Consider the following 55474-nt stretch of genomic DNA (forward strand, 5'->3'; position numbering starts at 1 on the left):
TTTTTGGACTTTAAGGTTTCTGGCCCCCTTATCCGCTATATACGCCTTACTATCACCTTCCTGTTCGTAGAGCCACGATTTCGCTATCCCTTCCTCTGACGATTCTTATTTCCAGCGTCAGACTTAAAACGGTCTATCCCCAGACCGTTTTAATCCGCTACCTCACGATAGTCAGGCTTGGGAATCGCTATTGGGTTCACCGGTAGCAGGTGCCCACCGAGGACTTACACCTCAGATGCACGACATGCCCGTCGTACCAGAAAAGAGCAGGAAAAATTTCCTACTCCAATTTTCTACACTCGTTCTCCATCACTGTTTACTCTGTAGCCATCCACCGTCGTATTAACAGCTAGGGCACCTGAAGAGTAAGAATAATACCACTTACCAGAAACTTGATACCAGCCTGTTTTCATTGCCCCTGAACTATCCAGATAATACCACGAGCCATTTTCCTTTAACCATCCTGTCTGCATTTCACCAGATAATTTCAAATAATACCAGCTAGAACCGTCTTTCAGCCAGCCTGTTGATTTAGAACCATTTGATTTGAAATGATACCAACTACCATTTATTTTCTTCCAACCGACAGTTGGACTACTATTGGATCTATAGCTAGAGCTATTTCCTGATTGATTCTGATAATTTTGTGAAGAAGTCACTCCCTCTAGCTGTATATAGCGACGACTTCCGTTATAAGCCGTATAACTCAACCACTTGTAGCCATCTTTTTCGAGAATTTGATCATAATGAACCTTCTCCCCAGGATAATAGTAATCAATCACAGTTGCGCTAGCTAGAGGTTGATTTTTGATAGCTGACTTAGTCTTAAAATAATGTGTGCCCCCTGTTGAAGCTAAGGATTGACTAGTCCCAACACTGCCACCAGCCAAATCTTTAAAATGAATAAATCCTGTCATCGTATTTGCTTTTATACTTCGTTTATTATAGGCTTCTGTATAACCATAGTTATATTCCTCGATCTCAATCTGATCTCCCATTACATTTGACACCCAGGCAACATGCCCATAAGTTCCTGCAGTAGACCAAGCAATGGAGCCAATCGTCGGTGTATTATCTACACGATAGCCTTCACGACGAGCACGATGCCCCCATTCATTCGCATTTCCATAAGCCCTTGGAATCTCAAAACCATTGACATTACTCAAACGAAAGGCTGCGAAAGAAGTACACTGACGAGAATACATGCGCCACTGATCAATCTCCTGGCTCCCATTTTTATAATAAGCAGGATAATCATCTCCACGCGCAATCGATCCATTCCCTCCAGAGTAGGCATAGACACTATCACCCGCTGCTAGCATCAATCCTACTACTAAAAAAGAAACAAGCTTTTTAACTGACATCTTCAAGTAATAACTTGTCCCTCTTGCTATAAACGGTAAAATTTTCATTCTTCCTCCTTGAAAAATAATATAAATCGAAGATTGCCTTCACTTAAACTATTCGGAGAAAAAAGAAAAAGTGAGAAAATTTCTCACTTTAGTCCAGATAATGAATCAAATTCTTTTCTGTAAGGATATCTGAGTAGGTAAAGGATTCAACGTAAACATTAGCTTGTTTATCTCCTTCAACGTTCCCAAATTCCACAATAAATAGGGATGGATAAACTTCAATTAACTTACCCAATCTATTTTTTTGGCGCTTGCGCCCATTTTCCAAAGTCATTTCAATTACATGACCCTCATGCGCCTTGATTTCCTCTTTGATTTTTTTCATCTTGGCTACATCTGTAAATGCATCTGACATCTTATGCCTCCCTCTTTGAGATACTTGAAAATTTATTGTATTCTTTTTGGAAAATCAATTCCACAGTTCCACGAGCTCCACTACGGTTTTTCTCGATAATAACTTCCACCTTATTATTTGGTATGCCTTCCTCTTCTTCACCACCACGCTCATAGTAATCGTCGCGATAAAGAAAGGCTACGATATCAGCGTCCTGCTCGATAGACCCAGATTCACGAATATCAGACAAGACTGGTCTTTTATCCTGACGTTGTTCTACACCACGAGACAACTGACTCAGAGCGATTACTGGAACATTCAGTTCCTTGGCTAGGATTTTCAACTGACGTGAAATTTCTGAAACTTCTTGTTGGCGGTTTTCTCGCCCAGTTCCCGTGATAAGCTGCAAGTAATCTATCAAAATCAAACCTAGATTGCCCGTTTCTTGAGCCAGTTTACGAGAACGAGAACGAATCTCTGTAATTCGAATCCCTGGCGTATCATCGATATAGATACTTGCGTTTGCTAGGTTCCCTTGAGCAATGGTATATTTTTGCCACTCCTCATCGGTCAATTGACCTGTACGGATAGAATGCGACTCAACCAACCCTTCTGCCGCTAACATACGATCGACTAGACTTTCCGCACCCATTTCCAGCGAAAAGATAGCAACCGTTTTGTCCAACTTAGTCCCAATATTCTGAGCGATATTCAAGGCAAAAGCTGTCTTACCAACCGCCGGACGAGCTGCTAAGATAATCAACTCCTCTTCATGCAGACCAGTCGTCATATGATCTAAATCACGATAGCCTGTCGCAATACCTGTAATATCGGTCGTTTGTTGCGAGCGAGCTTCCAGATTTCCAAAGTTGACATTCAACACATCTCGAATGTTCTTAAACCCGCTTCGATTAGCATTTTCACTGACATCAATCAGGCCTTTTTCTGCCTGAGCAATGATTTCATCAGCTGGTTGCGACGCTTCGTAAGCTTGATTGACAGACTCTGTCAACTTGGCGATTAATCGCCGTAACATAGCCTTTTCTGCAACGATTTTAGCATAATACTCCGCATTAGCAGAAGTTGGCACAGAATTGACAATCTCAACCAAGTAAGACAAGCCACCAATATTCTGCAAATCGCCTTGATTATCAAGAATGGTACGAACCGTTGTTGCATCTATGGCATCGCCACGATCGGATAAATCGACCATAGCTTGGAAAATCAAACGATGGGCATACTTAAAAAAGTCCCGAGACTCAATATATTCTCGCACAAAAACAAGCTTACTCTCATCAATAAAGATAGCCCCCAAAACGGATTGTTCAGCTAAGATATCTTGAGGTTGTACTCGTAACTCTTCTACTTCTGCCATCAGATTTCCCTTCCTTTTACAATCTTGTCAAGAAGGTGTAAACTTATCCTTCTTTCACACGAAGATTGATTACACTTGTGATATCTTGATAGATTTTCACTGGCACATCAATCAAACCAACTGCTCGAATCGGAGCTTGTACTTGAATATGACGTTTATCAATCTTAATTCCAAATTGCTTTTGCAATTCTTCTGCAATCTTCTTATTGGTAATAGAACCAAAGGTACGACCATCTGGACCAACTTTTTCAACAAATTCTACAACCGTTTCTTCTGCTTCAAGTTGGGCTTTAATTGCTTTTGCTTCTGCAATCATCTCAGCGTGAGCTTTCTCTTCAGATTTTTGTTTACCACGAAGTTCACCTACAGCTTGAGCAGTCGCTTCTTTTGCTAGGTTCTTTTTGATAAGAAAGTTTTGCGCATACCCTGTTGGTACTTCCTTAATTTCGCCTTTTTTACCTTTTCCTTTAACATCTGCTAAAAAAATTACTTTCATTCTTCTTTCTCCTTTTCCTTTATTTCATTTAATACAATTTCTGTCAGTTTTTCACCTGCTTCTGACAAGGTTAAATCTTTAATTTGAGCTGCTGCCAAATTAAAGTGACCTCCACCGCCTAACTCTTCCATAATCCGTTGCACATTCAGTTTACTACGACTCCGAGCTGAGATGGATATAAAGCCTTGTGTATTTTTCGCAAGAACAAAACTCGCTTCAATACCTGACATAGCTAACATGGCATCTGCTGCCTTACTAATAACAACTGTATCATAGCATTTCGTGTCCTTAGCCTCTGCTATTAGTACATCTGAACCTAATTTACGCCCCTGTAAAATCAGTTCATTGACCTCACGATATTCTTCAAAATCTGTCGCAGCGATTTCTTGGATAGCAATACTATCACTTCCGCGCGTTCTGAGATAGCTAGCAACATCAAATGTCCGACTAGTCACTCGTGAGGTGAAATTTTTAGTATCCAGCATCATACCAGCCATCAAGACACTTGCTTGCATACGACTCAAACGATTTTTCTTAGAATTTTGGAACTGAATCAACTCCGTTACCAACTCACTGGCACTGCTTGCACCACTTTCGATATAAGTGATAACTGCATTGTCTGGGAAATCCTGATCCCTTCTATGGTGGTCAATAACAATGGTTTGGGTAAATAAATCATAAAAATCTTTTGATAATGTTAAGGCTGTCTTTGAATGGTCTACAAGAATCAACAAAGAACGATTGGTCACCATCCCCATTGCATCCTTAACAGACAACAACTTCGTAACTCCTTCTTTTTCTAAGAATGAAACAGCTCGTTCAATATCTGGAGACATTTGTTCTTCGTCATAAAGAGCATAGCTATTTTCAATCACATTGCTGGCGAACAACTGCATACCTACAGCAGAGCCCAAAGCATCCATATCTAAATTTCTATGCCCAACTACAAACACTTGATCCACACTACGAATCTTATCAGATATGGCTGTCATCATTGATCGAGTACGGGTACGAGTGCGCTTGATGGACGCAGCCGACCCACCGCCAAAGTAGACTGGATTTTTCGTTTCATCATTCTCCTTGACAACCACCTGGTCGCCACCACGTACTTCAGCCAAGTTCAAGTTGAGCAAAGCAACTTTCCCTATTTCATCATGATTTCCATCGCCATAAGAAAATCCCATACTTAAGGTCAAGGGCAACTGCCTCTGTTTCGACTCTGCTCTGAAAGCATCAATAACAGAAAATTTATCATTCATCAAGCCCTCAAGCACCGTATAGTCAGTAAATAGATAAAATCGATCCATACTTACCCGACGAGAAAACATCATGTATTTTTCTGAAAACTCTGATATAAAATTAGCTACAAAACTATTGATTTGACTAATATCTGACTCAGAAGTTGCATCCTCCAAATCATCATAATTATCCACAGACACAACTCCAATCACTGGTCGACTCGTTACTAATTCATCTGTTATGGCTTGCTCCCTGGATACATCTACAAAATACAAAACACCGGAAGAAGAATCCATATGAACAGCATAACGCTTCTCACCCAGCTTAGCATAAGTAGACGGATTTCCTACTGAAGCCTTGATAATCGTTTGAACAGCTTCTAAATCAAAATCGCCATCTTCCTTGGTCAAAATCAATTCAGCATAGGGATTAAACCACTCAACCTCTCCAGAAGATAAATTCAATTTCATAACACCTACAGGCATCTGTTCCAATAGAGATGTCAAACTTTCTTCCGCTTGGTGGTTTACATACTGTATCTGTTCTACATCACTCCTTGTATAATGCACTCTCAGTTTCTTAAATAAAAAAACATAGCCTCCTACAAAAAGAAACAAAATGAAAACCGTCAACAGATTATTATTAACAAAAATAATGAAAGTGGATAAGACTCCAAACGCAATCAATCCTACTAGAATAGGAAAAATTGGACTTACATAAAATTTTTTCATTCAAAACCTCTTGGCACCCATTATACCATAATACCCCTCAAAAAGCGACTTTTTAAAAGTGTAATCAGTAATTCTATCAATTATAAGAAAAAGGTAGTTTACAATTCAGTAAACCTACCTTTACACATATTGAAATTAAGATTCTTTAACCTCTAACAAACCAATTTCGCCATCCTCACGACGATAAATCACATTGGTTGTCTGATCTTCAACATCCACATAGATAAAGAAATCATGCCCCAATAAATCCATTTGTAGAATTGCTTCTTCCAAATCCATTGGTTTTAAATCAATTTGTTTTGAACGAACAACTTTAGACTGGACAACATTTGAATCTTCCACCAAAGCATCTGTAAATAATTGACCAGTTGCTACCTTATTTTTATTTTTACGCTCGATTTTTGTTTTATTTTTACGAATCTGACGTTCAATTTTATCAGTTACAAGGTCAATTGAACCATACATATCTTGAGATACATCTTCTGCACGAAGAGTAATAGAGCCAAGCGGAATCGTTACTTCCACTTTAGCAGTTTTTTCACGATACACCTTCAAGTTAACTCGAGCATCCAACTCTTGTTCAGCTTGAAAATACTTTTCGATCTTTTCGAGTTTAGAAACTACATAATCACGAATTGCTTCTGTTACTTCTAGGTTTTCACCACGTATACTATATTTAATCATATGAGTACCTTCTTTCTAAACATTTTTGTTTTTATGATTTTATTATAACGCTTTCATTCTATTTTTGCAAATTTTTTCCTCATCTTACAAGGGAAAATGTTTTTACATCCTTAGCACCAGCTTCTTCCAACAGTTTCTTGACACGATTTATAGTTGCTCCTGTAGTATAGATATCATCTATAAGTAGGATTTTTTTAGGAATAGTGACTCCACTTTTTATAAAGAAAGGAAGTTCTGTCCCCAAGCGTTCTGAACGATTTTTAGAAGAACTGGCTCTCTCTTCTCTTTTCCCTAGTAAATCCAGATACGAAAAACCTGCTGCCTCTACCAAGCCCTCAACCTGATTAAATCCTCTGTTAACATATCTATCAGGACTTAGGGGAATGACTACAAATTGATACTCTTTGTACTTTTTTAACTCCTCACTTAAAACTGAAGCAAACACTTTTCTTAAAAGGAAGTCTCCATCAAACTTATACCGACTGAAAAAATCCTTCATAGCTTGATTGTAAGTAAAAATCGCTCTATGACTGACTTCAACTCCTTCTTTACACCAAAATTGACAACCTTGACACTTTGTTGACAATCCTATTTTCATACAGTTTGGACAGTGCTCTTCTCCAATCCTCTCAAAAGTAGAATCACAATCTAAACAAAGACAGGAGGCATCATTCTTCAGAAGTAAGAGACTACTAAAAGTTAAAACAGTCTTCATAGTCTGCTCACATAACAAGCACTTCATAGACCAGCCTCCTTATTCATCATCTGAATTTCCTTAATCGCCTTCTTAATTGAAGCATTTAACCCATCATGGAAGAAAAGCAAATCTCCTGTCGGTCTATCCATACTTCGTCCAACTCGTCCACCAATTTGAATCAAACTAGACTTGGTAAACAAACGATGATTGGCCTCTACTACGAAAACATCCACACAAGGGAATGTAACTCCACGCTCCAAGATTGTCGTACTGATAAGTATTGTCAGCTCCCCATCTCGAAAAGCTTGTACTTGCTCTAATCGATCCTCTGTTACAGAAGATACAAAGCCAATTTTCTCATTTGGAAATTGCTCCTGTAAGATTTCTTTTAACTGCTCCCCTTTCTTAATTTCTGAAGCAAAAATAAGTAACGGATAACCTGTCTTTCTCTGCTTATCAATATAGGACTTTAACTTTGGCGACAAACACTTCTTATCTAAGTAGCGATTAAAATCCGATAACCAAATTGGTTTTGGAATAATCAACGGATTTCCATGAAACCGTCTCGGTAAGCTCAATCTTTTTAGTTCTCCTAAACGGACTTTCCTATCTAACTCATCTGTCGAAGTCGCTGTTAAAAAGATTCTCAATCCATTCTCCTTTACACTATTCTTGACAGCATGGTAAAGCGTGGGATTGTCAACATAAGGAAAGGCATCTACTTCATCCACTATCAGCAAATCAAAAGCTTGATAAAACTTCAATAACTGATGGGTCGTCGCAACAACTAGTGGTGTTCGAAAATACGGCTCTGATTCTCCGTGTAGTAAAGATATCTCGCAAGCAAAATCATCTTGCAGGCGCTTGTATAGCTCCAAACAAACATCTATGCGAGGACTGGCCAAACATACTGCACCACCTTCATCAATCACTTTGGCCACTACTTGATAAATCATTTCTGTCTTTCCAGCTCCTGTTACAGCGTGAACCAAGGTTGGCTCCTGCTTGTCTACTGCTCGAATCAGTCCCTGTGATACCTTCTCTTGAAAAGGAGTTAATTGACCACTCCATTTAAGAACATCTTGCTTCGGAAAATCCTCCTGCGGAAAATAGTATAAAGCTTGATCACTCCTGACTCGCTTCATCAGTAAACACTCCCTACAATAGTAAGCACCGATGGGCAAATACCATTCCTCTAAAATAGCACTATCACAACGTTGACAGAAAAGTTTCCCTTTCTCCTTTCTCATTGCTGGAAGTTTCTCCGCCAACTGACGTTCCTCTTTAGTTAATTCATTCTCAGTAAACAAACGACCGAGATAATTTGGATTTACTTTCATACTTCTTTATTCGTAAAAACCTAGCGCTTTAGATGATTTTTTAGTACAATTAAATCATGGAATTTAGAACAATTAAAGAGGACGGTCAAGTCCAAGAAGAAATCAAAAAATCTCGCTTTATCTGCCATGCCAAGCGTGTTTATAGCGAAGAAGAGGCTCGTGACTTCATTACTGCCATCAAAAAAGAACACTACAAAGCGACACATAACTGCTCTGCCTTTATTATTGGAGAACGTAGTGAAATTAAACGTACAAGTGATGATGGTGAGCCTAGTGGTACTGCTGGTGTTCCCATGCTTGGGGTACTAGAAAATCACAATCTCACCAATGTCTGTGTGGTTGTGACACGCTACTTTGGTGGTATTAAACTAGGCGCTGGAGGACTAATTCGTGCTTACGCCGGCAGTGTCGCCTTAGCTGTCAAAGAAATTGGCATCATTGAAATAAAGGAACAGGCGGGCATTGCTATTCAAATGTCTTATGCTCAGTACCAAGAGTACAGTAACTTTCTTAAAGAACATAATCTCATGGAGCTGGATACAAACTTTACAGATCAAGTCGATACGATGATTTATGTTGATAAAGAAGAAAAAGAAACTATTAAAGCTGCACTGGTAGAATTTTTTAATGGAAAAGTCACTTTAACTGATCAAGGTTTACGCGAAGTTGAGGTTCCTGTAAACCTAGTGTAAACAATAGATAATACAGTGTTTCACTGATATTTCCACCGCTACTTTAATTAGCAAAATAAAAAGATGCGTACCAAAATATACTAGAAAATGAAGCAATTCAAACGAAACCTGATATCGTTTTCCTTTACACCTATTTACTAGAATTAGCTGAACACAATCGCTTAAAAATTAATGGCTTAGACCTGTGATATAAAAAAATCCTATCACTTCGATAGGATTTCTATATTTTACAAATGGTATAGATAGCGTTATACTAGAAATATCTTATACAAAGAGGTATTCATATGTCTATTTATAACAACATTACTGAACTAGTCGGTCAAACACCGATTGTTAGACTCAACAACATTGTGCCAGAAGGTGCTGCAGATGTCTATGTAAAACTTGAAGCATTTAATCCTGGTTCATCTGTAAAAGACCGTATTGCCCTTAGCATGATTGAAAAAGCTGAACAAGATGGTATTCTGAAACCTGGTTCTACTATTGTTGAAGCAACAAGTGGAAACACTGGTATTGGACTTTCATGGGTAGGGGCTGCTAAAGGGTATAAAGTTGTCATCGTTATGCCTGAAACTATGAGTGTAGAACGCCGTAAGATTATCCAAGCCTATGGTGCTGAACTCGTCCTTACGCCTGGTAGCGAAGGAATGAAGGGTGCTATTGCTAAGGCTCAAGAAATCGCTGCTGAACGTGATGGCTTCCTTCCTCTTCAATTTGACAATCCAGCTAATCCAGAAGTACACGAAAGAACAACAGGAGCTGAAATACTAGCTGCTTTCGGTAAAGATGGACTAGATGCCTTTGTTGCTGGAGTGGGTACCGGTGGAACGATTTCTGGTGTTTCTCATGCACTCAAATCAGCAAATTCAAACATTCAAGTTTATGCAGTGGAAGCTGATGAATCTGCTATTCTATCTGGTGAAAAACCTGGTCCTCACAAAATTCAAGGTATCTCAGCTGGATTTATTCCTGATACACTTGATACTAAAGCCTATGATGGTATCGTTCGTGTAACATCAGATGATGCTCTTGCACTCGGACGTGAAATTGGTGGAAAAGAAGGCTTCCTTGTAGGGATTTCCTCAGCTGCAGCTATCTACGGAGCCATCGAGATTGCCAAAAAATTAGGTACAGGTAAAAAAATCCTTGCTCTAGCACCAGATAACGGTGAACGTTATCTCTCTACAGCACTCTATGAATTTGAAGTTTAGTCTCCTAAATACAATTGGCCCTTATTATAGGGCTTTTTATTTTTACCTTGAAAATAGGAAGCTCTCCCTATAAGGATCGACTGCATAGAAAAAAGGAAGCAAATTTACTTCCTTTCTATAATTAGTTATTCAAGGCTGCTGCCATTGTAGCTGCAACTTCAGCTTCAAAGTCGTTTGCAGCTTTCTCAATACCTTCACCAACTTCAAAGCGAGCGAACTCAACTACTGAAGCGTTAACTGATTCAAGGTATGCTTCAACTGTCTTGCTGTCATCCATGATGTAAACTTGTGCAAGAAGTGTATAAGCTTGGTCAACTTTAGTGTTGTCAAGCATGAAGCGATCCATTTTACCTGGGATAATTTTGTCCCAGATTTTTTCTGGTTTGCCTTCTGCAGCCAACTCAGCTTTGATGTCAGCTTCAGCTTGAGCAATCACTTCATCAGTCAATTGTGCTTTTGATCCATACTTCAAGTGTGGAAGAGCTGGTTTGTTAACCATTGCACGACTTTCGTTATCTTGGTCGATAACGTGGTTCAATTGTGCCAACTCATCTTTAACAAATTGCTCATCCAATTCTTTGTATGAAAGAACTGTTGGTTTCATCGCTGCGATGTGCATTGAAATTTGTTTAGCAAGTGCTTCGTCTCCACCTTCGATTACAGAGATAACACCGATACGTCCACCGTTATGTTGGTAAGCTCCAAAGTGTTGTGCGTCTGTTTTTTCAATCAATGCAAAGCGACGGAATGAGATTTTTTCTCCGATAGTTGCTGTTGCAGATACGTATGCAGCTTCAAGAGTTTCACCTGAAGGCATTGTCAAAGCAAGAGCTTCTTCGTTGTTAGCTGGTTTTCCTTCAACGATTGCTTTAGCTGTTGCGTTTACTAACTCAACAAATTGAGCGTTTTTCGCAACGAAGTCAGTTTCAGCATTTACTTCAACAACTGCTGCAATGTTACCGTCAACATAAACACCAGTCAAACCTTCTGCAGCAACACGGTCAGCTTTCTTAGCTGCCTTAGCCATACCTTTTTCACGAAGCAATTCAATCGCTTTTTCGATGTCACCGTCTGTTTCTACAAGCGCTTTTTTAGCGTCCATAACACCGGCACCAGATTTTTCACGCAACTCTTTTACAAGTTTAGCTGTAATTTCTGCCATTTTGATTCTCCTATATTTTTTAAAAATAGGAGAGCCGGGCTAAGCCCCGCCCTCCTAGGTAATTACTATTTATATAAATTAAGCGTTGTCGCCTTCTACAACTTCAACGATTTCTTCAATTGAATCTGCTTGAGTTTCTGAAGCTGCAAATTCTGCTTCAACTGCTACTGCATCCTCACCTTGACGTCCTTCGATGATAGCGTCAGCCAATTTAGCTGTGATCAATTTAACAGCACGGATAGCGTCATCGTTAGCTGGGATGATTACATCAATATCATCTGGATCAGTATTTGTGTCAACCATCGCTACAACTGGGATTCCCAATTTTTTAGCTTCTTTAACAGCGATTTGCTCTTTATGTGGGTCAACTACGTACATCACATCTGGGATACGAGGCATATCTTCGATACCACCCAAGAATTTTTCAAGACGCGCACGTTGTTTGTTAAGAAGTGCAACTTCTTTCTTAGGAAGAACTTCGAAAGTTCCATCTTCTTCCATACGTTTGATTTCTTTCAAACGAGCGATACGTTTTTGGATTGTTCCCCAGTTTGTAAGAGTTCCACCCAACCAACGGTGGTTGATGAAGTATTGACCTGAACGTACTGCTTCTTCAGCAACTGCATCAGCTGCTTGTTTCTTAGTACCAACGAACAATACAACTGCATCGTTAGCTGCTGCATCACGCATGAAGTCGTATGCTTGGTCAGCATATTTTACAGTTTGTTGCAAGTCGATAACGTGGATTCCGTTACGTTCAGTAAAGATGTACTTAGCCATCTTAGGGTTCCAGCGACGAGTTTGGTGACCAAAGTGTACACCAGCCTCAAGAAGTTGTTTCATTGAAATTACTGCCATGAGTATTTCTCCTTTTTGTTTTTTCCTCTTCTTGACTTCAACTCGCAAAACGACCCAAGGGCAACTGCTTCACAATTCATCAAGAATGAGTATTATCGTTCATACGACAATTTTTATTCTACCATACTTTTTCGATATTTTCAAGCTATTTTGATGGGATTTTTAATAGTTATTGTCTCTGGTAAAATCTGAAAAGAGGGCTCTATTCGAGTCCCTCTATAATTAGTCTGCATAAATATATGTTACAAAACCTTCAGAAGTCGTTGTTGGATTGAACCATCCACGGTGATTTCCAATTGTACGATTCCCAGCATAATTTGATTCTGATACTTGGATACGTGTTGTTGATTCAACAGCTGTAACAACCGCTACGTGACCATATCCACCATCGTTCCAACATGCAATTGCTCCAACTTGAGGTGTTGAACCTGTACGGAAACCTGCTGCTGCTGCACTTGTGGCCCACTGTGCTCCATTACCCCAATAGTCTCCAGCCCAAGGTGCTAATGTTTTAACTCCCCATGTACATTCACCAATTGGATAAGTTGAAGCATTTGTACTGTATGTTGGGCGTTGTTTGACTGCCACAGGAGTATATGTTGTTGATTCCGAAGAAGCTACAGCTTGAACCTGTGCTGCAAAAGTCGTATTTCCAGAAGCAACAACTGTTTGTTGTTGACTTACTTGTTTTGCCTTATAAGCTGCTTCTGCTGCCGCAGCTGCACGAGCCTCTGCCTCAGCTGCTGCTTTTTGCTCTAATAGACTTGCTTTTTCCCCTTCAGCTGTCGCTTTCTCAGCAGCAAGACTCAATTCAGCAGCCTTTAGTTCTGCCTGTTTCGTAGTCAATGCTTGAGCATCATCAGCTAATTTTTGTTGATTAGCAATTACAGTATTGATAGCATCATTATTTGCTACTTGTTTTTCAGAAATAGCTTTTTTATCTGCCTTTTGTTGTTCTAACATTTTGTTGTTCGCAGATACGATTTCACTCATTGCAGTAACACGTGAAATAGCTTCTGTAATTGATTTTGAGTTTACAATGGTATTGATATAGCTAGTTGCAGCTCCATTTGTTTGAGCACTACGAGCTTGTTTTTCCAAAGATTGGTTACGAGAAACAATGTTTTTGGAAAGTTCTGTAATCTCACCCTCGAGTTTCTTAGATTCTGCTTGTAATCTATCATTTTCAGATTGCAAGTTAGATTGCTCTGCTTGAATCGCAGATACTTGCTCCTGAATTTGATCAACTTGTTTTTGTGCTTCTTCTTGTTGTGCTGTTAAATTACTAATTTTATTATCTTGAGCAGCAATTTTGTCATCAGTCGTTTCTGCATGGGCAGTCGTCAATACTGCTGCCTGGGAAACCATTACTGTACTTAATAAAAGCGAGGCTAAGATTTTTTTCTTCATGGCTAATAAATACTCCTTCTGTTTAAGACAATACTAGTATACCAAAAAAAATTCCAATAAACATTACGCCTTTGTTACATTTATATGTCGTTCTTATAGATAATATTTTTCAAAAATAAATTGAAAAACAGTAATCCATAAAAAATTTAAAATCATCGTCGGTACCAAGCTATAGACTATAAAAATCGACATGCTATCTACTGTCAACCCTACCATAAAAGCCAAAAGATAACTACCCATTTCAAACAGGAATGTCAGCACAATCATAGCTAGCATTCTTGTCCAACGATTCAACAAAATAACACTATTCAATTTATGAAGGAAGGCTCCCAATAAGATAAATAAGAGAGTTGCAATCCCTATTAGATGGAAAAAGTAAACATCATAAACCAAGCCTATAACAAAACAATAGACTAGATAGAGATACTCTGATACTTCTATCGTCTCAAATAAGAGAAATAGAAACAGAAAATGACTAGCCAAATGTACATGGGGGAAAAATGAGCCCAGAAGCTGGCTAATATGGGCGTCAATTAGAACAAAGAAAGGAAGCAATAAAAATACTCCAACCTGCTTCAACTGTCTCATTATGAATTCCCCACTAATTCTATCACATCCACATTATGAGTATCTGCACTCAATTTAACAGTTACTTCTCGTGTCAAATAGTCTGTACTATGCGTTGTGGCAACCACTTCACCAACAGGAATATCCGCAACATTAAAGTTTCCTAATCCACCCGTTGTCACCTTATCGCCTGAACTAATATCGCTATTACTATTTAATTGGCTAATTTTAAGAACTTCATTTTCCTTGTCGTAGCCAACAATAATACCATAAATTGTGGTAGTGCCGTGTTGAATTTTAACAGAAATCTTATCAGCATTTTCCGTATTTGTCAGAAGGTTGACCATAGTAGAGTTGTCCTCCACTTTTGAAACACTCCCAATCAAACCACCGTTTGCAATTACTAACATATTCTCAGAAGCACCTTTTGATCTACCTGCATCCAAGGTCAACTCCTGCTTCCAAGATACCGGAGAACGCATAATAACATCTGCTGCCAAAGTCTTTGTGGCTTGCAATTTAGACTTCATATCAAGCAATTGACGCAGTTGTTCATTTTCCGTCTTTAAACTTTCCGCCTCATTTGATTTGACTTCTAACTGGTAAAGCTGTTTCTTCAAACTTTCATTTTCATTATATGCTCGTGTCAAATGAGCCAAATCTGATTTGACAGAATCAAACCACCGAAAAGGTTTTTGCACAACCCTATCAACCAATGAGATTCCATCTCCTAATTTTGTCACAATTGTACTTGAATAAGTCGTCGCTAAGAGAGCTGAGACAAGCAGAACAGTGACAAAAACAATAATGACATATTTTGATTTTTTAAAACGGTTCATATCCCTACCTTTATATCAAGAACTGTTACAGTAACTTTTTTATCAATTCCTGAAAGCTACTAAGATTTTAAGAAAAATAAGCAACAACCAAGTACGATAATAACAAGAATGGTCAGCGTATCCTTTAGAGTCCATTTCAATTGTCGATATTGACTTCTGCCTTTTCCACCCTGATAACCACGCGCTTCCATAGCGATAGCCAAGGAATCCGCACGTTTTAAACTTGTTGCAAAAAGAGGAATCAAAATGGGAATCATCGCCTTTACTTTTTGAACAATGCTTCCTTCACCAAAATCCACTCCACGCGCTTTCTGCGCATTCATAATCCGCGTCGTATCATCCATTAATGTTGGGACAAAACGTAGACTCATGGACAGCATCAATCCAATTTCATGAACTGGAACTTTCACACGCTTTAAAGGCGCTAACAAAGCTTCGACAGCTGATGCTAAACTTAAGGGCATGGTCGTTAAGGTTAACAAAGTTGAAAAGAAAATAATCAATACAAAACGACAAAAAATAATTCCAGCTTGTTGCAAAGCATAATCCGTGATTCTCACAAACGAAAACTCAAATAAAACATTCCCATTAGAAATGAAAAATAGTTGAAAAATAGTTGTGAAGGCAATCAAGAAAAACATAGACTTCAAGCCCTGAATAAAAAATGAAAGAGATACTCCTGACAAGGCAATAAATATCCCTGTCGCTATAAAAAGAATCAGATTCGTCAAGGGGTTATTAGCCCAAAACACAATCAAAATCAGTAGCATCATAGCAAGCAATTTGCTACGTGGATCCAATCGGTGAACAATCGAATCCCCTGGGATATAACGCCCTAAAATCATACTATCCATTTAGCGACTCCTTGAACTCCTCTATCTTAATCGGTAATCGTTTAAATGACACGCCTCTATCAGCCAATCGTTTACAAAAGGCCGTAATTTTAGGTACTCCCAACTGCACTTCTTCCATAAAGACAACATCTTGAAAGACATCACTTGGCTTACCACCCTTAACTAGACGTCCCTTTTCCATCACATAGACTTGATTCGCATGTTCAGCAACATCATCCATCAAATGTGTTACCAAGACGATGGTCATCCCTGACTGGTGGAGTTTTCTGAACAGGGTCATCAACTCTTTTCTCCCTAGAGGATCTAGACCAGCTGTTGGCTCATCTAAGACTAATATAGCTGGTTCCATGGCAAGTATGCCTGCAATGGCGACACGTCTCATTTGTCCACCAGACAACTCAAACGGACTACGATTAAAAAGTGATTCATCAATTCCAACCAAAGCCAGTTTCTCACGCGCAATCTGCTCCGCATCTTCCTCAGAAACTCCAAAATTTTGCGGTCCAAAAGCAACGTCTTTCAAAACCGTTTCTTCAAAAATCTGATTTTCAGCAAACTGAAATACCAAGCCAACCTGTTTTCTAATTTGACGAATATCTTTATTTTTAGAAGTCGAGGTGATTAAGGTATCAAAAACCCTCACACTCCCTTGACTTGGCACCAATAAACCATTTAAGAGTTGTAAAATAGTTGATTTACCACTACCTGTGTGCCCAATTAAAGCCGTATAAGAACCATCTTCAATCGTCAAAGAAACATCCGACAAAGCTGTTGAAGCTAAGGGAGTCCCTTCTTGATATGTAAAACTCACATTTTCTAGAGCAATTCCCATAATTTATCCTCTAGCTCACTTTCTGTCAAATAATTTTCAGGTAAATCATAGCCATTCTGGCTCAAAGAATATTTTACTTGATTGGCAAAAGGATCGTCTAATCCAATTTGATCTAAATCATTTCGAGAGAAAAGTTCTCTTGGGCTACTAGTTGATTCAATTTCCCCTTTTTTCATGACCAATACGCGGTCACTCATGGCAACTTCTTCCAAATCATGGGTAATAGAAATGACCGTCATATCATAGTCTTTCCGAATTCCCTGTACTGTCTCAATCAGTTCTCTACGCCCCTCAGGGTCCAACATACTCGTTGCTTCATCTAAGATTAAAATAGCTGGTCTTAGGGCTACAACACCTGCAATGGCCACACGTTGTTTTTGGCCACCTGATAGACGCGCCGGCTCTCTCTTTTTAAAGTCCAACATGCCAACCAAATCTAGAGCTTCCTCCACTCTCTTTTTCATTTCTTGACGAGAAAGACCCTGATTTTCCAAACCAAAGGCTACATCATCTTCAACAGTCGCTCCAACAAATTGATTGTCTGGATTTTGAAAAACCATACCGATTTGACGACGTATTTTCCAAACATTTTCCTCAGTCAACCGTTGACCATCTATTACAATCTCTCCAGATTCTGCTTCCAGTAAGCCATCAATTAATCGAACCGTCGTTGATTTACCACTACCATTATGCCCTACAATCGAAAGCCATTCTCCACGTTTCACGTGAAACGTAATATCCTTCACATCATAGTATTCTTGACTTTCCTTATAACGAAAAGAAAGATTTTTTACATCAATTATTGATTTCATTTCGAACCAAATGTCCCTTTAAATACATAGGCACTACCCTTGAAATAATCATAGCCAGAGTAGATAGTGAAAAACAAGGCCACATAAAGTAGAACTTGACCAAGCAAAGTCCAATGTAATAGCAAGAAAATAATGGCAAACATCTGACTAAAAGTTTTAATTTTTCCAGGCATTGCTGCTGCTAAAACTGTTCCACCAGTTTCAACCAATAAAAGCCTTAAACCTGTCACAGCCAACTCACGACAGATGATCACTGCAACAATCCAAGCTGGAGCCATACCTAACTCAATCAGCATAATAAAAGCCGACATAACTAGTAACTTATCCGCCATAGGATCTGCAAATTTACCAAAATTACTGACCACATTCCATTTACGAGCTAAATATCCATCTAAATAATCTGTAATACTAGCAATAGCAAAGATAATAGCTGCCACTATATGACTCTCTATCGAATTTCCTATCGTTAAAATAAAGATAAAAATAGGTATAAAGAGAATTCGACCTATTGTTAAAAGATTGGGAATTTGTTCTTTTTTCATTCGTTTTTCCTTAATTTTTAGTAAAGGTTACAGTGATTTGTCCAGTCTGAGCTGTTAATTTCGATAAATCAACAGTCTGATTATCTACTGTCAAAGCAACACCTTTTACAACACCTAAGGTAATTGTTACAGGACTTTTAGTTGCAACTGTTGCTTCTGCACTTTTCTTCTCTGGCGATAAGGTTACACCGCCCTCAAGTTCGCTTTCTGAAACGCTGACCCAACTTGTAACATCTGAAACTGCCAATTGCAATTTAACTGTTTCCTTACTTGTCTTATAAGCGATTTCTACATGATTTCCTTCACCTGATACACTTATAGCTGATTCTATACTAGAAGAACTGCTAGATGAACTACTACTTGAGGAGTGGGGAACAGAGCTAGTTGAACTTATTGAACTTGTTGATTGAACCACACTGTAATTAGAAAGAGAAGGCCCCTCTGGTTGAGTTTGAATATAGTTCCAAACATAATAGGTCACAAAAATTAAAATAGATAAGGCAAAAAGGATAAAATAAAATAAAGGTAAAAAGGATGGTTTTTTCTTATTTTTCTTACTTGAACGTCTGCGCCCTGTCAACTCGTCTTCATCAACATCTACTTCCTCATAAGTAATCATACTCCCAGAATCATAAGCATCCAAGACAATTTGGTCATCTAACTCAACAGCCCATGCATATTTTCTCAAGAAAGAACGCGTGTAAAAAGGACTTGGAAGTTGATCGAAATCGTCTGCTTCCATTGCTTCCAACATATCTAACTGGATTTCTGTCTTTTTCTGCAATTCATCTAAACTCAATCCCTGATTGATTCTAGCTAATCGTAAAACCTCACCAATTGTTTTTTTTCTCATACTTGTCATCCCTTCTTTCTAGTGTCTATTATGATAGGTTACTACGATGGGAATATTGTGAAATCAACTATATCCCCTTCATCTATTAAGTGATGCCCTGCTTCAAGGACATCCTCTAAAGTAATTTCCTGTAAAATTTTCGGCAAATCAAAAATTGTCTCACCATGTTCAAAAGCATCATATTGCGTTGCAAGCAATTCAAGAGAGTTCATGCTACTGAAAAATTCTCCAAACATCTCTCTTTTGATAATATCTAAATGATCCTCTGTAATATCTAAATCCTTTGTAAAATTACGAATGGCCTTCCTAAATTGATGGGATAAAGCAACTGGCTCTTTCGTATCCATTGTCAACATAACAAAATGAAAACGACTTGTTACTTCAATTTCAAGAGATAAGGAAGCATCTATTTTACCTGATTCATAACATTTTTGAAAACGATCCGAAGTCCAACCAAACATCATTGCAAACAATAATTTTAATAAAATATGATGTCGATAGCAATCCGCCTCAGCAACTTCTCGCTTACCTCTAACTCCAATCGCTAGTTTGGGAGAAGATACTTCCATTCTCATACTGTCTGTTTGCTTTACAGCCTGTAAAAGAAACTTTTCTCTTGCTAGTTCCTGAACATCTAAATCTTTCAGTTTTTTTCTTTCAAAATAGTCCTGTACTTTCTCTACATCAAAATCACCAACTAAAAACAGAGACATGTTTACAGGTTTGTAAAATCTTGCAAAATTTTCTTGCAAATTAGTTAGATTTATTTGGGAAATGGACTCCTCACTTCCAACTATATCCGTCGCTAAAGGTGTACCTGGATACAAATTCGCTAAGGTTGAAAAGAATAAACACGAATCTGGATCATCTTGATACATTTCTCGTTCTTGCTGAATAATATCCTGCTCTCTTAAAATGGAATCTTCAGTAAAATGTGCTGATGTTACCAATTCATCAAGTAAATCTAAATTTTCTAAAAAATGATCCGTTGCTGAAAAAAGATAGCTTGTTTTTGTAAAGCTTGTAAAGGCATTACTATCTGCACCTAGACTCGTAAAAGCAGACATCAAATCGCTAGAATCTTCTCTCTCAAATAATTTATGTTCAAGAAAATGAGCAATTCCCGCAGGATATTCTTTTACATCTCCGTCAACTTCTGTGACAAGCGTATCTACCGAACCAAACTGTACAGTGACACTCCCGTAAACCTCTTTAAATTCCTTTTTAGGCAAAAGAACAACTGTTAATCCATTTGACAAACGAGTTCGATAAATCATTTCTTTTACAGCTGGATAGTATTTTTCTTCAAAAACAACCTTTGTCATTCTATTCCTTCCATAAAGTAAATCGCCTGTAGTTTCACATTATTAGCTGCTCTACAAATAGCATCTTTGTCAACTTGCTCGAGTTTTGCAATCCAACCTTTAAAGTCTGCTGAAGATTTTCCAAGTAAGGCATTTTGATAAGCACGTTCAATCAATGAACCTTGATTATCTTGAGAAAGCAACAAAGACCGACGAATCATTTCCTTGGTCTGCTCTAGCTCAAGCTCTGTAAAATAACCTTTTTTTAAATCAAGTAATTGATTATTCATCATTTTTCGAGCCTGATTCCTATTTTCTCGATTGATACCAGCATACATCCTCAAAAATCCACTAAATAAATCAAGCTGACTTGAAATAGTATAAGCCAATCCAGCATTTTCACGGACATTTGTAAATAGTTTAGAGTGAGCAAATCCACCAAGTAAACCATTCATTACAATCATGGGTAAATGTTGCTCATCACCATATTCAGAAGGGCAATGATAACCTAATTCCAAAATGGATTGTCCCACATTTTTCCGAACCACACCTTCTTGTAGTATATTGGAATAAGGTTGACAATATTGAACCTTCACATCTCCTTTTCGACCTTTAAAGCCAAATGATTCTAATACATTTTGAATTTCAACCTCATTAAAATCACCTAGGAAAAAGAAATCTATTCGATCATTGGCCAAAAATTCTTGGAAACAAGAATAAGAACTTTGTGGGGTTTCAGCTAAAATACGATTTCGTAAATCACTATATTCCAATTGGAGACGTTGATCATGAAAAAATAATTTGTCTAATTCTTTATGTGCAAAATAAAAAGAATCATCCATATCAGCTGCTAAACTTGCTAGCATTTGCTTTTTCTCAATTGCAAATAAGGCCGAATCAAACCTATTATCAAATACTACGGGTGAAAAAAGAGTTTCTTTTACAAGTTCCAAAACCTGAGAAGTTAGCACATTTTTCCGACTCAAAAACTCATCACGAACATAGGTAAATGTCAATTCTACAATGTGACTTTGCCCTCTTCTGAAACAATTGGTTGACATATCTGTACCGTATAGACTGGCCAAATGTCTTCTCAAATCTTGAGAAGTGGGGTACATCTGATTAGCAGTCTCTAGCATACTCGCACTCAACATGCGACCTGCAATCGTATCAAGGGATAATGGAGCGGTAAAACGCACGGCGATTTTGTTCGTTTTAAACTTTTTTGATTGGATAAAATGTGTTGAAATTCCATGCACTAACTCCATGATTTACCTCCTTATATACAGACTTCTATTATATCACGAAAAACTGAAATTTTCTTGTTCTCTGTAACACTTTTGAAATAAAAATCGCTTACATTTCTCCCTATTTCTCTCACTATTTTTAGGAAAATATGGTATAATACCAAAGATTGAGGTGAATTATGGAATACAAATTATTTGAAGAATTTATTACCCTCCAAGCACTACTCAAAGAACTTGGAATCACACATAGCGGAGGAGCTATCAAATCATTTCTCTCTGAACATTCTGTTTACTTTAATGGGGAATTAGAGAGTCGTCGCGGTAAAAAACTTCGTATTGGTGATAAAGTTGACATCCCTGACATGAATATTGACATCTTGTTGACACAACCTACTTCCGAAGAACAAGATGAATACCAAGCTGATAAAGTTGAAAAAGAACGAATCGCTAAACTTGTTAAGGAGATGAATAAAGGAGTAAAGAAAGACAAATCAAAACCTACTTCATCACCCAAAAGCAAACAAGCTCCACGATTCCCTGGTAGATAATCATGTGGCTACAACACCTATCTCTCAAAACTTTTCGTAACTACAAAGAGACGAAAATAGACTTTAATCCTAAATTAAATATCTTTTTAGGACGCAATGCACAAGGTAAAACAAATATGTTAGAGGCTATCTATTTTTTAGCCTTAACACGCAGTCATCGAACTCGAACAGATAAAAATCTCATTCATTTTGATGAGGAACATCTTCATCTTTCAGGTCTTGTTCAGAAAAAAACGGGATCCATTCCTCTCGAAATTGAACTAACACAAAAAGGCCGTGTAACAAAAGTTAATCACTTAAAACAGGCACGACTTTCAGATTATGTCGGACACATGAATGTTGTCTTATTTGCTCCTGAAGATTTACAACTAATTAAAGGAGCACCTTCGGTTCGACGAAAATTTATTGATATGGAGCTTGGACAAATCAAGCCAATCTATTTATCAGATTTAACCAATTATAATCACATCCTAAAACAAAGAAACACTTATCTAAAATCAGCTCAAAAAATAGATGAAACCTTCCTCTCAGTGTTGGATGATCAGCTAGTTGATTATGGATGTCGTGTGATGAATCACCGCTTAGATTTCATAAAAAAACTAGAGCATTTTGGTCGTAAGAAACATTTTGAACTTTCTAATCAGATTGAAGAGTTGTCAATATCCTATCAATCTTCTGTCAATATAACTGACAAACAAAACTTATCCGAATCTTTCAAAATTGCTTTAGAAAAAAGTAGATCCAGAGATTTATTTAAAAAGAATACTGGTGTCGGTCCTCATCGAGATGACATTTCTTTTTATATAAATGGGATGGATGCTAGTTTCGGAAGTCAAGGTCAACATCGTAGTCTCGTCCTCTCGATAAAATTAGCAGAAATCGAATTAATGGAAAGTATTACTACAGAATCTCCGATATTATTGCTTGACGATGTTATGAGCGAACTTGACAACACTAGACAACTAAAATTATTGGAAACGATTTCTCATTCAATCCAAACCTTTATCACAACAACAAGCTTAGATCATCTTCAAAATCTGCCAGAAAATCTAAGTATCTTTACTATTCAGGATGGTAAAGTTTCTGTAAATGTAAATTGACAACATCGTAAAAGAACTCCTGTTTTCACAGGAGTTCTTTCCATTGTTTTTACATAGAATAATTTGGTGCCTCATTCGTAATTTGTACATCGTGAGGGTGGCTTTCTTTCAAACCAGCACCAGACATTTCAATAAATTGAGCATTATCGTGTAGTTCTTTAAGGTTAGCTGCACCACAATAACCCATACCAGAACGAATACCACCAATCATTTGGAAGACAATATCAGCTGCAGCACCTTTATAAGCAACACGACCTTCAATTCCTTCTGGAACAAGTTTGTTTGCTTCATTGACAGAACCTTGGAAGTAACGATCGCTTGAACCTTTCTTCATAGCAGCAATTGATCCCATACCACGGTAAGTCTTAAACTTACGTCCTTGGAAGATTTCAGTTTCGCCTGGAGCTTCATCAGTTCCAGCAAACATTGATCCAAGCATAACTGCATTTCCACCTGCAGCAAGGGCTTTTACAATATCTCCAGAATACTTGATTCCACCGTCAGCAATGATCGTTTTTCCATATTCACGCGCAACGGCTGCAGCATCGTAGATAGCTGTTACTTGCGGAACACCAACACCTGCAATCACACGAGTAGTACAGATAGAACCTGGGCCAATACCAACCTTGACAACATCTACACCTGCTTCATAAAGGGCACGTGCACCTTCCGCAGTAGCAATATTTCCAGCAATCAAAGTACGATCTGGGAAATGAGCACGAATCTCAGCAATTTTACGTAGGACACCTGCAGAATGACCATGTGCAGTATCAATAACAATCGCATCCGCTCCTGCTTCAAAAAGAGCCTCTGCACGTTCAAATGTATCTGAAGTAACACCTACTGCACCTGCAACTAGTAGACGACCAAACTCATCTTTAGCAGCATTTGGAAACTCAATAACTTTTTCAATATCTTTGATAGTAATCAAACCAGAAAGACGACCTTCTTCATCTACCAAAGGAAGCTTTTCAATACGGTGTTCTTGAAGAATACTCTCAGCTGTTGCAAGCTCTGTACCCACAGGAGCAGTAACAAGATTTTCACTAGTCATATGGTTTGAAATTGGTTGGTTATAATCTGAAATAAAACGAAGATCTCGGTTTGTCAAAATACCAACTAATTTACGATTTTCAAGTGTTTCAACAACTGGAACACCACTGATACGGTAACGCCCCATAAGCTCATCAGCTTCAGCAATTGTATGTTCAGGCGTCAAGAAGAACGGATCAATAATAACTCCATTTTCAGAACGTTTTACCTTGCGAACCTCATCTGCTTGTTGAGCAATTGACATGTTTTTATGGATAACTCCGAGACCGCCTGCACGAGCAATAGCAATAGCCATTTGACTCTCTGTAACTGTGTCCATGGCAGCGGTAATAATTGGGATATTTAAAGTCAGATTATCTGCCAATTTAGTTGTTAAATCTGCATCGTTAGGCAACACATGACTTTCAGCTGGAATAAGCAATACATCATCAAAGGTAAAACCTTTTTTCAAAAATTTAGTGTCCCAATTAGACATTCGAAGTTTCCTCTTTTCTTTCTTTTTGAGCTTGACTCTTTTTATATTGTATCTATCATACCATTCTATAAAAATTTGTCAAATGTTACAGGGGTAAATAAAAAACTATCTTTTCTTTGAGATAGAAATGATAGTTTCTTATAAAATAAACTTAGTTAAAGTAATGAAGTCCCATTGCTCCTTTAACTTCAGATAGGGTTTGACCTGCAACTTCACGCGCTCTTTCACTACCTTTTTGAAGCATATTATAAACTTCTCCCATATCCTTAGCAAATTCGATACGGCGCTCACGAATAGGACCAAGTTCACGTTCTAATATTTCAAGTAGATAACGCTTGGTCTTCACATCACCAAGACCACCTCGTTGATAATGTTCTTTCATGTCAGCAATTTCTTGAGCATCTTCTGGACGACCAAAAACATCTAGATAATGGAAAACCATATTTCCTTCAATTTTACCTGGATCCTCAACGCGGATATGATCTGGATCTGTATACATACTCATTACTTTTTTACGCAAAGTATCCGCATCATCAGCTAAATAAATACCATTATTGAGTGATTTAGACATTTTAGCATTTCCATCTAAACCAGGTAAACGCCCTGCTCTCTCATTTTCTGGATAAATACCTTCCGGTTCTACCAAGACATCACAGTTATATGCATTGTTAAAAGAACGAACAATTTCACGAGTTTGCTCAATCATTGGTTTCTGATCTGTCCCAACAGGAACATAATCAGCTTTGAAAGCTGTGATGTCAGCTGCTTGAGCTATTGGATAGACCAAGAATCCTGTCGGAATGCTTTCTCCAAATCCTTTCTGAGCAATTTCTGTCTTGACAGTTGGATTACGCTCCAGACGTGCTAATGAAACCAGATTCATATAATACATAGACAACTCAGCCAACTCTGGAATCTGACTTTGAATAAAAATAGTTGACTTACTTGGATCCAATCCAACTGCAAGGTAATCCAAAGCCACATTTCCGATAGACTCTACAATGGTTTGAGGATCTTTGGCATGATCTGTCAATGCTTGTTGGTCAGCCAAGAACACAAACATATCATACTTATCCTCTTCCTGTAATAATACTCGATTTTTGAGACTTCCAACATAATGCCCAATATGCAATTTTCCTGTTGGACGGTCTCCTGTTAAAATAATGGGTTTAGTCATTTTATTCTCCTTCGATATGGTCCCTTCAATTATAGCATTTTTTTAATGAAATAACTGCAATTTATAAAAATAAATCAACCTTGCTATTTACGGATTTTTGTAAAGTATGCTGTAAATGTAATTTACACAAAATTGACAGATAAAAATTTGAATATTTCCGTATTTTCTAGTAGAATAAATATATTACACATATAGGAGAAAAACATTGCTTACAGTATCTGATGTTTCACTACGTTTTAGTGATCGCAAACTTTTTGATGATGTCAATATCAAATTTACAGAAGGAAATACTTACGGATTAATCGGTGCTAATGGTGCCGGAAAATCAACCTTTTTAAAAATTTTAGCTGGAGATATCGAACCTACTACTGGTCACATCTCTCTTGGTCCAGATGAGCGTCTCTCTGTTCTCCGTCAAAATCACTTTGACTATGAAGATGAACGTGCCATTGATGTTGTTATCATGGGAAATGAAAAACTTTATAGCATCATGAAAGAGAAAGATGCTATCTACATGAAGGAAGATTTCTCAGACGAGGACGGGGTTCGTGCTGCCGAACTCGAAGGAGAGTTTGCTGAGCTTGGAGGCTGGGAAGCAGAAAGCGAAGCCTCTCAACTCCTTCAAAACCTAAACATTCCAGAAGAATTACACTACCAAAACATGAGCGAATTGGCCAACGGTGAGAAAGTAAAGGTTCTCCTTGCCAAAGCACTTTTTGGTAAACCAGATGTTCTTCTCTTGGACGAGCCTACCAACGGTTTAGACATCCAATCAATTACATGGTTAGAAGACTTCTTGATTGACTTTGATAACACAGTTATCGTAGTATCCCACGACCGTCACTTCTTAAACAAAGTATGTACTCACATGGCCGACCTTGACTTTGGAAAAATCAAACTCTATGTCGGAAACTACGACTTCTGGAAGGAATCTTCTGAACTCGCTGCTAAATTGCTAGCAGACCGTAATGCTAAAGCAGAAGAAAAAATTAAACAATTGCAAGAATTCGTTGCTCGTTTCTCTGCTAATGCTTCTAAATCAAGACAAGCAACATCACGTAAGAAAATGCTTGATAAGATTGAACTAGAAGAGATTGTACCATCTAGTCGTAAATATCCATTTATTAACTTTAAAGCGGAGCGTGAAATAGGTAATGATCTCCTGACAGTAGAAAATCTAACTGTAAAGATTGATGGTGAGACTATTTTAGATAATATCAGTTTTATCTTGCGTCCAGGTGATAAGACAGCGCTTATTGGTCAAAATGACATCCAAACGACTGCATTAATTCGTGCAATCATGGGGGACATTGACTATGAAGGAACTGTCAAGTGGGGAGTAACTACTAGCCGTTCTTACTTGCCAAAAGATAACTCGGCAGATTTTGCAGGAGGAGAGTCAATCCTTGACTGGTTGCGTCAATTCGCAAGTAAAGAAGAAGATGACAATACTTTCCTACGTGGCTTCCTCGGCCGTATGCTCTTCTCTGGAGATGAGGTTAACAAACCTGTAAATGTCTTGTCAGGGGGAGAAAAAGTTCGTGTCATGCTTTCAAAACTCATGCTTTTAAAATCAAATGTCCTTGTACTTGATGATCCAACAAATCACTTGGACTTGGAATCTATCTCAAGCTTGAATGATGGATTGAAAAACTTTAAAGAATCAATCATCTTTGCCAGCCATGACCACGAGTTTATTCAAACTCTAGCTAACCATATCATTGTCTTGTCTAAAAATGGCGTCATTGACCGTATCGATGAAACCTATGATGAATTCCTAGAAAATGCAGAAGTACAAGCAAAAGTTAAAGAACTTTGGAAAGACTAAAAAAATTCAAAACTCAGTTGGGTTAACCAGCTGAGTTTTCTAACATTTTATGAGGTAACATGAAATTATTTTTTAAAACATATTGGATCTATTTTGTTTCTTTCATCATTCCTGTAGTAATTATGATAGGAGTATATCTATCTCAAGGTATCTACTGGAATAGCGACAAATCTCCTCTATTAGGAGATGGCTTTCATCAATACGTTATTTTTGATATAGCTCTAAGAAATATCCTACATGGAAATAGTAGTCTGTTTTACACCTTTACAAGTGGTCTAGGGCTAAACTTCTATGCTCTATCTAGTTATTACTTGGGTAGTTTTCTTTCACCTCTGGTTTACTTTTTTGATCTAACGAATATGCCAGATGCTGTCTATCTGACCACTCTCTTAAAATTTGGATTGATTGGTCTGTCAACCTTTTTTAGTTTGAATAAATTGTTTCAATCTATCCCTCAGACTTTAAAACTAGCCTTATCTACTTCCTATACTCTGATGAGTTTCACTGTCAGTCAATTAGAGATAAAAACCTGGCTAGATGTTTTTATCTTGATTCCTTTAATTATAACTGGTTTACATCTACTGATAACTGAAAAGAAACTCCTATTGTACTTTACAAGTCTGTCAATCTTATTTATTCAAAATTATTATTTTGGATATATGACAGTATTGTTTCTTATTTTCTGGTATCTCTGTCAAATTTCGTGGGACTTTAAGACTCGAAAATCATCTGTTCTTGATTTCATAGTTATCTCCTTTTTAGCTGGTATGGCTAGTTTGATTATGACTCTTCCCACTCTGTTTGATTTACAGACACATGGGGAAAAATTGACTGAAGTTACAAAGTTTCAAACTGAAAGTAGCTGGTATCTTGATCTCTTTGCTAAGCAATTCATTGGTTCCTTTGACACAACAAAGTATGGGGCCATCCCAATGATTTTTGTTGGACTACTTCCCTTTATTTTGACCATTTTATTTTTTACGCTGAAATCTATTAAGTTTCACGTGAAACTCATATATGTAATATTCTTTGCATTTCTAATTGCAAGCTTTTACATAGAAGCTCTTGACTTATTTTGGCAAGGTATGCATACTCCAAATATGTTTTTACATCGCTATTCTTGGATTTTCTCTACCTTGTTAATTTACACAGCAGCGGAAGTCTTAAATCGTCTGAAAGAAATTAAAATCTGGAATTTTTTAGTTTCGCTTTTTCTTATAGTAACAGGATTTTTAGCTACCATCTATCTAAAATCACATTATTCTTTTTTAACAGATTTGAATATTCTACTGACTCTTGAATTTTTAGTTGTCTATTCTCTTTTACTCCTTGCAGTTATCAAAAAGTTTATCTCTGTAAATCTATTTGCCATTCTAATCTCTTTATTTATAATGGTTGAAATAAGTTTAAATGCTTCATCTCAAATAGACGGAATTGCTAAAGAATGGGGATTTGCTTCTCGAAGTGCATATAATCGAGATATCCCAGCTATGAAATCTTTCTCAACATATATTGGAAATCAATTTACTCGTACTGAAAAACTAGAGACTCAAACAGGAAATGACAGTATGAAATTCAACTACAATGGAATATCTCAATTTTCATCTGTTCGAAATCGTTCAGCAAGCTCTACTTTGGATAAACTTGGGTTTAAATCCTCTGGGACTAATCTCAATCTACGCTATGCAAATAATAGTATTTTGGCTGATAGTTTATTTGGTATCCAGTACAATATCTCAGACAGTCCTAGTGATAAGTATGGTTTTAAAGATATCTATCAAAAAGATAATCTTACCCTATATGAAAATCAATTCTCTCTTCCGATTGCCTTTGCTAGTCAATCTGTTTACAATGATGTCAAGTTCAATGAACATACTTTAGATAATCAAGCCTCGTTTTTAAATCAACTTGCTAACGTCGATTTTGATTATTTTTCTACAATCCCTTATGACAAAACAGAAAATACTAATGATTTGATTATTGTCACAAGTTCTTCAAATGAGGATGCAGCAATCCAGTATCAAATTGAAGTGCCAGAAAACAGCCAAGTTTATCTTTCTTTCACAAACCTTCACTTTTCTAATGATAAACAAAAAAAGGTTGACATCCTTGTAAATGGAGAAAAGAAAACTTTTACAACTGATAATATCTTCTCCTTCTTTAATCTAGGCTATACAAAAGAGAAAAAAACTTTCAATATCAATGTTAGTTTCCCTGGAAATTCACAAGTATCATTTGAATCTCCTACCTTCTACCGTTTAGATACCAAAACATTCACCGAGGCAATTCAAAAAATTAAAGAACAACCTGTCACAGTATCAACTTCTAAAAACAAGGTCTTTGCTACATATGATGTTAAACAAGATACGTCCATTTTCTTCACCATTCCTTATGACAAAGGTTGGTCTGCCTACCAAGATGGTAAGAAAATAGAAATTAAACAAGCTCAAACTGGATTTATGAAAGTTGAGGTTCCCAAGGGGAAAGGAACTATTACACTCTCCTTCATTCCCAATGGTTTTATTACTGGAGCAATTTGTTCCTTTACTTCTCTCTTACTATTTGGAACCTATAATCACAGACGAAAGTCATCTAAGGCATAAAAAATCGACCAATTAATCGGTCGATTTTTTTAATCTTCTTCCATTTTCTTAGGTTGATAGGCTAGCATACCTAAACCAGTAAATAGAGCTAGTATGGCATCTAGGAAAATGACTTGCTGATGAATATTTCCTGTCATAGAGATTGTTTGTCGTAATCCCGAAACTGAATAACTCATTGGTAACCAAGGACTAATAGTTCTAAAGAAATCATTTGTCAAGGCAAGTGGATAAGTACCGGCACTTGATGCTAACTGTAATAAAAGCAAAATAAGTGAGAAGAAAGCTCCTATACGGCTATTCCATGTTGTTAATGCGGTCACCATGGACATGAATACTAAACTTGTTAGGATAATGAGAATAAATGTTCTCATCTCATGATTAGCCGTTAGACCAATAAGATGAACTCCTCCATATACCAAAATTCCTGCCAAAACAGCTATAATACCATTTATTTCAGCCCGAGATTTCAACCAAGCCCAACGGCTCTCTGGATGACGTCCTGAAGGCAGCTTCGCAAAGATCATATTCGTTGATATTGCTGCAACAAAGAGAGCAACTGATATCATATAAGGAGCCATTGCAATTCCATTTACAGGAACTTGGTCATTGTCTGTTTTGGAAAGATTGAGTGGATTTGACAAAATATCTGCATTTTGAGATTCCGTAGATGCTGATTTGAGTTGATCACTAGCATTACTTAGTCCTTGTCCTAAAGAAGCAACTCCTGTCTGTAAACCTTCCAATCCAGAAGTTAACTTTGTTCCACCTTCTGCTAATTTCCCAGCTCCATCTGCCAATTTATTAGCTCCACTTTCTAATTGAGAAGCACCTGAAAGTAACTGACTGGATTTGTCAGCTAGTCGGCTAGATCCTGACTGCAATTTATCAACTCCTGCTATCAATTCTTGACTCTTTTGATTCAATTGGTTAGAGCCAGTTGATAATTTTTCAATACCAGATACTAATTCTGGAGTTTTTTCAACTAATTGACTAACTCCTGCTGTCAAGCTAGAAGATTTTTGTGTCAAGGTGTTTGAGCCTGAAACTAGTTGATCCAAACTACCTGTCAAGGTGGCATTTTTTTCACTTAGTTTACTTGCTCCCTGAGAAACTTTATCAACACCTGTAGTATATGCGTTTACACCTGATGCAATCGACTGACTATCAGGAACTAATTTGCTAGTAACAGCTCCTTGTATCTCTGTTAATCCACTTGACAATCTTGTCAAAGAAGTAGAAGCAATAGGTAATACTTGATTAGCTTGATTTTTTAAAGTCGCAAGATTAGAAGATTGATTTTGTAAGTTTTCTAAACTTCCCTGTAAACCTTTAACTACAGCTACAATTGACTGTGCTGATTGAATACTATCAGTCGAATTTTGAGATACAGAAGCACTTATTTCAGCTTGTTGCTCACTTGTCAAAGATTGATAAGCTGCTGTCGATTGAATATTGGCTAATGTAGTCGCTTTAGCAGACTGAGCACTTGCTAACATTTGATTAGAAAGAGATACTATACTTGATAAAACAGAATCTAATTGTTTTGTATCTCCAACATCAATATTTTGAATGGCTTGATTTAACTGATTCAGACCAGAAGATAATTGATTAATTTGATCTTTTTTCCCAGACGAAGCATCTAACTTGCTAGAAAGTTGTTGAATCCCTTCACTTAATTGCTCCACCCCTATTCGAAGTGTAGCTGATTGATTAGATAACTGATTAGCACCTGTTGCAAGACTTCCCACTCCATTGGTGTAGGCACTAACACCAGATGAAAATTGATTAAGACCAGCATTAAGCTGAGAAACACCGCCAGTATAGGATTCTACACCAGAATATAACTGATTGATTCCTCCTACTAATTCAGGACTTTTAGAAGATAATTGACCTAATCCGCTATCTAATTGACTCACTGCACCAGTATATGTAACTAAACCACTATTAAAATTCCCTAAGCCAAGATGAAGTTGTTCAACACCAGAGACATAAGAGGATAATCCTTTAGTAAACTGCTCCGTTCCATTTGAAAATGTTAAACTTGAAGCTGCTAAAGAGTGTAGGTTAGTAGTTAATATTTGACTTCCTGCCACTAACTGATTCGCTACATCAGTTAGTTTTTCACTTCCAGAATCTGCTTGGCTCATACCATCCTTTAAATAGACCATTTTGTTGAATAAAGCTTTAGTATAGGTCTCGGTTACATTGGTAGAAACACTCTGCTTTAATTGTGTCATAGCAGAATCGCTCATCTTGCTGGCAATAAAACTATGACCACTTGAAGTCTGATAATCGATTTGCATTTGCTCTGGATAATCCATTAAAATAGAAGCTGCTTTTTCAGATAAATCACTTGGTAAAGTCACTACCATATAGTAATCGCCATTTTCTAAACCCTTCTTACCTTCTTCATCTACAAAATGAAAATCCAAGGTTTTATTTTCTTTTAAATTGGACACCATGTCTTTTCCTATAGACATGCTATTACCATTATAGGAAGCCTCTTTATCATTATTGACAACTGCCACAGGTAAGTCAGACAATTGCCCATATGGATCCCACATTGATGACAAAAATATGATATTGTACAGAGCTGGAATAAGAGAAATCCCTATCATGACAATAATAAAGGTTGGTTTTTTAAAAATTGCTTTCCATTCTTTAAACATAGTTTCTCCTTTTTTAAACATATTGTCTAAAATTTTGATATAATAGATTATACAATAAAAAATCTAAATTACAATATAAAAAATCCATTTTTAGACATATAGTCTAATTTGTTTACAAGGAGGAAATATGCAAGAAAGTAACAAACGCTTAAAAACAAAGCGAACTATTGAAAATGCTATGGTACAATTACTAATGGAACAGCCATTTGATCAAATTTCTACTGTCAAGTTAGCAGAAAAATCCAGAATTAGCCGTTCCAGCTTCTATACGCACTATAAGGATAAGTATGATATGATTGAGCACTATCAAAGCAAGCTATTTCATACATTTGAATATATTTTTCAAAAACATGCTCATCACAAAAGAGACGCTATTTTAGAAGTTTTTGAATATCTAGAGTCAGAACCACTTCTGGCTGCCCTTCTTTCTGAAAATGGGACTAAAGAAATCCAAAATTTCTTACGAAATAAACTTCATATCATGCTCAGTACAGATTTACAAAAGCGATTTATGCAACTGAATCTAAATACCACTGAATTAGAATATAGTAGCATCTATCTAACTCATGCACTTTTTGGTGTCTGCCAAACTTGGATTGCACATGGAAAAAAAGAAAGTTCTCAAGAAATAACAAACTTCCTTATGAAAATGCTTGGTGATACAAATTGATACAAAAAGAGGAACACAGCTGTGTTCCCTTTTATCTATACTCCGCCAGTAGGACTCGAACCTACGACATCATGATTAACAGTCATGCGCTACTACCAACTGAGCTATGGCGGATAAAATAGTCCGTACGGGATTCGAACCCGTGTTACCGCCGTGAAAAGGCGGTGTCTTAACCCCTTGACCAACGGACCTTCTATCTGTAGCAGATATAACCATTATATCAATTTCTTGCTAATTGTCAATCACTTCTGAGATTTTTTCTCTAAAATATCTTTTAATTTTCTAATTTTTAATCTTGAAATAGGACAACGATGATCTTCATAGAAAACAATTTCTAGATTTTTTCGATCAATCTCTCTAATATTGCCTATATTTACCAAAAATGACTTATGAGGAGAATAAAATCGCTGAGTATGTTTGTCCTTTTCCTGAATATCTGTCATAGTACCGTAAAACTCTTTGGCAAAATTCTTACCAATAATACGTAATTTATGAGAGACTCCTGTCGTTTCAATATACAAAATATCATGGTAAGGGATTTTTAAATCATTTCCCTTGTAATTGTAGTCAAAATAATCCACCACATCTTCATTTTCAAGTAACATACTCTTCGTGTAAAAGATATTTTGCTCAATTCTCTTCTTAAACATCTCATCGTTGATATCCTTATCAACAAAATCTAGGGCTGATACCTGGTATTTATAGGTTAGAGTCGCAAACTCTGATCGACTGGTGATAAAGACGATAATAGCGTAAGGATTGTAATGACGAATGAGCTGAGCCACTTCAAATCCCTTTTTCTCAATTCCATGAATATCAATATCTAGGAAATAAAGCTGATTTACTTCATCGTTTTCAATGTATTCTTCAAATTCACGGACTTTTCCCGTTGTCTTGTATGATATTGGAATATTCGATTCTTTCGAAATTTCATCCAATATTCTCTCTAGTCTCACTTGATGTTCAATAACATCTTCTAAAATTAAAACTTTCATTCAAATTCCCTCTTACATCTAATGATTTGTCTAAATGTACTGCCTTCCATCTCTGTTTCTAAAATAATATTGTTGTACTTATCTAGTAGTTCCTTCACATTATTTAATCCGACTCCGCGATTTCTTCCCTTAGTGGAGAATCCTAAGGCAAATAGATTTCCTGAAGGAGTCATCGTCATTTTACATGAATTCTGAATCACAATCACTGTTTCAGTTTCCATCTTAATAACTGCTACTTCCATCTGCTTTTTATAACTATCAGCCGATCCTTCGACAGCATTGTTCAATAAAACACTCATAATACGAACCAAATCCAATAGTTCAATTGGGAGCTTGGTAATCGTATCTTTTACTTCCAGTGTAAACTCTACACCATTATTTCGAGCATAGACAATGGACTGAGCAACCAAACTTCGTAAAGCTGAATCTTCTATGTTGTTCAAATCAAAGTAAGTGTACTTATCTGAACGCAGTTTGTGATTAGCTTTGACCAAAACTTCATTGTAAACTCTGTCAATTTCTTGTAAATCACCACTGTCAATTGCCATCTGCATGCTGACAAGCATTCCAGCATAGTCATGTCGAAAACCACGGATTTCATTATACAGTCCGACAATTTCGTCTGTATAGTTTTGTAAATGTTTCTGTTCAAATTTCTTCTGCTTCAAAGCAATCTCTTTTTCCATTTGTTCTTTATGCGAATTCATTGCAAAGAAGGTCAAAAGTAACGAGATAAAAACAATAGATGACAAAATACTTCCAAAACTATTCAAATGTTTAACCGTACTTACCATATCTGAAACGAAAGATACAATATGGAGCAGTAGTAAGGCAAAAAATACTTTTTTCAAGAAAGGATAGAGGTAGTCTTTGTCAAAATAGGCTAGTTCCAAATGGAAATAATGAATGATTTTTAAGACAACAAAATAGGTCAACACCGTTACAACGAAAAAGAATGGGGCATGATATTGTGAAACAAAATTGTCTCCTGTTATAGAAGAGAAAGTTACGGACAGAAAGTTATGAGTGCTCTCATATAAAAGAGATAGTAGTAAACTTAGGAATAGTCCTCTATCCCTCTCATACTGTTTAATCCATCGAAAATAGGAATATAGGCCCAAAGGAAATAAAAATCTTTCAATCACTATTTCATCTAAATATAGAAGATAAAAGGAAAGTTCAAGTACTGCTTCTACTAGTAATGTATAGAGACCAAAAAAATATAGTTCCTTTGATTTTATTTGACCTTTACAAATTAAACGGTAACTGTGACTAATAATTAAAAAATGACCAATAACTGTCCCAAATCCAAATAAATTCATTACTCTTTCCCCTTATTTTATTACTTTTTTCTTGGGAAAATAAAATCACGGAGGATTTTTGGAAGTCTCATTTCCCCACCTTTAATCTTTTGCAAGTCTTTTTCCTTCAAGGCTACAAACTGTTCCAATTTAACTGTGTTTTTCATAATAAAATCTCCTAAAATGTTTTTTCTTGTAAGCTAACTTACAAAAACCATTATACAAAATGGAATTTCGTTTTAGATAAAATTCTCTCAACTGTCATTTTTTTCTCCCAAAGTGTACTTTTTTAAGAAAAAAGCCGGGAAAATTCCCAGCTTTGCTATTATATTGATCCCAGCAGGATTCGAACCTGCGACCGTTCGCTTAGAAGGCGAATGCTCTATCCAGCTGAGCTATGAGACCTAACACAATTATTCTACCAAAAATTCAATTAAAAGTCAATTTATTTATGATAGGGTGATCCCTGCTGAATCGTAAAAGCGCGATAGATTTGTTCAACAAGAACTAGTCTCATTAACTGATGGGGCAAGGTTAGGCGACCAAAACTGACAGAAAGATTGGCTCTATTTTTTACAGCTGATGACAATCCTAAACTTCCCCCAATAATAAAGGTAAGAGTAGAAAATCCTTTTATAGAAGCTTCTTCTAACTGCTTACTAAATTCTTCTGAAGAGAACATTTTCCCTTCAATAGCTAATGCAATAACAAAATCACGGTCAGCAACTTTTGATAAAATTCTCTGACCTTCTATTTCTAAAATCTTTTGATTTTCTGATTCACTGGCCTTATCTGGTGTTTTTTCATCTGATAACTCAATCATTTCAAACTTAGCAAATCTAGAAATTCGTTTTGAATACTCTGCGATACCATCTTTTAAATACTTTTCTTTCAGTTTCCCAACTGTTACAACTTTAATTTTCATGACTCTATTCTAACATATTCTCTATTTTTTCACATCTTATTCACAAAATAAAAAATAGATTTCAATTAAGAAAATCACAGCTTCAAAAGAGTTATCCACAGTTTGTGTAAAACTTTTGTGTTTAAGTTATAATTAAGCTAGTCAGTTTATACTTTCAGTAATTCAAACATATGGAGGCAAATATGAAACATCTAAAAACATTTTACAAAAAATGGTTTCAATTATTAGTCGTTATCGTCATTAGCTTTTTTAGTGGAGCCTTGGGTAGTTTTTCAATAACTCAACTAACTCAAAAAAGTAGTGTAAACAACTCTAACAACAATAGTACTATTACACAAACTGCCTATAAGAACGAAAATTCAACAACACAGGCTGTTAATAAAGTAAAAGATGCCGTTGTATCCGTTATTACTTATTCAGCAAATAGACAAAATAGCGTATTTGGCAATGATGAGACTGATACAGATTCTCAGCAAATCTCTAGTGAGGGATCTGGCGTTATTTATAAAAAGAATGATAAAGAAGCTTACATCGTCACCAACAATCACGTTATAAATGGCGCTAGCAAAGTAGATATTCGATTATCAGATGGGACTAAAGTACCTGGAGAAATTGTCGGAGCGGATACTTTCTCTGATATTGCTGTCGTCAAAATCTCTTCAGAAAAAGTGACAACAGTAGCTGAGTTTGGTGATTCTAGCAAGTTAACCGTAGGAGAAACTGCTATTGCCATTGGTAGTCCGTTAGGTTCTGAATATGCAAATACTGTCACTCAAGGTATCGTATCTAGTCTTAATCGAAATGTATCTTTAAAATCTGAAGATGGACAAGCCATTTCTACAAAAGCCATCCAAACTGATACTGCTATTAATCCAGGTAACTCTGGTGGCCCACTGATCAATATCCAAGGACAGGTTATCGGAATTACCTCAAGTAAAATTGCCACAAATGGAGGAACATCTGTAGAAGGTCTTGGTTTTGCAATCCCTGCAAATGATGCTATCAATATTATTGAACAGTTAGAAAAAAACGGAAAAGTGACGCGTCCAGCTTTGGGAATCCAGATGGTTAATTTATCTAATGTGAGTACAAGCGACATCAGAAGACTCAATATTCCAAGTAATGTTACATCTGGTGTAGTTGTTCGTTCGATACAAAGTAATATGCCTGCCAATGGTCACCTTGAAAAATACGATGTAATTACAAAAGTAGATGACAAAGAGATTGCTTCATCAACAGACTTACAAAGTGCTCTTTACAATCATTCTATCGGAGACACCATTAAGATCACTTACTATCGCAACGGTAAAGAAGAAACTACATCTATTAAACTTGACAAGAGTTCAGGTGATTTAGAATCTTAATTGACATCTATGTAAAGAAAGCTTTACATAAGAGAAAAGATGTGTTAGTGTAGAATCATGGAAAAATTTGAAATGATTTCTATCACAGATATACAAAAAAATCCCTATCAACCCCGAAAAGAATTTGATAGAGAAAAACTAGATGAACTAGCACAGTCTATCAAAGAAAATGGGGTCATTCAACCGATTATTGTTCGTCAATCTCCTGTTATTGGTTATGAAATCCTTGCAGGAGAGAGACGCTATCGGGCTTCACTTTTAGCTGGTCTACGGTCTATCCCAGCTGTTGTTAAACAGATTTCAGACCAAGAGATGATGGTTCAGTCCATTATTGAAAATTTACAGAGAGAAAATTTAAACCCAATAGAAGAAGCACGCGCCTATGAATCTCTCGTAGAGAAAGGATTCACCCATGCTGAAATTGCAGATAAAATGGGCAAGTCTCGTCCATATATCAGCAACTCCATTCGTTTACTTTCCTTGCCAGAACAGATTCTCTCAGAAGTAGAAAATGGCAAACTATCACAAGCCCATGCGCGTTCCCTAGTTGGGTTAAATAAGGAACAACAAGACTATTTCTTTCAACGGATTATAGAAGAAGATATTTCTGTAAGGAAGTTAGAAGCTCTTCTGACAGAGAAAAAACAAAAGAAACAGCAAAAAACGGATCATTTCATACAAAATGAAGAAAAACAGTTAAGAAAACTACTCGGATTAGATGTAGAAATTAAACTATCTAAAAAAGACAGTGGAAAAATCATTATTTCTTTTTCAAATCAAGAAGAATATAGTAGAATTATCAACAGCCTGAAATAAGGCTGTTCTTTTATTTTTTTATCTCACAAGGTTATCCACTATGTTTTTCGATAAAAAGCTTAATAAATCAATAATTTCTTCTTTTATCCCCAACCTGTGGATAAAGTTTGGTAACATTGTGGATTATTTTTCACAGCTTGTGGAAAATTCTTGCTATCTATGGTAAAATATCTCTAGTATTAAACTTTTAAATAGTAAAGGAGGAGAAAAGATTGAAAGAAAAACAATTTTGGAATCGTATATTAGAATTTGCACAAGAAAGACTGACTCGATCCATGTATGATTTCTATGCTATTCAAGCTGAACTCATCAAGGTAGAGGAAAATGTTGCCACTATATTTCTACCTCGCTCTGAAATGGAAATGGTCTGGGAAAAACAACTAAAAGATATTATTGTAGTAGCTGGTTTTGAAATTTATGACGCTGAAATAACTCCCCACTATATTTTCACCAAACCTCAAGATACGACTAGCTCACAAGTTGAAGAAGCTACAAATTTAACTCTTTATGACTATAGTCCAAAGTTAGTATCTATTCCTTATTCAGATACGGGATTAAAAGAAAAGTATACCTTTGATAACTTTATTCAAGGGGATGGAAATGTTTGGGCTGTATCAGCCGCTTTAGCTGTCTCTGAAGATTTGGCTCTGACCTATAACCCTCTTTTTATCTATGGAGGACCAGGCCTTGGTAAGACTCACTTATTAAACGCTATTGGAAATGAAATTCTAAAAAATATTCCAAATGCACGTGTCAAATACATACCTGCTGAAAGCTTTATTAATGACTTTCTTGATCACCTAAGACTTGGGGAAATGGAAAAATTTAAAAAAACCTATCGTAGTCTTGATCTTTTGTTAATCGATGATATCCAGTCACTCAGCGGAAAAAAAGTCGCAACTCAGGAAGAATTTTTCAATACCTTTAACGCCCTTCATGACAAGCAAAAACAGATTGTCCTAACCAGTGATCGTAGTCCAAAACATTTAGAAGGGCTCGAGGAGAGGCTTGTCACGCGCTTTAGTTGGGGATTGACACAAACTATCACACCCCCTGACTTTGAAACACGCATTGCCATTTTACAAAGTAAAACGGAACATTTAGGCTACAATTTCCAAAGTGATACTCTAGAATACCTAGCTGGGCAATTTGATTCAAATGTTCGAGATCTTGAGGGAGCCATAAACGACATCACTTTAATTGCCAGAGTAAAAAATATCAAGGATATCACTATTGATATTGCTGCAGAAGCTATTAGAGCTCGAAAACAAGATGTTAGCCAAATGCTCGTCATCCCAATTGACAAAATCCAAAATGAAGTTGGTAACTTCTATGGAGTTAGTGTCAAAGAAATGAAGGGAAGCAGACGCCTTCAAAACATTGTGTTAGCCCGTCAAGTAGCCATGTATTTATCTAGAGAACTAACAGATAATAGTCTTCCAAAAATTGGGAAGGAATTTGGTGGAAAAGATCATACAACAGTTATTCATGCCCATGCTAAAATTAAATCTTTGATTGATGAAGACGATAATTTACGCTTAGAAATTGAATCAATCAAAAAGAAAATCAAATAAGTTGTGGATAACTTTTACTTTATTATCTTTTTTATCCACATTTTTTAAACAAGCCAAAAAACTTGATATGACTTGTTTAAAGTCTGTTTTCCACAGATTTCACAGACTCTATTATTACTATTATCCTTCTAATACTAAAAATAAATAAAGGAGAATCCATGATTCATTTTTCAATTAATAAAAATTTATTTCTACAAGCCTTAAATACAACTAAAAGAGCTATTAGTTCTAAAAATGCCATTCCTATTTTATCAACTGTCAAAATTGACGTGACCAATGAAGGTGTTACTTTAATTGGTTCAAATGGTCAAATTTCAATTGAAAATTTTATTTCTCAAAAAAATGAAGATGCTGGTCTATTAATTACTTCTTTAGGTTCGATCCTTCTTGAAGCTTCTTTCTTTATCAATGTGGTATCTAGCCTACCTGATGTAACTCTTGATTTTAAAGAAATTGAACAAAATCAAATTGTTTTAACCAGCGGCAAATCAGAAATTACCTTAAAAGGAAAAGATAGTGAACAGTATCCACGAATCCAAGAAATTTCAGCAAGCACTCCTTTGGTTCTTGAAACAAAATTGCTCAAGAAAATTATCAATGAAACAGCTTTTGCTGCAAGTACACAAGAAAGTCGTCCAATTTTAACAGGTGTTCATTTTGTATTGAGTCAGCATAAGGAGCTAAAAACAGTGGCAACAGACTCTCATCGTCTAAGCCAGAAAAAATTAATGCTTGAGAAAAATAGTGATGATTTTGATGTCGTGATTCCTAGCCGTTCTCTACGCGAATTTTCAGTGGTATTTACAGATGATATCGAAACTGTAGAGATTTTCTTTGCCAATAACCAAATCCTCTTTAGAAGCGAAAATATTAGCTTCTATACTCGTCTCCTAGAAGGAAACTATCCTGATACAGATCGCTTGATTCCAACAGACTTTAACACTACTATTACTTTTGATGTGGTAAACTTACGCCAGTCAATGGAGCGTGCTCGTCTTTTATCAAGTGCGACTCAAAATGGTACTGTGAAACTTGAAATTAAAGGTGGTATTGTTAGCGCCCATGTTCACTCTCCAGAAGTTGGTAAAGTAAACGAAGAAATCGATACTGATCAGGTTACTGGTGAAGATTTGACCATTAGTTTCAACCCAACTTACTTAATTGATTCTCTTAAAGCTTTAAATAGCGAAAAGGTTACCATTAGCTTTATCTCAGCTGTTCGTCCATTTACTCTTGTGCCAGCAGATACTGACGAAGACTTCATGCAGCTCATTACACCAGTTCGTACAAATTAAGTGAAAGAGGTTGAGCTTAGCTCGCCTCTTTTATGATATAATCGAAAAAGAAAAGGAGAATAGTATGTATCAAGTTGGAAATTTTGTTGAAATGAAAAAACCACATGCTTGCACCATCAAGTCAACAGGTAAAAAGGCCAATCGTTGGGAAATTACACGTGTAGGAGCAGATATCAAAATCAAATGCAGTAATTGTGACCATGTTGTCATGATGGGGCGCTATGATTTTGATCGAAAAATGAATAAAATTATTTACTGAACCCCCTTAGTTAGAGGGTTAGCAAGTTTTCCCTTTTTGTGTTATAATATTAGGGATTGAAATGAAAACGGAGAATGAGAAATATGGCTTTGACAGCAGGTATCGTTGGTTTGCCAAACGTTGGTAAATCAACACTATTTAATGCAATTACAAAAGCAGGAGCAGAGGCAGCAAACTACCCATTTGCGACGATTGATCCAAACGTTGGAATGGTTGAAGTTCCAGATGAACGCCTACAAAAACTAACTGAAATGATTACTCCTAAAAAGACAGTGCCAACAACATTTGAATTTACAGATATTGCAGGGATTGTAAAAGGAGCTTCAAAAGGAGAAGGGCTAGGGAATAAATTCTTGGCCAATATTCGTGAAGTAGATGCGATTGTTCACGTAGTTCGTGCTTTTGATGATGAAAATGTGATGCGCGAGCAAGGACGTGAAGACGCCTTTGTAGATCCACTTGCCGATATTGACACCATTAACCTAGAATTGATTCTTGCTGACTTAGAATCGGTGAACAAACGATATGCGCGTGTAGAAAAGATGGCACGTACGCAAAAAGATAAAGAATCAGTAGCTGAGTTTAATGTTCTTCAAAAGATTAAACCAGTCCTTGAAGATGGGAAATCAGCTCGAACTATTGAATTTACAGATGAGGAACAAAAGGTTGTAAAAGGTCTTTTCCTTTTGACGACTAAACCAGTGCTCTATGTTGCTAATGTTGACGAGGATGTGGTTTCAGAACCTGACTCTATCGACTATCTCAAACAAATTCGTGAATTTGCAGCGACAGAAAATGCTGAAGTAGTCGTCATTTCTGCGCGTGCTGAGGAAGAAATTTCTGAATTGGACGATGAAGATAAAAAAGAGTTTCTTGAAGCCATTGGTTTGACAGAATCAGGTGTAGATAAGTTGACGCGTGCAGCTTACCACTTGCTTGGATTGGGAACTTACTTCACAGCTGGTGAAAAAGAAGTTCGCGCTTGGACTTTCAAACGTAGTATGAAGGCTCCTCAAGCAGCTGGGATTATCCACTCAGACTTTGAAAAAGGATTTATTCGTGCAGTAACCATGTCATATGAGGATTTAGTGAAATACGGATCTGAAAAGGCCGTAAAAGAAGCTGGACGCTTGCGTGAAGAAGGAAAAGAATATATCGTTCAAGATGGCGATATCATGGAATTCCGCTTTAATGTCTAAAAAATTAATAAATGGTGTCAATTAGGTTGGAAAAAAATTCCAACCCTTTTGGCTTTTGAAAGGAAAAATAAATGACCAAATTACTTGTAGGCTTGGGAAATCCAGGAGATAAATATTTTGAAACAAAACACAATGTTGGATTTATGTTGATTGACCAACTAGCGAAAAAACAAAATGTCACTTTTACACATGATAAGATATTTCAAGCTGACCTAGCATCCTTTTTCCTAAATGGAGAAAAAATTTATCTTGTCAAACCAACGACATTTATGAATGAAAGTGGAAAAGCGGTTCATGCTTTATTGACTTATTATGGTTTGGATATTGAAGATTTACTCATCATTTACGATGATCTTGACATGGAAGTTGGAAAGATTCGTTTAAGAGCAAAAGGTTCAGCAGGTGGTCATAATGGTATCAAGTCTATTATTCAACATATTGGAACCCAAACCTTTAATCGTGTTAAGATTGGAATCGGAAGACCTAAAAATGGCATGTCAGTTGTTAACCATGTTTTGAGTACCTTTGACAAGGATGATTATATCGGTATTTTACAGTCTATTGACAAAGTTGACGACTCTGTAAACTACTATTTACAAGAGAAAAACTTTGAAAAAACGATGCAGAGGTATAACGGATAAATGGTGACCTTATTAGATTTATTCTCAGAAAATAATCAGATCAAAAAATGGCATCAAAATTTAACAGATAAGAAAAGACAACTGATACTTGGTTTATCAACGTCTACTAAGTCTCTTGCAATTGCAAGCAGTTTAGAAAAAGAAGATAAGATTGTATTGTTGACGTCAACTTATGGAGAAGCAGAAGGACTTGTTAGTGATCTTCTATCTATCTTGGGTGAGGAACTTGTCTATCCATTTTTGGTAGATGATACTCCTATGGTGGAGTTTTTGATGTCTTCACAAGAAAAAATCATTTCACGGGTTGAAGCCTTGCGTTTTTTGACTGATTCATCTAAGAGAGGGATTTTAGTTTGTAATATCGCAGCAAGTCGATTGATTTTACCGTCTCCCAATGTATTCAAAGATAGTATTGTAAAAATCTCACTTGGTGAAGAATATGATCAACACGCGCTTATCCATCAGTTAAAGGAAATTGGCTATCGAAAAGTTACACAAGTACAAACTCAAGGCGAATTTAGTCTGCGAGGAGATATTTTAGATATTTTTGAAATATCCCAGTTAGAACCTTGCCGAATTGAGTTTTTTGGTGATGAAATTGATGGTATCAGGTCATTTGAAGTAGAAACACAATTATCGAAAGAAAATAAGACAGAACTCACAATCTTTCCAGCTAGCGACATACTTTTGAGAGAAAATGATTATCAACGAGGTCAGTCAGCTTTAGAAAAACAGATTTCAAAAACGTTATCACCTATTTTAAAATCATACTTAGAAGAAATTCTTTCAAGTTTTCACCAAAAACAAATGCATTCTGATTCACGGAAATTTTTATCTTTATGCTATGATAAGACATGGACTGTATTTGATTATATTGAAAAAAACATACCAATATTCTTTGATGATTATCAAAAATTGATGAATCAGTATGAAGTCTTTGAAAGAGAATTAGCGCAGTACTTTACAGAAGAATTACAGAATAGTAAAGCATTTTCTGATATGCAGTATTTTGCTGATATTGAACAAATCTATAAAAAACAAAGTCCGGTGACTTTTTTCTCTAATCTTCAAAAGGGACTAGGAAATCTCAAGTTTGACCAAATTTATCAATTTAATCAATATCCTATGCAGGAGTTTTTCAATCAATTTTCTTTTTTAAAAGAAGAAATTGAACGATACAAAAAAATGGATTACACTATTATCCTGCAATCTAGCAATTCAATGGGAAGTAAAACATTGGAGGATATGTTAGAGGAATATCAGATTAAATTGGATTCCAGAGATAAGTCAAGAATCTATCAACAATCTGTAAACTTAATTGAGAGTAACCTAAGACATGGTTTTCATTTTGTAGATGAAAAGATTTTATTGATAACTGAACATGAGATTTTTCAAAAGAAATTGAAACGTCGTTTTCGAAGACAGCATGTTTCAAACGCAGAGAGATTAAAAGATTACAATGAACTTGAAAAAGGAGATTACGTTGTTCACCATATTCATGGGATTGGTCAATATCTAGGAATTGAAACAATTGAAATCAAGGGGATTCACCGTGATTATGTTAGTGTTCAATACCAAAACGGGGATCAAATCTCTATCCCAGTAGAACAGATTCATCTACTGTCTAAATATGTTTCAAGTGATGGGAAAGCTCCAAAGCTCAATAAATTAAATGACGGTCATTTTAAAAAGGCCAAGCAAAAGGTTAAGAACCAGGTAGAGGATATAGCTGACGATTTAATTAAACTCTACTCTGAACGTAACCAGTTGAAGGGTTTTGCTTTTTCAGCTGATAATGAAGATCAAGATGCCTTTGATGATGCTTTCCCTTATGTTGAAACGGATGATCAACTTCGTAGTATTGAGGAAATCAAGAGAGATATGCAGGCTTCTCAGCCAATGGATAGACTTTTAGTTGGGGATGTTGGTTTTGGAAAGACTGAAGTTGCTATGCGTGCAGCCTTTAAGGCAGTCAATGATCACAAACAGGCTGTCGTCTTAGTTCCGACGACGGTTTTAGCGCAACAGCACTATACAAATTTTAAGGAACGATTCCAAAATTTTGCAGTTAATATTGATGTATTGAGTCGCTTTAGAAGTAAAAAAGAGCAGACTGAAACACTTGAAAAATTAAAAAACGGTCAAGTTGATATTTTGATTGGAACCCATCGTGTTTTGTCAAAAGATGTTGTGTTTGCTGATTTGGGCTTGATGATTATTGATGAAGAACAACGATTTGGTGTCAAGCACAAGGAAACCTTGAAAGAGTTGAAGAAACAAGTGGATGTCCTAACTTTGACCGCTACTCCAATCCCTCGTACCCTCCATATGTCTATGTTGGGAATCAGAGATTTGTCTGTTATTGAAACTCCGCCGACTAATCGTTATCCTGTTCAGACATATGTTTTGGAAAAGAATGATAGTGTCATTCGTGATGCTGTTTTGCGTGAAATGGAGCGTGGAGGTCAAGTTTACTACCTTTACAACAAAGTTGACACGATTGACCAGAAGGTTTCAGAATTACAGGAGTTGATTCCAGAGGCTTCGATTGGTTATGTTCATGGTAGAATGAGTGAAATCCAGTTGGAAAATACTCTACTAGACTTTATTGAGGGACAATACGATATCTTGGTGACGACTACCATTATTGAGACAGGGGTGGACATTCCAAATGCCAATACTTTGTTTATTGAAAATGCGGACCATATGGGTTTGTCAACCTTGTATCAGTTAAGAGGAAGAGTCGGTCGTAGTAATCGTATTGCTTATGCCTATCTCATGTATCGTCCAGAAAAATCAATCAGTGAAGTCTCTGAAAAGAGATTAGAGGCAATCAAAGGATTTACAGAATTGGGCTCTGGATTTAAGATTGCTATGCGAGATCTTTCGATTCGTGGAGCAGGGAATCTCCTAGGAAAATCCCAGTCTGGTTTCATTGATTCTGTTGGTTTTGAATTGTATTCACAGTTACTAGAGGAAGCTATTGCTAAACGAAACGGTAATGCTAACGCTAACACAAGAACCAAAGGGAATGCTGAGTTGATTTTGCAAATTGATGCCTATCTTCCTGATACTTATATTTCTGACCAACGACATAAGATTGAAATTTACAAGAAAATTCGTCAAATTGACAGCTGTGTCAATTATGAAGAGTTACAAGAGGAGTTGATAGACCGTTTTGGAGAATACCCAGATGTAGTTGCTTATCTTTTAGAGATTGGTTTAGTCAAGTCATATTTGGACAAGGTCTTTGTTCAACGTGTGGAAAGAAAAGATAATAAAATTACAATTCAATTTGAAAAAGTCACTCAACGACTGTTTTTAGCTCAAGATTATTTTAAATCTTTATCCGCAACGAACTTAAAAGCAGGCATCGCTGAGAATAAGGGATCAATGGAGCTTGTATTTGATGTCCGAAATAAGAAAGATTATGAAATTTTAGAAGGTCTGCTGATTTTTGGAGAAAGTTTATTAGAGATAAAAGAGTCTAAGAAAGAAAATTCCATTTGATATTTTTCTTCTATAAAGTAGATAAAAATGGTACAATAATAAGTTGAGGTAATAAGGATGAGATTAGACAAATATTTAAAAGTATCACGAATTATCAAGCGTCGTACAGTCGCAAAGGAAGTAGCAGATAAAGGCAGAATTAAGGTTAATGGAATCTTGGCCAAAAGTTCAACGGATTTGAAAGTTAATGACCAAGTTGAAATTCGCTTTGGCAATAAGTTGCTACTTGTAAAAGTACTGGAGATGAAAGATAGTACAAAAAAAGAAGATGCAGCAGGCATGTATGAAATTATCAGTGAAACACGGGTAGAAGAAAATGTCTAAAAATATTGTACAATTGAATAATTCTTTTATTCAAAATGAACACCAACGTCGTCGCTACCTGATGAAAGAACGACAAAAACGGAATCGTTTTATGGGGTGGGTATTGATTTTGATTATGCTATTATTTATCTTGCCAACTTTTAATTTAGCGCAGAGCTATCAGCAATTACTCCAAAGACGTCAGCAATTAGCAGACTTGCAAACTCAGTATCAAACCTTGAGTGATGAAAAGGATAAGGAGACAGCATTTGCTACCAAGTTGAAAGATGAGGATTATGCTGCCAAATATACACGAGCGAAGTACTATTATTCTAAGTCGAGGGAAATAGTTTATACGATTCCTGACTTGCTTCAAAGGTGATAAAATGGAAAATTTATTAGATGTAATTGAGCAATTTTTGAGTTTATCAGATGAAAAGCTGGAAGAATTGGCTGATAAAAATCAATTATTGCGTTTACAAGAAGAAAAGGAAAGGAAGAATGCGTAAATTCTTAATTATTTTGTTGCTACCGAGTTTTTTGACCATCTCAAAAGTCGTTAGCACAGAAAAAGAAGTCGTCTATACTTCGAAAGAAATTTATTACCTTTCACAATCTGACTTTGGTATTTATTTTAGAGAAAAGCTAAGTTCTCCTATGGTTTATGGAGAAGTTCCTGTCTATGCGAATGAAGATTTAGTAGTGGAATCTGGAAAATTGACTCCTAAAACAAGTTTTCAAATAACCGAGTGGCGCTTAAATAAACAAGGAATTCCGGTATTTAAGCTATCAAATCATCAATTTATAGCTGCGGACAAACGATTTTTATATGATCAGTCAGAGGTAACTTCAACAATAAAAAAAGTATGGTTAGAATCTGACTTTAAACTGTATAATAGCCCTTATGATTTAAAAGAAGTGAAATCATCCTTATCAGCTTATTCGCAAGTATCAATCGACAAAACCATGTTTGTAGAAGGAAGAGAATTTCTACATATTAATCAGGTTGGATGGGTAGCTAAAGAATCAACTTCTGAAGAAGATAATCGGATGAGTAAAGTCCAAGAAATGTTATCGGAAAAATATCAGAAGGATTCATTCTCTATTTATGTTAAGCAACTGACTACTGGAAAAGAAGCAGGTATCAATCAAGATGAAAAGATGTATGCAGCTAGCGTTTTGAAACTCCCTTATCTCTATTATGCGCAAGAAAAAATAAATGATGGTCTTTATCAGTTAGATACGACTGTAAAATACGTATCTGCAGTCAATGATTTTCCAGGTTCTTATAAACCAGAGGGAAGTGGTAGTCTTCCTAAAAAAGAGGATAATAAAGAGTATTCTCTCAAGGACTTAATCACAAAAGTATCTAAAGAATCTGATAATGTAGCTCATAATCTATTGGGTTATTACATTTCAAACCAATCTGATGCCACATTCAAATCCAAGATGTCTGCTATTATGGGAGATGATTGGAATCCAAAAGAAAAATTGATTTCTTCCAAGATGGCCGGGAAGGTCATGGAAGCTATTTATAATCAAAATGGATTTGTGCTAGAGTCTTTGACTAAAACAGATTTTGATAATCAGCGAATTGCCAAAGGTGTTTCTGTGAAGGTAGCTCATAAAATTGGGGATGCGGACGAATTTAAGCATGATACGGGTGTTATCTACGCAGATTTTCCATTTATTCTTTCTATTTTCACTAAGAATTCTGATTATGATACGATTTCTCAGATAGCCAAGGATGTTTATGAGGTTCTAAAATGAGAGAACAAGATTTTTTAAATCATTTTCTCAAGAGAGGATATTTTAAAAAGCATACTAAGGTGGTGCTAGCTCTTTCTGGTGGATTAGATTCTATGTTTCTATTTAAGGTATTGTTTACTTATCAAAAAGAGTTAGAGATTGAATTGATTCTGGCTCATGTGAATCATAAGCAGAGAATTGAATCAGATTGGGAAGAACAGGAATTAAGGAAGTTGGCTGCTGAATCTGGACTTCCTATTTATGTCAGCAATTTTTCAGGAGAATTTTCAGAAGCGCGTGCACGAAATTTTCGCTATGATTTTTTTCAAGAGGTCATGAAAAAGACAGGTGCGACAGCCTTAGTCACTGCCCACCATGCGGATGACCAGGTGGAAACGATTTTGATGCGCTTGATTCGAGGTACTCGCTTGCGCTATCTATCAGGAATTAAGGAGAAGCAAGTAGTCGGAGAGATAGAAATCATTCGTCCCTTCTTGCATTTTCAGAAAAAAGACTTTCCATCAATTTTTCACTTTGAAGATACATCAAATCAGGAGAATCATTATTTTCGAAATCGTATTCGAAACTCTTACTTACCAGAATTGGAAAAAGAAAATCCTCGATTTAGGGATGCAATCTTAGGCATTGGCAATGAAATTTTAGATTATGATTTGGCAATAGCTGAATTATCTAACAATATTAATGTGGAAGATTTACAGCAGTTATTTTCTTACTCTGAGTCTACACAAAGAGTTTTACTTCAAACTTATCTGAATCGTTTTCCAGATTTGAATCTTACAAAAGCTCAGTTTGCTGAAGTTCAGCAGATTTTAAAATCTAAAAGCCAGTATCGTCATCCGATTAAAAATGGCTATGAATTGATAAAAGAGTACCAACAGTTTCAGATTTGTAAAATCAGTCCGCAGGCTGATGAAAAGGAAGATGAACTTGTGTTACACTATCAAAATCAGGTAGCTTATCAAGGATATTTATTTTCTTTTGGACTTCCATTAGAAGGTGAATCAATTCAACAAATACCTGTTTCACGTGAAACATCCATACACATTCGTCATCGAAAAACAGGAGATGTTTTGATTCAAAATGGGCATAGAAAAAAACTCAGACGTTTATTTATTGATTTGAAAATCCCTATGGAAAAGCGAAAATCTGCTCTGATTATTGAGCAATTTGGTGAAATTGTCTCAATTTTGGGAATTGCGACCAGTAATTTGAGTAAAAACACGAAAAATGATATAATGAACACTGTACTTTATATAGAAAAAATAGATAGGTAAAAAAATGTTAGAAAACGATATTAAAAAAATTCTCGTTTCACACGATGAAATTACAGAAGCTGCTAAAAAATTAGGTGCTCAACTCACTAAAGACTATGCAGGAAAAAATCCAATCTTAGTCGGGATTTTAAAAGGATCTATTCCTTTTATGGCTGAATTGGTTAAACATATTGATACACATATTGAAATGGACTTCATGATGGTTTCTAGCTACCATGGTGGAACAGCAAGTAGTGGTGTTATCAATATTAAACAAGATGTGACTCAAGATATCAAAGGAAGACATGTTCTATTTGTAGAAGATATCATTGATACAGGTCAAACTTTGAAGAATTTGCGAGATATGTTTATTGCAAGAGAAGCAGCTTCTGTTAAGATTGCAACCTTGTTGGATAAACCAGAAGGACGTGTTGTAGAAATTGAGGCAGACTATACCTGCTTTACTATCCCAAATGAGTTTGTAGTAGGTTATGGTTTAGACTACAAAGAAAATTATCGTAATCTTCCTTATGTTGGAGTATTGAAAGAAGAAGTGTATTCAAATTAGAAAGAATAATTTTTAATGAAAAAACAAAATAATGGTTTAATTAAAAATCCATTTCTATGGTTATTACTTATTTTTTTCCTAGTTACAGCTTACCAGTATTTTAGTACAGGTAGTGTTGCAGGGAAAAGTGAGCAAATTAATTATACAGAATTGGTAAAAGAAATTACCGATGACAATGTAAAAGAATTAACCTACCAACCAAATGGCAGTGTTATCGAAGTTTCGGGTGTTTATAAAAATCCTAAAACAAGTAGAGAAGAAACAGGCATTCAGTTTTTCACGCCATCTGTTACTAAGGTAGAGAAATTTACCAGCACTATTCTTCCTGCAGATACTACCGTATCAGAATTGCAAAAACTTGCTACTGACCATAAAGCAGAAGTAACTGTTAAGCATGAAAGTTCAAGTGGTATGTGGATTAATCTACTCGTATCCATTGTGCCATTTGGAATTCTATTCTTCTTCCTATTCTCTATGATGGGAAATATGGGAGGAGGAAATGGCCGTAATCCAATGAGTTTTGGACGTAGTAAGGCTAAAGCTGCAAATAAAGAAGATATTAAAGTAAGATTTTCAGATGTTGCTGGAGCTGAGGAAGAAAAACAAGAACTAGTTGAAGTTGTTGAATTCTTAAAAGATCCAAAACGATTTACAAAACTTGGGGCTCGTATTCCAGCAGGTGTCCTTCTGGAGGGACCTCCGGGAACAGGTAAAACTTTGCTTGCTAAAGCAGTCGCCGGAGAAGCAGGTGTTCCATTCTTGAGTATCTCAGGTTCTGATTTTGTAGAAATGTTTGTCGGAGTTGGAGCTAGTCGTGTTCGTTCTCTTTTTGAAGATGCCAAAAAAGCAGCGCCAGCTATCATCTTTATCGATGAAATTGATGCTGTTGGTCGCCAACGTGGTGTCGGCCTCGGTGGAGGAAATGATGAACGTGAGCAAACCTTGAACCAACTCTTGATTGAGATGGATGGTTTTGAGGGAAATGAAGGGATTATCGTCATTGCTGCGACAAACCGTTCAGATGTACTAGACCCTGCCCTTTTACGTCCAGGACGTTTTGATAGAAAAGTATTGGTTGGTCGCCCTGATGTTAAAGGTCGTGAAGCAATCTTGAAAGTTCATGCTAAGAACAAGCCTTTAGCAGAAGATGTTGATTTGAAATTAGTGGCTCAACAAACTCCAGGCTTTGTTGGTGCTGATTTAGAGAATGTCTTGAATGAAGCAGCCTTGGTTGCTGCTCGTCGCAATAAATCGATAATTGATGCTTCAGATATTGATGAAGCAGAAGATAGAGTGATTGCTGGACCTTCTAAGAAAGATAAGACAGTTTCACAAAAAGAACGTGAATTGGTTGCCTACCATGAGGCAGGACATACCATTGTTGGCCTAGTCTTATCGAATGCCCGCGTTGTTCATAAGGTTACAATTGTACCAAGAGGCCGTGCAGGCGGATACATGATTGCACTTCCTAAAGAAGATCAAATGCTTCTATCTAAAGAAGATATGAAAGAGCAATTGGCTGGCTTAATGGGTGGACGTGTAGCTGAAGAAATTATCTTTAATGTCCAAACTACAGGAGCTTCAAACGACTTTGAACAGGCGACACAAATGGCGCGTGCAATGGTTACAGAGTACGGTATGAGTGAAAAACTTGGCCCAGTACAATATGAAGGAAATCATGCTATGTTTGGTGCACAGAGTCCTCAAAAATCAATTTCAGAACAAACAGCTTATGAAATTGACGAAGAGGTTCGTTTATTATTGAATGAAGCACGAAATAAAGCTGCTGAAATTATTCAGTCAAATCGTGAAACTCACAAGTTGATTGCAGAAGCACTATTGAAATACGAAACATTGGATAGTACACAAATTAAATCTCTCTATGAAACAGGAAAGATGCCTGAAGCAGTAGAAGAGGAATCTCATGCATTATCTTATGATGAAGTAAAGTCAAAAATGAATGATGAAAAATAACCCAAAGAGAGGCAAGACCTCTCTTTTTTGTGCAGTTGAGGAGCTAAAGGGTGCAGAATGGATGAAATGTACCAAAAGTGTTTCTAATCTGTTAGACTGTATCTAGAAAGGGGAAAATTATGATTAAAGAATTGTATGAAGAAGTCCAAGGGACTGTGTATAAGTGTAGAAATGAATATTACCTTCATTTATGGGAATTGTCGGATTGGGACCAAGAGGGAATGATATGTCTATATGAATTGATTAGTAAAGAAGAAGGATTAGTAGAAGATATCTCTCGTTTAAGGAAATATTTTAAGACTAAGTTTCGGAATCGAATTCTAGACTATATCCGTAAACAAGAAAGCTACAAACGAAGATATAATAAAGAACCATATGAAGAAGTAGGTGAGATTAGTCATCGTATAAGCGAGGGAGGTCTGTGGATAGATGACTATTATCTCTTTTATGAAACACTAAGAGATTATAGAAACAAACAAAGTAAAGAGAAACAAGAAGAGCTAGAACGCATTTTAAGAAATGAACGATTCCGAGGGCGTCAAAGAGTGTTAAGAGACTTACGTATTGTGTTTAAAGAGTTTGACATCCGTAGCCGGTAAGAAGCAATGCAAAAAAATGAAAAAAATAGGAAAAGGTGTGTCAATCGAAAGTGATGATGCCCCAAAAAATGGTGAGATTGAGGGCAATTATTTTGCTTTCATTTGACACGAGGAACCCTTGAAGCTGTTTTTTCAGCTAAACCAAGGCTAGTCTTAGCCTTGGCTCTCTAGCCTCACAACTCCAAGCCTCTTATCAAATGAAATGCTTGTCTTAGACTCCTTACTTTCTCTCTCCTAAATGTAAGGGATAGAGTGATTTCCTTTAAGGAACAGCTTCCCATTTAGCGAGAAATAGATTATACTTGTAGCTGAGGAGAATGAAGCTCCTCACTAGTAAACTCTTCATAATCCTTTTTATTTTTCTGAAGATATTGTTTGAAAGATGTGAGTTTCCACGGATGGGTTTGTGGAGGGACATACTTGCGTCTTTCTTTTTTTGTTCTGGTTCTGATTCAAAGTTTTTCGAATAGAGTTCATGAACTAGTAGCTCCTTTGTGTGATAGATCTTGTCAGCGATATTGAGGTAGATGTCACCGTCAACTTCTTTTATAACGAATGCTTTCGTCTTTCTGCTGAAGTAGACTTCTTTTCCTTGTTCAACAGGGATATAGCAACGATTTTGGAATCGGATATGGTGTCCACTATCGACGACTCTCTCCGCCAGTCTAGCCAGAATGAGATTTCGTTCAGAGGGCTTAGGAGCCTCCTCAAAGACAGAGAGTTTTGTCTTGTTTCCAAACTGTTCATTAAAGGTTTGAATGTAGGAAAGAAGGAAAGTATTGGCTTCTTCCAAGGTATGAATATTGTTTCGTTCCAGTTCAATAGGCAGGCGAGATTGTAGTGCCTGATTGAGTCTTTCGACTCTCCCTTTAGCTTGAGGGATAGCGGTTGTCTCAAGGAGAATCCCCAGTTGGTGACAGGCGTATCCGAATTGTGTATGGGTATCGTCCTCCATTTTCTTAGAGTTGGAGATTTGATAGGTAAAGACTGTTCTTTTATCTGTTTTGATTTGAAGGGGAATGCCGTGGTTGTCTAAAATTTGTTCGAGGACATGATAGTAAGCATTCAAGGTCTCTTGTTTATCAAAATAAGCCCCTAGGATATTGCCAGAAGCATCATCAATGGCTAGGTGTAAGTTAGAGGTTTCTGCTCCAAACCAGGCATGAGGGCTAGCCTCCATTTAGATGACTTCTCGCCAAAAAATTGTAAAAAGTTTAAAAAAAATTAGAAAAAGGTGTTGACAAGTCTGAAAAAGTCGGTATAATAGTAAGAGTTGAAAATAACAACTCTGGTCCGTTGGTCAAGGGGTTAAGACACCGCCTTTTCACGGCGGTAACACGGGTTCGAATCCCGTACGGACTATAGTATGTTGCGGTTGTAACACTTGATGAAAAAAAGATTAAAAAAGTTTCAAAAAAGTGTTGACAAGCGAAAGTGATTGTGATATACTAATATAGTTGTCGCTTGAGAGAAGCGAGTGACAAAGAGGTCGGGAGAGGGTCGTGTGGGGGAAG

General features: G+C 36.5%; 50 protein-coding genes, 4 tRNA genes and 2 pseudogenes. 25 read left to right on the forward strand and 31 right to left on the reverse strand.

Going from position 1 to position 55474, the window contains the following annotated elements; all coding sequences use genetic code 11:
- Positions 1-293: 293 nt before the first annotated feature.
- The 8 genes from cbpD to HT736_RS01250 all read right to left on the reverse strand — a co-directional run bounded on the left by cbpD (position 294) and on the right by HT736_RS01250 (position 8308).
- The gene (gene cbpD, locus HT736_RS01215) at positions 294-1412 is read right to left on the reverse strand and encodes a choline binding-anchored murein hydrolase CbpD (protein WP_000698583.1); all 1119 of its coding nucleotides are present in this window, start codon (positions 1410-1412) and stop codon (positions 294-296) included.
- A gap of 88 nt (positions 1413-1500) precedes the next feature.
- Positions 1501-1767 (reverse strand): Veg family protein, encoded by a 267-nt coding sequence (locus tag HT736_RS01220; RefSeq protein WP_001278160.1) that lies wholly within the window; start codon positions 1765-1767, stop codon positions 1501-1503.
- Between the two features lies 1 nt (position 1768).
- Positions 1769-3121, reverse strand: a complete 1353-nt coding sequence (gene dnaB, locus HT736_RS01225) for a replicative DNA helicase (RefSeq protein WP_000852492.1) — start codon at positions 3119-3121, stop codon at positions 1769-1771.
- 43 nt (positions 3122-3164) lie between these two features.
- On the reverse strand, positions 3165-3617 hold the full coding sequence (gene rplI / locus HT736_RS01230; protein ID WP_000864214.1) for a 50S ribosomal protein L9: 453 nt from the start codon (positions 3615-3617) through the stop codon (positions 3165-3167).
- Positions 3614-5587: a DHH family phosphoesterase gene (locus HT736_RS01235; RefSeq protein ID WP_172927987.1), complete on the reverse strand. Its 1974-nt coding sequence runs from the start codon at positions 5585-5587 to the stop codon at positions 3614-3616. The genes rplI and HT736_RS01235 overlap by 4 nt, the downstream gene beginning before the upstream one ends.
- A gap of 135 nt (positions 5588-5722) precedes the next feature.
- Positions 5723-6271, reverse strand: a complete 549-nt coding sequence (gene raiA, locus HT736_RS01240; RefSeq protein WP_000599099.1) for a ribosome-associated translation inhibitor RaiA — start codon at positions 6269-6271, stop codon at positions 5723-5725.
- Between the two features lie 79 nt (positions 6272-6350).
- Positions 6351-7013: a ComF family protein gene (locus HT736_RS01245; RefSeq protein WP_023936284.1), complete on the reverse strand. Its 663-nt coding sequence runs from the start codon at positions 7011-7013 to the stop codon at positions 6351-6353.
- Positions 7010-8308, reverse strand: coding sequence for a DEAD/DEAH box helicase (locus HT736_RS01250; RefSeq protein WP_172930666.1), 1299 nt, complete (start codon positions 8306-8308; stop codon positions 7010-7012). Before HT736_RS01250 ends, HT736_RS01245 begins: the two co-directional genes overlap by 4 nt.
- Before the next feature lie 56 nt (positions 8309-8364).
- On the opposite strand from HT736_RS01250, the gene HT736_RS01255 reads away from it, so the two are divergent.
- The 3 genes and pseudogenes from HT736_RS01255 to cysK all read left to right on the forward strand — a co-directional run bounded on the left by HT736_RS01255 (position 8365) and on the right by cysK (position 10211).
- Entirely contained in the window at positions 8365-9000 is a 636-nt protein-coding gene (locus HT736_RS01255) for a YigZ family protein (RefSeq protein WP_000395743.1), read from the forward strand.
- Between the two features lie 104 nt (positions 9001-9104).
- A pseudogene (locus tag HT736_RS11550) lies at positions 9105-9188 on the forward strand (PH domain-containing protein); the annotation flags it as partial.
- Between the two features lie 96 nt (positions 9189-9284).
- Positions 9285-10211, forward strand: a complete 927-nt coding sequence (cysK, locus tag HT736_RS01260; RefSeq protein WP_023936280.1) for a cysteine synthase A — start codon at positions 9285-9287, stop codon at positions 10209-10211.
- Between the two features lie 121 nt (positions 10212-10332).
- Here cysK and tsf read toward each other — a convergent pair whose 3' ends face one another.
- The 12 genes from tsf to HT736_RS01320 all read right to left on the reverse strand — a co-directional run bounded on the left by tsf (position 10333) and on the right by HT736_RS01320 (position 21512).
- Complete coding sequence (gene tsf, locus HT736_RS01265) at positions 10333-11373, reverse strand: translation elongation factor Ts (protein ID WP_023936278.1); 1041 nt, start codon at positions 11371-11373, stop codon at positions 10333-10335.
- Between the two features lie 78 nt (positions 11374-11451).
- Positions 11452-12231 carry a 30S ribosomal protein S2 gene (gene rpsB / locus HT736_RS01270; RefSeq protein WP_000268466.1) on the reverse strand — a complete coding sequence of 260 codons (780 nt, stop codon included), beginning with the start codon at positions 12229-12231 and terminating at the stop codon, positions 11452-11454.
- Positions 12232-12453: 222 nt separating this feature from the next.
- Positions 12454-13641 (reverse strand): CHAP domain-containing protein, encoded by a 1188-nt coding sequence (locus HT736_RS01275; protein WP_023936275.1) that lies wholly within the window; start codon positions 13639-13641, stop codon positions 12454-12456.
- Positions 13642-13734: 93 nt separating this feature from the next.
- The gene (gene mreD / locus HT736_RS01280; protein ID WP_023933023.1) at positions 13735-14229 is read right to left on the reverse strand and encodes a rod shape-determining protein MreD; all 495 of its coding nucleotides are present in this window, start codon (positions 14227-14229) and stop codon (positions 13735-13737) included.
- Positions 14229-15047: a rod shape-determining protein MreC gene (gene mreC / locus HT736_RS01285; protein WP_001078988.1), complete on the reverse strand. Its 819-nt coding sequence runs from the start codon at positions 15045-15047 to the stop codon at positions 14229-14231. The genes mreD and mreC overlap by 1 nt, the downstream gene beginning before the upstream one ends.
- A gap of 59 nt (positions 15048-15106) precedes the next feature.
- Complete coding sequence (locus tag HT736_RS01290) at positions 15107-15901, reverse strand: energy-coupling factor transporter transmembrane protein EcfT (protein ID WP_023936273.1); 795 nt, start codon at positions 15899-15901, stop codon at positions 15107-15109.
- A complete protein-coding gene (locus tag HT736_RS01295) occupies positions 15894-16733 on the reverse strand; it encodes an energy-coupling factor transporter ATPase (RefSeq protein ID WP_023936271.1) in 840 nt (279 codons plus the stop codon). The genes HT736_RS01290 and HT736_RS01295 overlap by 8 nt, the downstream gene beginning before the upstream one ends.
- Positions 16718-17545: an energy-coupling factor ABC transporter ATP-binding protein gene (locus tag HT736_RS01300; protein WP_000835726.1), complete on the reverse strand. Its 828-nt coding sequence runs from the start codon at positions 17543-17545 to the stop codon at positions 16718-16720. Before HT736_RS01300 ends, HT736_RS01295 begins: the two co-directional genes overlap by 16 nt.
- Positions 17542-18087: a CDP-diacylglycerol--glycerol-3-phosphate 3-phosphatidyltransferase gene (gene pgsA / locus HT736_RS01305; RefSeq protein WP_000712127.1), complete on the reverse strand. Its 546-nt coding sequence runs from the start codon at positions 18085-18087 to the stop codon at positions 17542-17544. The genes HT736_RS01300 and pgsA overlap by 4 nt, the downstream gene beginning before the upstream one ends.
- A 10-nt stretch (positions 18088-18097) precedes the next feature.
- On the reverse strand, positions 18098-18940 hold the full coding sequence (rodZ, locus tag HT736_RS01310) for a cytoskeleton protein RodZ (RefSeq protein ID WP_023936269.1): 843 nt from the start codon (positions 18938-18940) through the stop codon (positions 18098-18100).
- Positions 18941-18981: 41 nt separating this feature from the next.
- Positions 18982-20265, reverse strand: coding sequence for a pitrilysin family protein (locus HT736_RS01315; protein ID WP_000170199.1), 1284 nt, complete (start codon positions 20263-20265; stop codon positions 18982-18984).
- Positions 20262-21512: a pitrilysin family protein gene (locus HT736_RS01320; protein ID WP_172930667.1), complete on the reverse strand. Its 1251-nt coding sequence runs from the start codon at positions 21510-21512 to the stop codon at positions 20262-20264. The genes HT736_RS01315 and HT736_RS01320 overlap by 4 nt, the downstream gene beginning before the upstream one ends.
- A 158-nt stretch (positions 21513-21670) precedes the next feature.
- Here HT736_RS01320 and yaaA point away from each other — a divergent pair, with 158 nt between their 5' ends.
- Complete coding sequence (gene yaaA, locus HT736_RS01325) at positions 21671-22039, forward strand: S4 domain-containing protein YaaA (RefSeq protein WP_000455897.1); 369 nt, start codon at positions 21671-21673, stop codon at positions 22037-22039.
- Positions 22040-22041: 2 nt separating this feature from the next.
- On the forward strand, positions 22042-23139 hold the full coding sequence (gene recF, locus HT736_RS01330) for a DNA replication/repair protein RecF (protein ID WP_172930668.1): 1098 nt from the start codon (positions 22042-22044) through the stop codon (positions 23137-23139).
- 49 nt (positions 23140-23188) lie between these two features.
- Here the strand turns inward: recF and guaB are convergent, their stop codons facing one another.
- Complete coding sequence (guaB, locus tag HT736_RS01335) at positions 23189-24667, reverse strand: IMP dehydrogenase (RefSeq protein WP_172930669.1); 1479 nt, start codon at positions 24665-24667, stop codon at positions 23189-23191.
- Positions 24668-24818: 151 nt separating this feature from the next.
- A complete protein-coding gene (trpS, locus tag HT736_RS01340; protein WP_000165450.1) occupies positions 24819-25844 on the reverse strand; it encodes a tryptophan--tRNA ligase in 1026 nt (341 codons plus the stop codon).
- Between the two features lie 205 nt (positions 25845-26049).
- On the opposite strand from trpS, the gene HT736_RS01345 reads away from it, so the two are divergent.
- Complete coding sequence (locus tag HT736_RS01345; RefSeq protein ID WP_000958774.1) at positions 26050-27672, forward strand: ATP-binding cassette domain-containing protein; 1623 nt, start codon at positions 26050-26052, stop codon at positions 27670-27672.
- A gap of 59 nt (positions 27673-27731) precedes the next feature.
- Positions 27732-30275, forward strand: coding sequence for a YfhO family protein (locus HT736_RS01350; protein WP_050207767.1), 2544 nt, complete (start codon positions 27732-27734; stop codon positions 30273-30275).
- Positions 30276-30304: 29 nt separating this feature from the next.
- On the opposite strand, the gene HT736_RS01355 is transcribed toward HT736_RS01350, so the two are convergent.
- Entirely contained in the window at positions 30305-32944 is a 2640-nt protein-coding gene (locus HT736_RS01355) for a YhgE/Pip domain-containing protein (RefSeq protein WP_172930670.1), read from the reverse strand.
- A gap of 127 nt (positions 32945-33071) precedes the next feature.
- Here HT736_RS01355 and HT736_RS01360 point away from each other — a divergent pair, with 127 nt between their 5' ends.
- Complete coding sequence (locus tag HT736_RS01360) at positions 33072-33614, forward strand: TetR-like C-terminal domain-containing protein (protein WP_001158278.1); 543 nt, start codon at positions 33072-33074, stop codon at positions 33612-33614.
- 40 nt (positions 33615-33654) lie between these two features.
- Here HT736_RS01360 and HT736_RS01365 read toward each other — a convergent pair.
- The 7 genes from HT736_RS01365 to rlmH form a co-directional block, all read right to left on the reverse strand.
- A tRNA-Asn gene (locus HT736_RS01365) sits at positions 33655-33728 on the reverse strand.
- A gap of 5 nt (positions 33729-33733) precedes the next feature.
- Positions 33734-33805: transfer RNA gene (locus HT736_RS01370), tRNA-Glu, on the reverse strand.
- Positions 33806-33856: 51 nt separating this feature from the next.
- Entirely contained in the window at positions 33857-34609 is a 753-nt protein-coding gene (gene comE / locus HT736_RS01375) for a competence system response regulator transcription factor ComE (protein ID WP_000866065.1), read from the reverse strand.
- Positions 34606-35931 (reverse strand): competence system sensor histidine kinase ComD, encoded by a 1326-nt coding sequence (gene comD / locus HT736_RS01380; protein ID WP_001048117.1) that lies wholly within the window; start codon positions 35929-35931, stop codon positions 34606-34608. Before comD ends, comE begins: the two co-directional genes overlap by 4 nt.
- A gap of 20 nt (positions 35932-35951) precedes the next feature.
- Entirely contained in the window at positions 35952-36077 is a 126-nt protein-coding gene (gene comC / locus HT736_RS01385) for a competence-stimulating peptide ComC (RefSeq protein WP_000799687.1), read from the reverse strand.
- A 164-nt stretch (positions 36078-36241) separates the two neighbouring features.
- Positions 36242-36315: transfer RNA gene (locus HT736_RS01390), tRNA-Arg, on the reverse strand.
- Positions 36316-36355: 40 nt separating this feature from the next.
- Complete coding sequence (rlmH, locus tag HT736_RS01395; RefSeq protein ID WP_000695932.1) at positions 36356-36835, reverse strand: 23S rRNA (pseudouridine(1915)-N(3))-methyltransferase RlmH; 480 nt, start codon at positions 36833-36835, stop codon at positions 36356-36358.
- 182 nt (positions 36836-37017) lie between these two features.
- Here rlmH and HT736_RS01400 point away from each other — a divergent pair, with 182 nt between their 5' ends.
- From HT736_RS01400 to HT736_RS01470, 16 genes are all read left to right on the forward strand, one after another.
- Positions 37018-38199: a S1C family serine protease gene (locus tag HT736_RS01400; protein ID WP_000681604.1), complete on the forward strand. Its 1182-nt coding sequence runs from the start codon at positions 37018-37020 to the stop codon at positions 38197-38199.
- 57 nt (positions 38200-38256) lie between these two features.
- Complete coding sequence (locus tag HT736_RS01405) at positions 38257-39015, forward strand: ParB/RepB/Spo0J family partition protein (RefSeq protein WP_138707334.1); 759 nt, start codon at positions 38257-38259, stop codon at positions 39013-39015.
- A 212-nt stretch (positions 39016-39227) separates the two neighbouring features.
- Complete coding sequence (gene dnaA, locus HT736_RS01410; RefSeq protein ID WP_023936251.1) at positions 39228-40589, forward strand: chromosomal replication initiator protein DnaA; 1362 nt, start codon at positions 39228-39230, stop codon at positions 40587-40589.
- 158 nt (positions 40590-40747) lie between these two features.
- Positions 40748-41884: a DNA polymerase III subunit beta gene (gene dnaN, locus HT736_RS01415; RefSeq protein ID WP_023940601.1), complete on the forward strand. Its 1137-nt coding sequence runs from the start codon at positions 40748-40750 to the stop codon at positions 41882-41884.
- 64 nt (positions 41885-41948) lie between these two features.
- Complete coding sequence (locus HT736_RS01420) at positions 41949-42143, forward strand: DUF951 family protein (protein WP_119919410.1); 195 nt, start codon at positions 41949-41951, stop codon at positions 42141-42143.
- A gap of 83 nt (positions 42144-42226) precedes the next feature.
- On the forward strand, positions 42227-43342 hold the full coding sequence (gene ychF / locus HT736_RS01425) for a redox-regulated ATPase YchF (RefSeq protein WP_138706639.1): 1116 nt from the start codon (positions 42227-42229) through the stop codon (positions 43340-43342).
- A gap of 71 nt (positions 43343-43413) precedes the next feature.
- Positions 43414-43983: an aminoacyl-tRNA hydrolase gene (gene pth / locus HT736_RS01430; protein WP_000163938.1), complete on the forward strand. Its 570-nt coding sequence runs from the start codon at positions 43414-43416 to the stop codon at positions 43981-43983.
- Positions 43984-47493 carry a transcription-repair coupling factor gene (gene mfd, locus HT736_RS01435; RefSeq protein ID WP_119919409.1) on the forward strand — a complete coding sequence of 1170 codons (3510 nt, stop codon included), beginning with the start codon at positions 43984-43986 and terminating at the stop codon, positions 47491-47493.
- A 57-nt stretch (positions 47494-47550) separates the two neighbouring features.
- Positions 47551-47817, forward strand: a complete 267-nt coding sequence (locus HT736_RS01440) for an RNA-binding S4 domain-containing protein (protein WP_001234978.1) — start codon at positions 47551-47553, stop codon at positions 47815-47817.
- Entirely contained in the window at positions 47810-48178 is a 369-nt protein-coding gene (locus tag HT736_RS01445) for a septum formation initiator family protein (RefSeq protein ID WP_000041903.1), read from the forward strand. The genes HT736_RS01440 and HT736_RS01445 overlap by 8 nt, the downstream gene beginning before the upstream one ends.
- 4 nt (positions 48179-48182) lie before the next feature.
- Positions 48183-48305 carry an SP_0009 family protein gene (locus HT736_RS11925; protein WP_000429334.1) on the forward strand — a complete coding sequence of 41 codons (123 nt, stop codon included), beginning with the start codon at positions 48183-48185 and terminating at the stop codon, positions 48303-48305.
- Entirely contained in the window at positions 48298-49566 is a 1269-nt protein-coding gene (locus tag HT736_RS01450) for a serine hydrolase (RefSeq protein ID WP_172930671.1), read from the forward strand. Before HT736_RS11925 ends, HT736_RS01450 begins: the two co-directional genes overlap by 8 nt.
- Positions 49563-50840 (forward strand): tRNA lysidine(34) synthetase TilS, encoded by a 1278-nt coding sequence (tilS, locus tag HT736_RS01455; protein ID WP_054388171.1) that lies wholly within the window; start codon positions 49563-49565, stop codon positions 50838-50840. Before HT736_RS01450 ends, tilS begins: the two co-directional genes overlap by 4 nt.
- A 4-nt stretch (positions 50841-50844) precedes the next feature.
- Complete coding sequence (gene hpt / locus HT736_RS01460) at positions 50845-51387, forward strand: hypoxanthine phosphoribosyltransferase (protein ID WP_000892175.1); 543 nt, start codon at positions 50845-50847, stop codon at positions 51385-51387.
- A gap of 15 nt (positions 51388-51402) precedes the next feature.
- On the forward strand, positions 51403-53361 hold the full coding sequence (gene ftsH, locus HT736_RS01465; RefSeq protein ID WP_000744568.1) for an ATP-dependent zinc metalloprotease FtsH: 1959 nt from the start codon (positions 51403-51405) through the stop codon (positions 53359-53361).
- A 119-nt stretch (positions 53362-53480) separates the two neighbouring features.
- Positions 53481-53960 (forward strand): sigma-70 family RNA polymerase sigma factor, encoded by a 480-nt coding sequence (locus tag HT736_RS01470; RefSeq protein WP_000588858.1) that lies wholly within the window; start codon positions 53481-53483, stop codon positions 53958-53960.
- A 296-nt stretch (positions 53961-54256) separates the two neighbouring features.
- Here the strand turns inward: HT736_RS01470 and HT736_RS01475 are convergent.
- Positions 54257-55152 (reverse strand): annotated as a pseudogene (locus HT736_RS01475) (ISNCY family transposase); the annotation flags it as partial.
- 98 nt (positions 55153-55250) lie between these two features.
- Between HT736_RS01475 and HT736_RS01480 the strand changes: the two are divergent.
- Positions 55251-55322, forward strand: a tRNA-Glu gene (locus HT736_RS01480).
- Positions 55323-55474 lie beyond the last annotated feature (152 nt).

The organism is Streptococcus sp. 339 (assembly GCF_013277285.1).
Classification (GTDB): Bacteria; Bacillota; Bacilli; order Lactobacillales; family Streptococcaceae; genus Streptococcus; species Streptococcus pseudopneumoniae.

Bases quoted from the DNA above. Each gene is read 5' to 3' on its own strand.
- guaB (WP_172930669.1), bottom strand. From the start codon at position 24,667: ATGTCTAATTGGGACACTAAATTTTTGAAAAAAGGTTTTACCTTTGAT.
- HT736_RS01290 (WP_023936273.1), bottom strand. From the start codon at position 15,901: ATGGATAGTATGATTTTAGGGCGTTATATCCCAGGGGATTCGATTGTT.
- HT736_RS01470 (WP_000588858.1), top strand. From the start codon at position 53,481: ATGATTAAAGAATTGTATGAAGAAGTCCAAGGGACTGTGTATAAGTGT.
- HT736_RS01420 (WP_119919410.1), top strand. From the start codon at position 41,949: ATGTATCAAGTTGGAAATTTTGTTGAAATGAAAAAACCACATGCTTGC.
- recF (WP_172930668.1), top strand. From the start codon at position 22,042: ATGTGGCTACAACACCTATCTCTCAAAACTTTTCGTAACTACAAAGAG.
- HT736_RS01255 (WP_000395743.1), top strand. From the start codon at position 8,365: ATGGAATTTAGAACAATTAAAGAGGACGGTCAAGTCCAAGAAGAAATC.
- hpt (WP_000892175.1), top strand. From the start codon at position 50,845: ATGTTAGAAAACGATATTAAAAAAATTCTCGTTTCACACGATGAAATT.
- HT736_RS01405 (WP_138707334.1), top strand. From the start codon at position 38,257: ATGGAAAAATTTGAAATGATTTCTATCACAGATATACAAAAAAATCCC.
- ychF (WP_138706639.1), top strand. From the start codon at position 42,227: ATGGCTTTGACAGCAGGTATCGTTGGTTTGCCAAACGTTGGTAAATCA.
- HT736_RS01250 (WP_172930666.1), bottom strand. From the start codon at position 8,308: ATGAAAGTAAATCCAAATTATCTCGGTCGTTTGTTTACTGAGAATGAA.
- rlmH (WP_000695932.1), bottom strand. From the start codon at position 36,835: ATGAAAATTAAAGTTGTAACAGTTGGGAAACTGAAAGAAAAGTATTTA.
- comC (WP_000799687.1), bottom strand. From the start codon at position 36,077: ATGAAAAACACAGTTAAATTGGAACAGTTTGTAGCCTTGAAGGAAAAA.
- cbpD (WP_000698583.1), bottom strand. From the start codon at position 1,412: ATGAAAATTTTACCGTTTATAGCAAGAGGGACAAGTTATTACTTGAAG.
- HT736_RS11925 (WP_000429334.1), top strand. From the start codon at position 48,183: ATGGAAAATTTATTAGATGTAATTGAGCAATTTTTGAGTTTATCAGAT.
- dnaN (WP_023940601.1), top strand. From the start codon at position 40,748: ATGATTCATTTTTCAATTAATAAAAATTTATTTCTACAAGCCTTAAAT.
- HT736_RS01300 (WP_000835726.1), bottom strand. From the start codon at position 17,545: ATGAAATCAATAATTGATGTAAAAAATCTTTCTTTTCGTTATAAGGAA.
- comE (WP_000866065.1), bottom strand. From the start codon at position 34,609: ATGAAAGTTTTAATTTTAGAAGATGTTATTGAACATCAAGTGAGACTA.
- tsf (WP_023936278.1), bottom strand. From the start codon at position 11,373: ATGGCAGAAATTACAGCTAAACTTGTAAAAGAGTTGCGTGAAAAATCT.
- HT736_RS01245 (WP_023936284.1), bottom strand. From the start codon at position 7,013: ATGAAGTGCTTGTTATGTGAGCAGACTATGAAGACTGTTTTAACTTTT.
- HT736_RS01295 (WP_023936271.1), bottom strand. From the start codon at position 16,733: ATGGGAATTGCTCTAGAAAATGTGAGTTTTACATATCAAGAAGGGACT.
- mreD (WP_023933023.1), bottom strand. From the start codon at position 14,229: ATGAGACAGTTGAAGCAGGTTGGAGTATTTTTATTGCTTCCTTTCTTT.
- HT736_RS01400 (WP_000681604.1), top strand. From the start codon at position 37,018: ATGAAACATCTAAAAACATTTTACAAAAAATGGTTTCAATTATTAGTC.
- HT736_RS01275 (WP_023936275.1), bottom strand. From the start codon at position 13,641: ATGAAGAAAAAAATCTTAGCCTCGCTTTTATTAAGTACAGTAATGGTT.
- yaaA (WP_000455897.1), top strand. From the start codon at position 21,671: ATGGAATACAAATTATTTGAAGAATTTATTACCCTCCAAGCACTACTC.
- HT736_RS01450 (WP_172930671.1), top strand. From the start codon at position 48,298: ATGCGTAAATTCTTAATTATTTTGTTGCTACCGAGTTTTTTGACCATC.
- HT736_RS01235 (WP_172927987.1), bottom strand. From the start codon at position 5,587: ATGAAAAAATTTTATGTAAGTCCAATTTTTCCTATTCTAGTAGGATTG.
- HT736_RS01220 (WP_001278160.1), bottom strand. From the start codon at position 1,767: ATGTCAGATGCATTTACAGATGTAGCCAAGATGAAAAAAATCAAAGAG.
- HT736_RS01355 (WP_172930670.1), bottom strand. From the start codon at position 32,944: ATGTTTAAAGAATGGAAAGCAATTTTTAAAAAACCAACCTTTATTATT.
- HT736_RS01320 (WP_172930667.1), bottom strand. From the start codon at position 21,512: ATGGAGTTAGTGCATGGAATTTCAACACATTTTATCCAATCAAAAAAG.
- mreC (WP_001078988.1), bottom strand. From the start codon at position 15,047: ATGAACCGTTTTAAAAAATCAAAATATGTCATTATTGTTTTTGTCACT.
- HT736_RS01360 (WP_001158278.1), top strand. From the start codon at position 33,072: ATGCAAGAAAGTAACAAACGCTTAAAAACAAAGCGAACTATTGAAAAT.
- HT736_RS01350 (WP_050207767.1), top strand. From the start codon at position 27,732: ATGAAATTATTTTTTAAAACATATTGGATCTATTTTGTTTCTTTCATC.
- raiA (WP_000599099.1), bottom strand. From the start codon at position 6,271: ATGATTAAATATAGTATACGTGGTGAAAACCTAGAAGTAACAGAAGCA.
- rpsB (WP_000268466.1), bottom strand. From the start codon at position 12,231: ATGGCAGTAATTTCAATGAAACAACTTCTTGAGGCTGGTGTACACTTT.
- ftsH (WP_000744568.1), top strand. From the start codon at position 51,403: ATGAAAAAACAAAATAATGGTTTAATTAAAAATCCATTTCTATGGTTA.
- HT736_RS01440 (WP_001234978.1), top strand. From the start codon at position 47,551: ATGAGATTAGACAAATATTTAAAAGTATCACGAATTATCAAGCGTCGT.
- rodZ (WP_023936269.1), bottom strand. From the start codon at position 18,940: ATGAGAAAAAAAACAATTGGTGAGGTTTTACGATTAGCTAGAATCAAT.
- cysK (WP_023936280.1), top strand. From the start codon at position 9,285: ATGTCTATTTATAACAACATTACTGAACTAGTCGGTCAAACACCGATT.
- HT736_RS01445 (WP_000041903.1), top strand. From the start codon at position 47,810: ATGTCTAAAAATATTGTACAATTGAATAATTCTTTTATTCAAAATGAA.
- trpS (WP_000165450.1), bottom strand. From the start codon at position 25,844: ATGACTAAACCCATTATTTTAACAGGAGACCGTCCAACAGGAAAATTG.
- pgsA (WP_000712127.1), bottom strand. From the start codon at position 18,087: ATGAAAAAAGAACAAATTCCCAATCTTTTAACAATAGGTCGAATTCTC.
- mfd (WP_119919409.1), top strand. From the start codon at position 43,984: ATGGTGACCTTATTAGATTTATTCTCAGAAAATAATCAGATCAAAAAA.
- dnaB (WP_000852492.1), bottom strand. From the start codon at position 3,121: ATGGCAGAAGTAGAAGAGTTACGAGTACAACCTCAAGATATCTTAGCT.
- rplI (WP_000864214.1), bottom strand. From the start codon at position 3,617: ATGAAAGTAATTTTTTTAGCAGATGTTAAAGGAAAAGGTAAAAAAGGC.
- tilS (WP_054388171.1), top strand. From the start codon at position 49,563: ATGAGAGAACAAGATTTTTTAAATCATTTTCTCAAGAGAGGATATTTT.
- comD (WP_001048117.1), bottom strand. From the start codon at position 35,931: ATGAATTTATTTGGATTTGGGACAGTTATTGGTCATTTTTTAATTATT.
- pth (WP_000163938.1), top strand. From the start codon at position 43,414: ATGACCAAATTACTTGTAGGCTTGGGAAATCCAGGAGATAAATATTTT.
- HT736_RS01315 (WP_000170199.1), bottom strand. From the start codon at position 20,265: ATGACAAAGGTTGTTTTTGAAGAAAAATACTATCCAGCTGTAAAAGAA.